This is a genomic window from Reyranella sp. (genome assembly GCF_030651995.1).
Lineage (GTDB): Bacteria > Pseudomonadota > Alphaproteobacteria > Reyranellales > Reyranellaceae > Reyranella.
This window is the reverse complement of record NZ_JAUSBN010000066.1, coordinates 1-56,140: the sequence shown is the minus strand read 5'-3', so window position 1 is coordinate 56,140 and position 56,140 is coordinate 1. Positions and strand designations below refer to the sequence as shown.

The 56,140-nt window shown below is 66.6% G+C and carries 53 protein-coding genes and 3 pseudogenes; 26 read left to right on the top strand and 30 right to left on the bottom strand.

Going from position 1 to position 56,140, the window contains the following annotated elements:
- Nucleotides 1–475: 475 nt before the first annotated feature.
- The 5 genes from Q7V45_RS20100 to Q7V45_RS20080 all read right to left on the bottom strand — a co-directional run bounded on the left by Q7V45_RS20100 (nt 476) and on the right by Q7V45_RS20080 (nt 4,350).
- On the bottom strand, nt 476–1,537 hold the full coding sequence (locus Q7V45_RS20100) for an FkbM family methyltransferase (RefSeq protein ID WP_304855344.1): 1,062 nt from the start codon (nt 1,535–1,537) through the stop codon (nt 476–478).
- A 141-nt stretch (nt 1,538–1,678) separates the two neighbouring features.
- Complete coding sequence (locus Q7V45_RS20095) at nt 1,679–2,275, bottom strand: hypothetical protein (RefSeq protein WP_304855341.1); 597 nt, start codon at nt 2,273–2,275, stop codon at nt 1,679–1,681.
- On the bottom strand, nt 2,272–2,721 hold the full coding sequence (locus Q7V45_RS20090; RefSeq protein ID WP_304855339.1) for a hypothetical protein: 450 nt from the start codon (nt 2,719–2,721) through the stop codon (nt 2,272–2,274). Before Q7V45_RS20090 ends, Q7V45_RS20095 begins: the two co-directional genes overlap by 4 nt.
- Nucleotides 2,721–3,455, bottom strand: a complete 735-nt coding sequence (locus Q7V45_RS20085) for a hypothetical protein (RefSeq protein WP_304855336.1) — start codon at nt 3,453–3,455, stop codon at nt 2,721–2,723. The genes Q7V45_RS20090 and Q7V45_RS20085 overlap by 1 nt, the downstream gene beginning before the upstream one ends.
- Nucleotides 3,442–4,350, bottom strand: a complete 909-nt coding sequence (locus Q7V45_RS20080) for a LysR family transcriptional regulator (protein WP_304855333.1) — start codon at nt 4,348–4,350, stop codon at nt 3,442–3,444. Before Q7V45_RS20080 ends, Q7V45_RS20085 begins: the two co-directional genes overlap by 14 nt.
- A gap of 71 nt (nt 4,351–4,421) precedes the next feature.
- On the opposite strand from Q7V45_RS20080, the gene Q7V45_RS20075 reads away from it, so the two are divergent.
- From Q7V45_RS20075 to Q7V45_RS20050, 7 genes and pseudogenes are all read left to right on the top strand, one after another.
- Entirely contained in the window at nt 4,422–8,003 is a 3,582-nt protein-coding gene (locus tag Q7V45_RS20075; protein ID WP_304855330.1) for an ABC transporter ATP-binding protein, read from the top strand.
- Between the two features lie 4 nt (nt 8,004–8,007).
- Nucleotides 8,008–9,330, top strand: a complete 1,323-nt coding sequence (locus Q7V45_RS20070) for an LLM class flavin-dependent oxidoreductase (protein ID WP_304855328.1) — start codon at nt 8,008–8,010, stop codon at nt 9,328–9,330.
- 26 nt (nt 9,331–9,356) lie between these two features.
- Nucleotides 9,357–9,740 (top strand): VOC family protein, encoded by a 384-nt coding sequence (locus Q7V45_RS20065; RefSeq protein ID WP_304855325.1) that lies wholly within the window; start codon nt 9,357–9,359, stop codon nt 9,738–9,740.
- Nucleotides 9,741–9,871: 131 nt separating this feature from the next.
- Nucleotides 9,872–9,979 (top strand): annotated as a pseudogene (locus Q7V45_RS27070) (hypothetical protein); the annotation flags it as partial.
- Nucleotides 9,980–10,576: a DinB family protein gene (locus tag Q7V45_RS20060; RefSeq protein WP_304855323.1), complete on the top strand. Its 597-nt coding sequence runs from the start codon at nt 9,980–9,982 to the stop codon at nt 10,574–10,576.
- Nucleotides 10,577–10,650: 74 nt separating this feature from the next.
- Entirely contained in the window at nt 10,651–10,983 is a 333-nt protein-coding gene (locus Q7V45_RS20055) for a hypothetical protein (RefSeq protein WP_304855320.1), read from the top strand.
- Between the two features lie 43 nt (nt 10,984–11,026).
- Nucleotides 11,027–11,290, top strand: coding sequence for a hypothetical protein (locus Q7V45_RS20050; protein WP_304855319.1), 264 nt, complete (start codon nt 11,027–11,029; stop codon nt 11,288–11,290).
- Here the strand turns inward: Q7V45_RS20050 and Q7V45_RS20045 are convergent.
- A complete protein-coding gene (locus Q7V45_RS20045) occupies nt 11,257–12,450 on the bottom strand; it encodes an AI-2E family transporter (protein ID WP_304855316.1) in 1,194 nt (397 codons plus the stop codon). The two genes, Q7V45_RS20050 and Q7V45_RS20045, sit on opposite strands and share 34 nt — an antisense overlap.
- 113 nt (nt 12,451–12,563) lie before the next feature.
- On the opposite strand from Q7V45_RS20045, the gene Q7V45_RS20040 reads away from it, so the two are divergent.
- The 4 genes from Q7V45_RS20040 to Q7V45_RS20025 are packed head-to-tail and all read left to right on the top strand — an operon-like array spanning nt 12,564 to nt 15,630.
- A complete protein-coding gene (locus Q7V45_RS20040) occupies nt 12,564–13,616 on the top strand; it encodes a phosphotransferase (RefSeq protein ID WP_304855314.1) in 1,053 nt (350 codons plus the stop codon).
- A 26-nt stretch (nt 13,617–13,642) separates the two neighbouring features.
- Complete coding sequence (locus tag Q7V45_RS20035; protein WP_304855311.1) at nt 13,643–14,638, top strand: tripartite tricarboxylate transporter substrate binding protein; 996 nt, start codon at nt 13,643–13,645, stop codon at nt 14,636–14,638.
- Between the two features lie 18 nt (nt 14,639–14,656).
- Nucleotides 14,657–15,397 (top strand): alpha/beta fold hydrolase, encoded by a 741-nt coding sequence (locus Q7V45_RS20030; RefSeq protein ID WP_304855308.1) that lies wholly within the window; start codon nt 14,657–14,659, stop codon nt 15,395–15,397.
- Complete coding sequence (locus Q7V45_RS20025; RefSeq protein WP_304855306.1) at nt 15,394–15,630, top strand: hypothetical protein; 237 nt, start codon at nt 15,394–15,396, stop codon at nt 15,628–15,630. The genes Q7V45_RS20030 and Q7V45_RS20025 overlap by 4 nt, the downstream gene beginning before the upstream one ends.
- A 34-nt stretch (nt 15,631–15,664) precedes the next feature.
- Here the strand turns inward: Q7V45_RS20025 and Q7V45_RS20020 are convergent, their stop codons facing one another.
- Complete coding sequence (locus tag Q7V45_RS20020; protein WP_304855303.1) at nt 15,665–16,036, bottom strand: hypothetical protein; 372 nt, start codon at nt 16,034–16,036, stop codon at nt 15,665–15,667.
- A 94-nt stretch (nt 16,037–16,130) separates the two neighbouring features.
- Here Q7V45_RS20020 and Q7V45_RS20015 point away from each other — a divergent pair, with 94 nt between their 5' ends.
- Nucleotides 16,131–16,940, top strand: coding sequence for a hypothetical protein (locus Q7V45_RS20015; RefSeq protein WP_304855300.1), 810 nt, complete (start codon nt 16,131–16,133; stop codon nt 16,938–16,940).
- A gap of 9 nt (nt 16,941–16,949) precedes the next feature.
- Here Q7V45_RS20015 and ybaK read toward each other — a convergent pair.
- The 4 genes and pseudogenes from ybaK to Q7V45_RS19995 all read right to left on the bottom strand — a co-directional run bounded on the left by ybaK (nt 16,950) and on the right by Q7V45_RS19995 (nt 21,407).
- Nucleotides 16,950–17,423: pseudogene (ybaK, locus tag Q7V45_RS20010) on the bottom strand (Cys-tRNA(Pro) deacylase).
- A gap of 44 nt (nt 17,424–17,467) precedes the next feature.
- A complete protein-coding gene (locus Q7V45_RS20005; RefSeq protein WP_304855297.1) occupies nt 17,468–18,694 on the bottom strand; it encodes a hydantoinase/carbamoylase family amidase in 1,227 nt (408 codons plus the stop codon).
- Nucleotides 18,695–18,834: 140 nt separating this feature from the next.
- On the bottom strand, nt 18,835–20,103 hold the full coding sequence (locus Q7V45_RS20000) for an amidase (protein ID WP_304855294.1): 1,269 nt from the start codon (nt 20,101–20,103) through the stop codon (nt 18,835–18,837).
- Nucleotides 20,100–21,407, bottom strand: a complete 1,308-nt coding sequence (locus tag Q7V45_RS19995) for an amidase (protein WP_304855292.1) — start codon at nt 21,405–21,407, stop codon at nt 20,100–20,102. The genes Q7V45_RS20000 and Q7V45_RS19995 overlap by 4 nt, the downstream gene beginning before the upstream one ends.
- A gap of 67 nt (nt 21,408–21,474) precedes the next feature.
- Here Q7V45_RS19995 and Q7V45_RS19990 point away from each other — a divergent pair, with 67 nt between their 5' ends.
- A complete protein-coding gene (locus Q7V45_RS19990) occupies nt 21,475–23,079 on the top strand; it encodes an ABC transporter substrate-binding protein (protein ID WP_304855290.1) in 1,605 nt (534 codons plus the stop codon).
- Here the strand turns inward: Q7V45_RS19990 and Q7V45_RS19985 are convergent.
- Nucleotides 23,076–23,969, bottom strand: coding sequence for a DMT family transporter (locus Q7V45_RS19985; RefSeq protein ID WP_304855286.1), 894 nt, complete (start codon nt 23,967–23,969; stop codon nt 23,076–23,078). The genes Q7V45_RS19990 and Q7V45_RS19985 overlap by 4 nt on opposite strands.
- On the bottom strand, nt 23,966–26,275 hold the full coding sequence (locus Q7V45_RS19980) for a xanthine dehydrogenase family protein molybdopterin-binding subunit (protein WP_304855283.1): 2,310 nt from the start codon (nt 26,273–26,275) through the stop codon (nt 23,966–23,968). Before Q7V45_RS19980 ends, Q7V45_RS19985 begins: the two co-directional genes overlap by 4 nt.
- Before the next feature lie 112 nt (nt 26,276–26,387).
- Here Q7V45_RS19980 and Q7V45_RS19975 point away from each other — a divergent pair, with 112 nt between their 5' ends.
- Nucleotides 26,388–27,116: a glutathione S-transferase N-terminal domain-containing protein gene (locus tag Q7V45_RS19975; protein ID WP_304855279.1), complete on the top strand. Its 729-nt coding sequence runs from the start codon at nt 26,388–26,390 to the stop codon at nt 27,114–27,116.
- A 4-nt stretch (nt 27,117–27,120) separates the two neighbouring features.
- On the opposite strand, the gene Q7V45_RS19970 is transcribed toward Q7V45_RS19975, so the two are convergent.
- Nucleotides 27,121–28,593: an MFS transporter gene (locus Q7V45_RS19970; protein WP_304855277.1), complete on the bottom strand. Its 1,473-nt coding sequence runs from the start codon at nt 28,591–28,593 to the stop codon at nt 27,121–27,123.
- Nucleotides 28,594–28,661: 68 nt separating this feature from the next.
- Between Q7V45_RS19970 and Q7V45_RS19965 the strand changes: the two genes are divergently transcribed.
- On the top strand, nt 28,662–29,930 hold the full coding sequence (locus Q7V45_RS19965) for an MFS transporter (RefSeq protein WP_304855275.1): 1,269 nt from the start codon (nt 28,662–28,664) through the stop codon (nt 29,928–29,930).
- Between the two features lie 10 nt (nt 29,931–29,940).
- Here Q7V45_RS19965 and bla read toward each other — a convergent pair.
- Nucleotides 29,941–30,448 (bottom strand): annotated as a pseudogene (gene bla, locus Q7V45_RS19960) (class A beta-lactamase); the annotation flags it as partial.
- On the bottom strand, nt 30,405–30,539 hold the full coding sequence (locus Q7V45_RS19955; RefSeq protein WP_304855272.1) for a hypothetical protein: 135 nt from the start codon (nt 30,537–30,539) through the stop codon (nt 30,405–30,407). The pseudogene bla and the gene Q7V45_RS19955, both read right to left, overlap by 44 nt.
- A 162-nt stretch (nt 30,540–30,701) precedes the next feature.
- Between Q7V45_RS19955 and Q7V45_RS19950 the strand changes: the two genes are divergently transcribed.
- Both Q7V45_RS19950 and Q7V45_RS19945 read left to right on the top strand, forming a co-directional pair.
- On the top strand, nt 30,702–31,175 hold the full coding sequence (locus Q7V45_RS19950) for a hypothetical protein (RefSeq protein ID WP_304855270.1): 474 nt from the start codon (nt 30,702–30,704) through the stop codon (nt 31,173–31,175).
- Nucleotides 31,176–31,197: 22 nt separating this feature from the next.
- A complete protein-coding gene (locus Q7V45_RS19945) occupies nt 31,198–32,172 on the top strand; it encodes an SDR family oxidoreductase (protein ID WP_304855268.1) in 975 nt (324 codons plus the stop codon).
- Between the two features lie 15 nt (nt 32,173–32,187).
- Here Q7V45_RS19945 and Q7V45_RS19940 read toward each other — a convergent pair whose 3' ends face one another.
- The 12 genes from Q7V45_RS19940 to Q7V45_RS19885 form a co-directional block, all read right to left on the bottom strand.
- Nucleotides 32,188–33,309, bottom strand: coding sequence for a hypothetical protein (locus tag Q7V45_RS19940; RefSeq protein ID WP_304855267.1), 1,122 nt, complete (start codon nt 33,307–33,309; stop codon nt 32,188–32,190).
- Nucleotides 33,310–33,811: 502 nt separating this feature from the next.
- The gene (locus Q7V45_RS19935; RefSeq protein WP_304855265.1) at nt 33,812–34,012 is read right to left on the bottom strand and encodes a cold-shock protein; all 201 of its coding nucleotides are present in this window, start codon (nt 34,010–34,012) and stop codon (nt 33,812–33,814) included.
- A gap of 170 nt (nt 34,013–34,182) precedes the next feature.
- On the bottom strand, nt 34,183–34,392 hold the full coding sequence (locus tag Q7V45_RS19930) for a hypothetical protein (RefSeq protein WP_304855263.1): 210 nt from the start codon (nt 34,390–34,392) through the stop codon (nt 34,183–34,185).
- Nucleotides 34,393–34,663: 271 nt separating this feature from the next.
- A complete protein-coding gene (locus tag Q7V45_RS19925; protein WP_304855261.1) occupies nt 34,664–34,927 on the bottom strand; it encodes a hypothetical protein in 264 nt (87 codons plus the stop codon).
- Between the two features lie 219 nt (nt 34,928–35,146).
- A complete protein-coding gene (locus Q7V45_RS19920; RefSeq protein ID WP_304855260.1) occupies nt 35,147–35,365 on the bottom strand; it encodes a formate dehydrogenase subunit delta in 219 nt (72 codons plus the stop codon).
- A gap of 5 nt (nt 35,366–35,370) precedes the next feature.
- Nucleotides 35,371–38,205: a formate dehydrogenase subunit alpha gene (gene fdhF, locus Q7V45_RS19915; protein WP_304855259.1), complete on the bottom strand. Its 2,835-nt coding sequence runs from the start codon at nt 38,203–38,205 to the stop codon at nt 35,371–35,373.
- A gap of 10 nt (nt 38,206–38,215) precedes the next feature.
- Entirely contained in the window at nt 38,216–39,757 is a 1,542-nt protein-coding gene (locus Q7V45_RS19910) for an NADH-quinone oxidoreductase subunit NuoF (protein WP_304855258.1), read from the bottom strand.
- Entirely contained in the window at nt 39,754–40,233 is a 480-nt protein-coding gene (locus Q7V45_RS19905; protein WP_304855256.1) for a formate dehydrogenase subunit gamma, read from the bottom strand. Before Q7V45_RS19905 ends, Q7V45_RS19910 begins: the two co-directional genes overlap by 4 nt.
- Before the next feature lie 141 nt (nt 40,234–40,374).
- Nucleotides 40,375–41,265, bottom strand: coding sequence for a LysR family transcriptional regulator (locus Q7V45_RS19900; RefSeq protein ID WP_304855254.1), 891 nt, complete (start codon nt 41,263–41,265; stop codon nt 40,375–40,377).
- Between the two features lie 49 nt (nt 41,266–41,314).
- Complete coding sequence (locus Q7V45_RS19895; protein ID WP_304855252.1) at nt 41,315–42,919, bottom strand: GMC family oxidoreductase; 1,605 nt, start codon at nt 42,917–42,919, stop codon at nt 41,315–41,317.
- A gap of 1 nt (nt 42,920) precedes the next feature.
- Nucleotides 42,921–43,397 carry a hypothetical protein gene (locus tag Q7V45_RS19890; protein ID WP_304855250.1) on the bottom strand — a complete coding sequence of 159 codons (477 nt, stop codon included), beginning with the start codon at nt 43,395–43,397 and terminating at the stop codon, nt 42,921–42,923.
- 29 nt (nt 43,398–43,426) lie between these two features.
- Complete coding sequence (locus Q7V45_RS19885) at nt 43,427–44,203, bottom strand: SDR family NAD(P)-dependent oxidoreductase (protein WP_304855249.1); 777 nt, start codon at nt 44,201–44,203, stop codon at nt 43,427–43,429.
- Between the two features lie 127 nt (nt 44,204–44,330).
- On the opposite strand from Q7V45_RS19885, the gene Q7V45_RS19880 reads away from it, so the two are divergent.
- The 3 genes from Q7V45_RS19880 (at nt 44,331) to Q7V45_RS19870 (ending at nt 48,108) form a co-directional block, all read left to right on the top strand.
- Nucleotides 44,331–45,962, top strand: a complete 1,632-nt coding sequence (locus tag Q7V45_RS19880; protein WP_304855246.1) for a GMC family oxidoreductase — start codon at nt 44,331–44,333, stop codon at nt 45,960–45,962.
- Between the two features lie 35 nt (nt 45,963–45,997).
- Nucleotides 45,998–47,305, top strand: a complete 1,308-nt coding sequence (locus tag Q7V45_RS19875) for a tetratricopeptide repeat protein (RefSeq protein ID WP_304855244.1) — start codon at nt 45,998–46,000, stop codon at nt 47,303–47,305.
- 98 nt (nt 47,306–47,403) lie between these two features.
- On the top strand, nt 47,404–48,108 hold the full coding sequence (locus Q7V45_RS19870) for a carbonic anhydrase (RefSeq protein WP_304855242.1): 705 nt from the start codon (nt 47,404–47,406) through the stop codon (nt 48,106–48,108).
- A gap of 70 nt (nt 48,109–48,178) precedes the next feature.
- Here the strand turns inward: Q7V45_RS19870 and Q7V45_RS19865 are convergent, their stop codons facing one another.
- Nucleotides 48,179–49,009 (bottom strand): alpha/beta fold hydrolase, encoded by an 831-nt coding sequence (locus Q7V45_RS19865; protein ID WP_304855240.1) that lies wholly within the window; start codon nt 49,007–49,009, stop codon nt 48,179–48,181.
- A 214-nt stretch (nt 49,010–49,223) separates the two neighbouring features.
- Between Q7V45_RS19865 and Q7V45_RS19860 the strand changes: the two genes are divergently transcribed.
- The 6 genes from Q7V45_RS19860 to mnhG are packed head-to-tail and all read left to right on the top strand — an operon-like array spanning nt 49,224 to nt 55,239.
- The gene (locus Q7V45_RS19860) at nt 49,224–52,145 is read left to right on the top strand and encodes a monovalent cation/H+ antiporter subunit A (protein WP_304855238.1); all 2,922 of its coding nucleotides are present in this window, start codon (nt 49,224–49,226) and stop codon (nt 52,143–52,145) included.
- Nucleotides 52,145–52,480: a Na+/H+ antiporter subunit C gene (locus Q7V45_RS19855; protein WP_304855235.1), complete on the top strand. Its 336-nt coding sequence runs from the start codon at nt 52,145–52,147 to the stop codon at nt 52,478–52,480. Before Q7V45_RS19860 ends, Q7V45_RS19855 begins: the two co-directional genes overlap by 1 nt.
- On the top strand, nt 52,480–54,102 hold the full coding sequence (locus Q7V45_RS19850; protein WP_304855233.1) for a monovalent cation/H+ antiporter subunit D: 1,623 nt from the start codon (nt 52,480–52,482) through the stop codon (nt 54,100–54,102). Before Q7V45_RS19855 ends, Q7V45_RS19850 begins: the two co-directional genes overlap by 1 nt.
- Nucleotides 54,099–54,584 carry a Na+/H+ antiporter subunit E gene (locus tag Q7V45_RS19845; protein ID WP_304855232.1) on the top strand — a complete coding sequence of 162 codons (486 nt, stop codon included), beginning with the start codon at nt 54,099–54,101 and terminating at the stop codon, nt 54,582–54,584. The genes Q7V45_RS19850 and Q7V45_RS19845 overlap by 4 nt, the downstream gene beginning before the upstream one ends.
- A complete protein-coding gene (locus Q7V45_RS19840) occupies nt 54,581–54,862 on the top strand; it encodes a K+/H+ antiporter subunit F (RefSeq protein ID WP_304855229.1) in 282 nt (93 codons plus the stop codon). The genes Q7V45_RS19845 and Q7V45_RS19840 overlap by 4 nt, the downstream gene beginning before the upstream one ends.
- Nucleotides 54,859–55,239 carry a monovalent cation/H(+) antiporter subunit G gene (mnhG, locus tag Q7V45_RS19835; protein ID WP_304855226.1) on the top strand — a complete coding sequence of 127 codons (381 nt, stop codon included), beginning with the start codon at nt 54,859–54,861 and terminating at the stop codon, nt 55,237–55,239. Before Q7V45_RS19840 ends, mnhG begins: the two co-directional genes overlap by 4 nt.
- A gap of 97 nt (nt 55,240–55,336) precedes the next feature.
- Here the strand turns inward: mnhG and Q7V45_RS19830 are convergent.
- Nucleotides 55,337–56,140: ABC transporter substrate-binding protein (locus Q7V45_RS19830; RefSeq protein WP_304855224.1), on the bottom strand; the 804-nt coding region annotated here is incomplete at its 5' end.

Below are 56,140 nucleotides of genomic sequence, written 5' to 3'. Positions count from 1 at the left end.
AGGGCGGCCAGCCACGATATCGGAAGGGCCCGCGGCGTTGTCCTTCTCGGAATACTGGTGCAGCCTTGCCGCCGCAGCCGGCTGGGCCGAAAGACCACGCCGCCGTGAACGCCAAACCGGAGAGAGGCATGCAAACGCCAGGTACCAGCGGCACCGTGTCGTCAACGTCCGCTGACAGCACAGATAGCGCAACAATCGCTAAGGAACAGATGCCTGAACTGTCAGAGCATGATCAGACGAGATTGGCCCTGGCCGCACTTTTCTCGGCGCTCGTTCGATCACTACACGATCAAGGGAAATGCGATCTGAAGCGCTTTGACGAAGAGATCGAGCGGCTCCACTTCGAAATGGGAGAGCAAGAATCTCCTCCTCTGTCGGCAAGACGGACACTGCGGTGGACGCACAAGTACCTGCGACCTGGCAAACTGGAGTAAGCAGCACCCTTCAGCCGCGGCATAGCTGCGCTCGAGAGCAGCTATCCCTTACGGAACCTTGAAAGTATGCGCTGCCACATGGATTCCGGCTTCCGCTCCCAGGGCGCGACAAACTCGCCATCGTATTGCGGGATCACCGCTTCCGGGAACCGTCTGCCATCGGCAGGCCGCAGCAAGGAATCACCCACCAGATCGCGGTCCATGTACTGTCTGTAGGTCAGGCGTTGACCCTTGACCTCCGGCACCAGGAGATCGAGCAGCTGATCCGGTGGCACCAACGCTCCGAACGTATCGCGGTGCGCGAGGATCAATTCCGCGGCACAATCGCTCAATCCGAAAATTTCGAAGAGGCAGGCCGCAACGATCAGGTTCCGTTCTGTGGGAGCGGTGCCAAGCAGGTCCCGCATGTAGAGCGCATCTGCCCAAAGTACCTGTCCCTGCGTTGACGGACCGGCCGCGGGGCGACCGTCGTCGAAGTAGTTGGAATAGAGATACGGATACGGCAGCGCCTTCTTGCTCAGCCGGTAGACATCCAGGTCGTAGAGCTCGAATGACTGCTCTCTCAGATACTTCTCGACCTCCCAGTACTCAGGACATCCGCAGAATTTTTTCGTGAAGCGCATTTCGGACAGGATGCCCTGCAAACTCGGCAACAGTTCCTGCGCTCCCTGCAGAATCTCGAGCTCCGCACCTTCGGCATCGACCTTGATGAAGTCCGCAGAGTAAAGCCCGATCGATGCCAGCGCGGCTGAAAGGGTTGTGGTCTCCAGCGTCGGCTCGGACATCACGACGGCATTCTGACCTGCTGTGTAGCGGTCGAAATAGGCGGCATCAGTTCGGTAGAACGAACTCGAAGCGGAATAATTGGCGACATATACGGTCCGGCGATGGCTCTGACGATCGAGTGCGTAGGGCAGGTACTGCGTCCGGGGATCGATGGCATTGAGGCGCGCGCATTCGTCAGGGTCCAGATCGAAACCGATGATGCGCAAATGATCGCCGAAGACTGACCAGTACGAGGCGACCCCGCCGCGGGCGCCGACATCCACGACCGTAAAGGGCTGTTCCTTGAATGCCCCAGCTTCGACGAGAGCTGCCGTCATTCTTGGCGAGTAGTTGATGTGAAGACCAGACATGGCGCGAAATTAGCAGTGCGGCCGGTACGTTGATAGGGGCTTGACCCATCTTGAATATGGTCGCGAACAACGGGACGGTCGCAAGACTCATTGCCTACGCGACGATGGTTACGGCCCGCTGCTCGACTGAAAGTTCCGCCACTTCTCAGCGAGGGTCGATGCACTCGACAGCAGCGACGCGCCGACGCCCAGATAGTTCGGCTGGTGAGCTGAGTTGAGGGCTCGGTTGCTCAACAGAATGCCCGAGTTGCCATAGCCCACACCGGCGATATGATGTTCGTAGGCCTGCCGCGCCGCCTGTGAGCGCAGGGTCAGGGCCTCCATTTCACCGGCCGCGGCCGTGTCACCCACGATATCGGTCGGACTGCCTTCGAGGTCGGTGCCCTGTGCCGCAAAAGCGGCCTGTTGCCGGCCGATCTGCTGGGCGGTCAGGCGCCGCCGGTTCTCTTCCGCGACCTGCCCGCGCTGGGTCGCATCGGCGGCCTGCCGCTGCATCAGCTCCTGGCTCTGCGCGGCGACCTGCGCCTGATAGCGAGCCTGAGCGGCATTTGCGCTGGCAGCCTGCGCCTGCGCGTTCTGCTGCCCGACCTGGCCGACCACGCTCATGATCGTGCTGAGCGCGGTCAGGGCAAGCGCCGCCGGCCCCCAGACGGGCTGCGGAATCCTGACCGCCGCGAAGCTGTTGCGATGATAAAAGCCCTTCATGAGGCCTCCTTGTGAACGACGCGGAACCGGCCATTGGCAAGAGTGAACGGCTCACCGATCTCGAAGCCGAGCCAACGCAGCCAGCGGTGAGCGGCGGCATAGCGGTCGTCGACCACGTTACGCAGAACACCGAACATCATGAGCCAGCGCGCCACCGTGCGGCGGGTCTCGACCATGAAAGCCCGGCGATGGCTGGCGACCAGCGGCGAGCCGAGCAGCCATGGAACGCCCGTCGCACCGATCAGGCTGAAGGGCGCGACCCCCGCCATGCAGATGATCCGGCCGTCATCGCGCCAGGTCCAGGCCTCGCGGGCGGCAGCGAGGCTCTGCAGCAGACCGTCGGCCGGCGCGACGCCGAGCGCCAGCACTTCCGCCCGATCCTCGGCGCGCAGAAGCGGCGCCAGTTCGTGGGCATCGTCCTCGGTGGCGGGGAGCATGGTGATCATCAAGCGATCCTGATCACGTTCAGGGTGCAGTCTTTCCCTTGACCGGACTGGTTGTAGATAAATCCACCCCCCGTGCTGTCGGCATTCAGGCCCTGGATCCGGATGTCGCCCGGCGGGTTGGCAAAAAATCCACTCAGGCTCAGAGAAACGACAGCGGGTGTGACAGCGCTCGGCCAAGTAGTGGTCGTGCTGGCCTTGACGTTCGTGCCATCAGTCAGGCGCGCCGACACCCTCGCGCTGGACGCGCCTGCATTGATGGTGACTGTCCCCCATGCCAACCAAACCCCGGAGGAGCCTTGCGCGAACGAGGGTCCCGTGACCCAGGTTCCCGTCGCCCCAATAGCAACGTTAGCAGCCAGAGAAACCGCATTCTGCGATGGCATGAAGCCACCATTGGCGCGCGGCAGAACTCCCGCCACTTGGCTTGAAGCCAAGTCGATCACGAGGTCCTTCCATGTGAGCGCGCTTCCGGAAACGCCAAGGTACTGGTCGGAGTCGCCGCGCGCGAGCCGGATATAGGCCGAGCCGTTGTGGGTGAGGATGTCCCCCGCCGTGGTCAGCTTGTCGAAGTCGCCGAGGTCGGACTGCAGCGCCTGGATCAGGGCGTAATTGCTCTGTTCCGTCGCCGGGTCGCTGATGCTGCTCACGGTGTAGCGCCCGACGATCTCGGCGAGCTGCTGCATCTGCATCGTGATCAGGTCGAGCCGGGTCTCGACCACCTCACTTGAAGGCATGACGCGCCGCCAGATGGCCCTCCAGCAAAGGCCGCTCGCGCTGGAACAGCTCGATCACCGCATCCATCACGGCCCGCACGCGCGGCAGGGCGCGCAGGTCGCGATGGACCAGTAGCCACTGGTCGGCAAAGACGTCGGGGATGACGCCGCAGACCCGGCGCAGCAGTGGGTCGGGATCGCCGAGATGGCAGGGCAGCACGGCGAGGCCGGCGCCGGTGCGGGCCGCCTCGTGCAGCACCAGCCAGTTGTTCCCGCGAATCTCCGGACGGCGTCCGCCGCGAAAGGCCAGCAGCCAGCTCTGCCCCTGCATGCGAAGATGGTCGTCGTCGAAGCCGACCCACGAGAGCGCGGCCAGCGCCGCCGGCGTGGACCGCTTCACCGGAAAATCTCGCGCGGCATAGACCGCATAGGCCAGGCGTCCCAGCTTGCGCGCGACGATGTCGCCGAGTTCGGGGACCTGCTCGCGGATCAGGAGGTCGGCCTCGCGGCGCGACAGATTGGCCAGCGTGTGACTCGAGATCACCTCGAACTCGATCTGCGGCAGCTTGCTTCTGAGTTCGGCGGAATAACGTGCGATCAGGGCGGCGGTCGCCTCCTCCGCCGACAGGCGCACCGTGCCGCTCACCGTGTCGCTGAGCCCGGCGCTGCGGCGATGGATGGAGTGGGCAGCCTTCTCCATCGCCTCGGTGTCGGCCAGCAACTCCTCGCCGGCGCTGGTGGGTACAAATCGGTCGGGCAGGCGTTCGAAGAGCCGCGCGCCGATTTGCTGCTCCAGCGCCTGCACACGACGCGCCACCGTGGGATGGCTGACACCGAGCGCCTTGGCCGCCGTCGTCAGCGTGCCGCCACGCGCCAGGGCCAGAAAAACGCGAAGATCGTCCCAGTTGGTGTCCATGTTCAAAATTGTACACGTGGTTTTCCAATTTGTGGACTGACGTATACGGATGTTCGCCCTAGCATCGCACCATGCACATCGAACCCCGCCTGCTCGTCTTCACCAAAGGCGTGCGTACCCGCATCGCCGCCACCGTCGCCGTCGGCCTCCTGGGCGTGGGCTGCGGCATCGCGCGGCTCGGGCTTCTCGGCTGGCTGATCGGCCAGATCTTCGTCGGACGGCCGCTGCAGGAGCTCGTGGTTCCGATCCTGCTGATCGCCGGGGTGATGGTGCTGCGCGGCGTGGCCGAGCACTGGCGCGCCGTGCTGGCGCACGAGACGGCCGCACGGGTCCAGAAGGTGCTGCGCCGCACGCTCTACGACAAGGTCGCCTCCCTCGGCCCGGCAACGGTCGGCCGGCAGCGCTCCGGCGGTCTCACCCTCTCCATGATCGACGGCGTCGAGCAGCTCGAAACCTATTTCGGGCAGTTCCTGCCGCAGTTCCTGATCGCGCTGCTGACGCCGCTGCTGATCTTCGTCGTCATCTCCTTCATCGACCTGCCGGTGGCGCTGGTCATGCTGGGCTTCGCGCTGGTCGCGCTGTTCGCCCCGGCCCTCTGGCACAAATGGGACGTGCGCGCCTCGATCGCGCGCATGACCGCCTACAAGTCGTTCGCCGCCGAGTTCCTCGATTCGATCCAGGGTCTGGCGACCCTGAAGGCGTTCGGCCAGGGCAAGGCGCGCGCCGACAAGCTCGAAGTGGAAGCCCGCGATCTCTTCCGGCGCACCATGTGGGTGCTGGGCACCAACTCGCTGGCGCGCGGCATCACCGACACCTCGATCGCGGGCGGCGCCGCGGCGGCACTGATCTACGGCGCCTCACGGGTCGAGGCCGGCGCCATGACGCTCACCTCGCTGCTCGTCATCCTGATGCTCGGCATCGAGATCTTCCGGCCGATGCGCGAGCTGCGCTCGGTGCTGCACCAGGGCATGGTCGGCCTCTCGGCGGCGCAGGGCATCTACCGCATCCTCGACGACACACCGTCGGTGATCGACCCGGCGCCGGCCCGGCTCGACGGCCTTCTCGCCCCCACCATCGCCTTCGAGGATGTGCGCTTCTCCTATCCCGGCACGCGCCGCACCGTGCACGAGCGGCTGAACTTCACGGCCGCCGCCGGCGAGCGGCTGGGCCTCGTCGGTTCGTCGGGGGGCGGCAAGTCGTCGATCGTGCGCCTGCTGCTGCGCTTCTACGATCCCGACCACGGCCGCATCCTGCTGGGCGGCCACGACCTGCGCACGCTGTCCTTCGCGCAGATCCGCTCGCTGATCTCCGTGGTGAACCAGGACACGTTCCTGTTCCATGGCACGGTCGAGGAGAATATCCGCCTCGGCCGGCCGGGCGCCTCGCGCGAAGAGATGGAGGATGCGGCAAGAGCCGCCAACATCCATGACTTCATCGAGAGCCTGCCGCAGGGCTACGCGACCATCATCGGCGAGAAGGGCATCAAGCTGTCCGGCGGCCAGCGCCAGCGGGTGGCGATCGCCCGCGCACTGCTGCGCGACACGCCGATCCTGGTGCTCGACGAAGCCCTCTCCGCCGTCGACGCCGAGAACGAGGCGGTGATCCAGGAAGCGCTCGACCGGCTGATGCAGGGCCGCACGACACTGATCCTGGCGCACCGCCTGTCCAGCGTGATCGACTGCGACCGCATCCTCGTGCTCGACCGCGGCCATGTCGCCGAACAGGGCAAGCACGCCGCGCTGATGAGCCAGGGCGGCGTCTATGCGCAGCTCATGGCCGAGCAGGCGCGCGAGCAGCAGGCCGGCGTCACGCTCGACACCCTCGTCGCGCCGCAGCGCGTCGAGACGATCGCCAGCACGTCGGGTGGCGCGGTGAAGCCCGTCACCGAAGGCATCATCAAGGCCGAAGGCCTCACCTGGTACCAGGTCGTTGTGGCTCTGATGAAAGTCATCATGCCGTGGAAGGGCAAGCTCACCGCCACCTTCCTGCTGGGCGTGGCCCGTGTCGTCTCGTTCATCGGTATCGGGGTGCTCTCCGCCCTGATCGTGCTGGCGCTCAAGAACCACGAGCCCTATGGCGGCCTCGCCATCGCGCTCGCCATTCTGGCGCCCGTCTCGGGAATCCTGCACTGGTTCGAATCCTGGCTGGCCCACGACATGGCTTTCCGCCTGTTGGCCGAGATGCGCATCGACGCCTTCCGCAAGCTCGACGCGCTGGCGCCTGCCTATCTCACGCGCCGTCGCACCGGCGACCTGATGGCGCTGGCCACGCACGACATCGAGCTGGTCGAGTATTTCTTCGCCCACACGGTGGCGCCGGCGTTCGTGGCCATCCTCATCCCCGCCGCCGTGGTGATCGCGCTCGCCACGACGAGCGGCTGGCTGGCGATCACGCTGGTGCCGTTCCTGCTGGCCGTGGGCCTGAGCCCCTTCCTGATGCGCAAGAGGGTGGACCGGCTCGGCAGCCAGGCGCGCGAGGCGGCCGGCGAACTCGGCGCCTTCGCCGTCGACTCGGTGCAGGGGCTGGGCGAGATCGTCGCCAACCAGCAGGAGCGCGCGCGCGGCGACAAGCTCGACGAGCTGTCGGACCGCCACATCGCCCTGCGCCCGCCCTTCTTCAGAGAGCTCACGATGCAGCACGCCATCCTGGAAGTGCTGACGGGCCTGGGCGGCCTCGCCATCGTCGTCGTCGGCGCGATCCTCGCCGCGCAGGGTACGCTCGATCCCGGCCTGCTGCCGCTGATGACCATCCTCGCCATGTCGGCCTTCCTGCCGGTTTCCGAGGTCGCGCAGATCGGCCGCCAGCTTGCCGACACGCTGGGCGCCACGCGGCGCGTCTATGCGCTGGCCAACGAGCCGATCCCGGTGCGCGACGGGCCCGGCGTGCCTCCGGCGCGCGGCGCGGCGGCACTCGCCCTCGAAGAGGTGAACTTCACCTATCCCGGGCAGACGCGGCGCGCCCTCTGCGACGTCACCTTCGCCATCCCCGCCGGCAAGACGGTGGCGCTGGTCGGGACGTCGGGCGCGGGCAAGACCACGACGGCTCAGCTCCTGATGCGCTTCTGGGATCCCGATGCCGGGCGCATCACCCTGAACGGCACGGATCTCCGCGACTACAGGCTCGACGAGCTGCGCGGTCTCGTGGCCCTCGTGGCGCAGGACACCTACCTGTTCAACGACACGTTGCGGGCCAACATCCTGATCGCGCGGCCCGGGGCCAAGGAGGCTGAACTTCTGGCCGCAGTAGAACATGCGTCGCTGGGCGAACTGGTCGCGACGCTGCCGCAGGGTCTCGACTCGCCCGTGGGTGAGCGCGGCACCAGCCTGAGCGGTGGCCAGCGCCAGCGGGTGGCCATAGCCCGCGCCTTCCTTAAGGATGCCCCGATCCTGATCCTCGACGAGGCGACGTCGCATCTCGACGCAGTCAACGAACAGGCGGTGCGGCGCGCCCTCGACGTGCTGAAGGCCGACCGCACGACCATTGTGATCGCGCATCGCCTGTCGACGGTACGCGATGCCGACCTGATCATGGTGCTCGACGAGGGCCGCGTTGCGGAAAGTGGAACGCACGCCTCGCTGGTTTCGCGCGGCGGTCTCTATGCGCGACTCGTGTCGCGCCAGCTTGCGTCGGTCTATGCGCCGGCTGCACAGTGAGAGGATGAAGCGACAGCTCCACCTCAACCTGTTCATCCAGAGCCGCGGCCACCACGAAGCCTCGTGGCGGCATCCCGACTCCTCGCCGCTCGCGCTGACCGACATCGAGTATTATCGCGACCTCGCGCGACGTGCTGAGGCCGGCCTTTTCGATTCGATCTTCCTGGCCGACCAGCTCGCCCTGGCCGACACGGTAGCGCATGCCGCCAGCACCTGGCTCGAGCCGATCACGGCGCTTGCCGCCATCGCCGGTTCGACGCAACGCATCGGCTTGATCGCCACGGCGTCGACCACCTACTCCGAACCGTTCAACCTCGCGCGGCAATTCGGTTCCCTCGACCATATCAGCGGCGGCCGGGTCGGCTGGAACATCGTCACCTCCTGGTTGGCCCCGGCCGCGCGCAACTTCGGCGGCACGGGCCTGGTGAGCCATGACGAGCGCTACGAGCGCGGCGAGGAGTTCGTGCAGGTCGCCAAGGCGCTGTGGGACAGCTGGGCCGACGATGCCGTGCTCGACGATCGCGCGAGCGGCCATTATGCGCACGCTGATCGCATCCGGCCGATCAATCACGAGGGCAAATATTATCGCGTCGCCGGGCCGCTCAACATGCCGCGCGGACCGCAGGGTCGGCCGGTGTTCGTGCAGGCAGGCTCGTCCGACACCGGCCGCCGCTTCGCCGCGCGCCATGCCGAGGCGGTCTTCACTGCCCAGATGGAAAAGACCACCGCCCAGGAATTCTATGCCGACCTCAAGAAGCTCGCGGCGGCGGAGGGCCGTCCGTCCGAGCAGGTCCTGATCCTGCCCGGCCTCAGTCCTGTGATCGCCTCGACCGAGACGGAGGCGAAGCGGCTTGCGAAGGAGCTGAACGAACTCACCGATCCGGAAGTCGGGCGCAAACGGCTGAGCGGCCGGTTCGGCGGCCACGACTTCTCGCACCTGCCGCTCGACCGCCCTCTCACGGCCGAGGATTTCCCCGATCCCGGCACGGTCCAGGCCGCGCGAAGCCGCACCGAAGTGATCGTCGGACTGGTCCGGCGGGAGAAGTTCACCCTGCGCCAGCTGCTCGCCTATCTCGCTGGTGCGCGCGGCCATTTCACCACCGCCGGCACACCTGAGCAGATCGCCGACCTGATCGAAGACTGGTTCAACGACGGCGCGGCCGACGGCTTCAACCTCATGCCGCCTTTGCTACCGTCGATGCTCGACGTGTTCGTGGCCGAGGTTGTGCCCATCCTCCAGAAGCGCGGACTGTTCCGGACCGCCTACGAAGGCACCACCTTGCGCGATCATTTTGGCTTGCCGCGTCCCGCGACTGCGGCATCCTGAGGAGCCGGATACGGGGGAGACCATCCATGTTCAGTCACGTGACGATCGGCAGCAACGATGTGGGCAAGGCCAAGCCCTTCTACGACGCGTTGCTGCAACCGCTCGGCCTGGTGCGTCATATGGATTATCCGCACGCCGTCGGCTACGGGCCGGCGGGCGGGCGGCCCCAGCTCTGGATCCTCAGTCCGATCGACAAGGCAGCGGCCTCGGTCGGCAACGGCATCACGATCGGCCTCGAGGCGCCCGACCGCGGCGCCGTCGATGCCGCGCACAAGGCGGCCTTGGCCGCGGGCGGCAAGGATGAGGGCGCACCCGGCCTTCGCGCACACTATCATCCCAACTACTACGGTGCGTATCTCCGCGACCTCGACGGCAACAAGATCTGCGTGGTCTGCCACCGCAAGGCCTAGCCGCTCCAGACCTCCGAGGTGGCGCACGCCGCTTGACAGGCCGGGTATCCCGACCGCCAATTGAGCGACCTCAGGAGCAAGCCATGACAGAGCCGTTGAAGGTCTTCTGGCAGCCCGGTTGAACGAGCTGCCTGAGACTCAAAGAGTTTCTATCGATCCGTGGGATCGACTTCGTCTCCGTCAATGTCCGCGAAGATCCGGCCGGCCTCGCAGAGCTGCAGGCGCTCGGCGCACGGTCCGTGCCTGTGCTGTCGCGCGGTGCCGATTTCATCTTCGGTCAGAGCACGCGGGAGATCGTGGCCTTTCTCGGCTTGCAGGAGAAATCGGGCCCCGAACTCCCGCCCGCAGAACTCTATGCACGCCTCGACAAGTTCATGAGCGCCGCCATCGGGCTGCTGCCGCTCATGCCGTACGAGAAGCTACACGTCCACGTACCGGGCCGCCCTCGCAGCTATCGCGCGCTCGCCTTCCATCTCTTCCGTGTGGTCACAGCCTTCCTCGATGCCGAGCAGGGCACGCCCCTGGTGCAGGCGGCGTTCCGCGAAGAGCCGGCGGCCGATGCCGACACGGCTTCGGTGGCGGCCTATGGCGCCGCCGTCCAGGAGCGTTTCCGCAACTGGTGGGCCCACGGGGATACCGGCGCCGCACGCATGCTTTCGACCTACTACGGCGCGCAGAGCCTGCATGAGTTGCTGGAGCGCACGACCTGGCATTCCGGCCAGCACGTCCGCCAGTGGATGATGCTGCTGGAGCGGGAGGGCGTGAGCCACGACAGACCCCTGCGGGAGGCCGATTTCGAGCGGCTGCCCATGCCCCGCAACGTCTGGGACGGCTAGGGTCGCAACCTCCGGCCTAGCAGGGCGTTTCGTCACCCAGACAACCCTGTTTGCATCTCACCGGAGGACCACACATGCGCGCTGCCAGCCACGCCAACGGCAAGGATCTCGCCAAGGAGATCGCCCTTCTCAAGGCCCAGCTCGAGGAACTCACGGAATCGATGAGCGGCACCGGCCAGTCGATGGTAGCCCGTGGGGAGGAAGCTCTCGAAGAGACGCTCAACTCGGCCCGCGAGCTGATCGCCAAGTACGGTGACACCGCCAAGGCGATCGCCGAGGACACGATCAGCCTGAAGAACAAGGCGACCGACAAACTCGTGGAGCAGACCGAGGCACACCCGCTGACGACGCTCGCGGCCGTGGTCGGGATCGGCTTCCTCGCAGGCTGGCTTTGTCGCCGGCAATAGCCGGCCAACCCCCGTCCGGCCTCGTCTGGAGAAGAGCCCCTCGATGATCGGCCCCCTGCTCCGGGTCGCGGCAAGCTCTGCCGCGGCCCGTTCGCTGCGCATCGCCGCGCAGGACGCGGTGAACCGCGCCCTGCTCACGGTCGGTGCCGCGCTCGCCGTTGCCGTCGGCGCGATCTTCCTGACGTTTTCTGCCTTGTCGCTATTGGAGAGCCAGCTCAATCCCGCCGGCGCCTCGGCGATCGTCGGTGCCTTCTGGGGCCTGCTGGGCCTCGGCTACTTCGTAGCCACCCGGCGACGCCGCACCTGAACCGGCGTCACCGACGCAAGCGGCGGCTTAACCGCCAACCGGTCGCTCACGGGGCGATCCTCCGACAACAGGACTTCCAGCCAGCGCAGCGACGGCAGATGCGCGGCGACCGTGCTGATGAGGATCAACAGCGGCACCGCCACGATCGCGCCCACCGCCCCCCACATCCATCCGAGAAAAGCGACGCCGGAAAACACCGCAACCGTGTTGAGCGCGCAGCGCCGACTGACGAAGGCCGGCGTGATGAGCTGGGACTCCACGAAATGAATGGCCGCGAGGATCGCGGGCGCCGCCAGCATGTGTACCCAGTCGTCGTAGGTCAGGAGCGCAACGAAGGCGACCAGGCCGATCGCCACCGGCGGTCCGACGAACGGCACGAAGGACGCGAGGCCCACCAGCACACCCCACAGGATCGGATTGGGAAATCCCAGCAACGCCAGCACGATGGTCGAGACCACTGCCACCAGCGAGTAGATGACCACCAGGGCGAACAGGTAGGTGCCGACGCGGTCGTTGATGTCCCGCATGACCCGCGCAATCCGCACGCGGGTCGTGAAGTTGATCGGCACCCGGAGGATCTGCCTCTTGTGGTCGTTACGGTGCGCGAGAATCATGAACGACAGGACGGCTGCGTAGCCGATCTGCAGGAGCACCGCCGGCGTCGTGCTCATGAGCTCCGAGAGCAGGGACTGCTCCCGGACGACGACCGTCTCGGGCGGCTTCCGTTCCGTGTTGGCTTGCGCGGGCTGTGCCTGGGTTGCCTGCTCTACCCGGTCGGTAACCTGTTTCACGAAGGCCAGCGACTTGCGCAGCCCCTCGAGCTTCCGCTCGAGCGTGTAAGTCAGGTAGGGGGCCTGTTCGGCCCATGCGGACAGGGCCGGCGCAGACACCGCCAGCACGCCTGCGACCACAAGGGCGAGCAGCGAGACGGAGGCACCTGCCGCGGCCGTCGGGGGAAGTCGCAGGCGTTCGAACTTCTTGGCGACCGGCGTCATGATCAGGGCGAGGACGATCGCGGCGGCGGTGGGAATGAGGAAGTCGCGCGCCAGATAGGCCACGACACCAACCGCGCAGACCGCCAGGACGATCAACGGACGACGTATCGCCGACCCGCCCTGGACGTGGACGGTCGGTACACTCTCGATTGATTTTTGAACCACGGAACCTCGCTGGTGCCGGTAACGCCTCCTTGAAGACAGAGTTCCCGCACGTTCCTCCCTGCGGGATGCAGTGTTTGCGCAACGGCGCACGCCGACATTACGCTCGACGCCACATGCCGACATACGCCGACACCGTCCCCGTGATGGAGCGCCACCGTTTCGACGTGGACTCCCTCGATCGCTACTTCCGCGAGAAGCTCGAAGGCTATCGCGGCGGGCTTGAGGTCCGCCAGTTCGACTCCGGCCATTCCAATCCGACCTTCTTCGTCGCCGCCGACATGGAAGATGGCCGCCGGGACTTCGTGCTGCGCAAGAAGCCGCCCGGTCAGCTGGTCGCCTCGGCGCATCAGGTCGACCGCGAGTTCCGCGTGATCTCCGCCCTCGCCGCGACCGACGTGCCCGTCGCCCCGGCCCGGCTGCTGTGCGACGACGACGCCGTCCTCGGCCAGATGTTCTACGTCATGGAAGCCGTGCCCGGGCGCATCCTCGTGAACGCGGCAATGCCCGACCAGACTCCGGCCGAACGCACCGCGATCTTCAATTCCATGAATGACGTGCTCGCCCGGCTGCACAAGGTCGATCCCGTGAAGGTCGGGCTCGGCGATTACGGCCGCAGCGGCCAGTACATCGCCCGCCAGATTTCGCGCTGGAGCCGGCAGTATGCCGAGCTCAAGACCGAGGACATTCCGGCCATGGACAAGCTCTCGTCCTGGCTGCCGGAGAACATCCCCGACGACGGCGATCCCACCACCATCGTCCACGGCGACTATCGGTTGGGCAACCTGATCGTCCATCCGACCGAACCCCGCGTGGTGGCGGTGCTCGACTGGGAGCTGTCGACGCTCGGCCACCCCTTGTGCGACGTCGCCTACAATTGTCTCGGCTATCACCTGAAGGAACCGCCGCACGGTTTCGCCACAGTCGACTTCGCGACGCTGGGGCTTCCCACCGAACAGGAGTATGTCGCCGCCTACTGCCGACGGACCGGGCGCACGTCGATTCCCAACTGGAACTACTACCTGGCCTTCTCCCTGTTCCGCCTCGCCGCCATCGCGCAGGGCGTCTACCGCCGCGGCCTGCAGGGCAACTCGTCCAACCCCGAATCAATCAAGATGAGCAAGTCCGCGCGAGAACGGGCCGAGCTCGCATGGAGTCTGGTGTCTTAACAAGAAACGTCCTGGAGGAAACGAGCATGACAATGAGGAAGATCGGCCGGCGCACTTCGATCCTGATGACCGGCGCGGCACTGACTGCACCGCTTGCGGCGAGCGTGCGCGCCCAGCAGACCGGCCTGCCCGACAAGCCGCTGAAGATCCTCGTCGGATTCCCCGCCGGCGGCGGCACCGACGTGATGGCGCGCCTGCTCGCCGAACCGCTGAAGCAGCGCACCGGCCGCAACGTCATCATCGAAAACAAGGCCGGCGCCTCCGGCACGATCGCGGCGGCAGACCTCAAGAACGCACCCACCGACGGCACGACCATCGCCTACGTGCCGTCAGCGACCATCGTGCAGAAGCTCACCATGCCCGGCGTGCCGTTCGACCCGCTGACCGACCTCGCCCCGATCACGCTCGCCGGAACGGTTCAGACCGCCTTCTGCGTGTCGCCGACCATCGGTGTCAGCAACCTCAAGGAATACGTCGAGTGGCTGAAGAAGAACCCGACGCGCGCCTCGTTCGGCACGACGGCCCTGGGTTCCTTCACGCACTTCTTCGGCGTCATGGCCGGCAAGGCGGTCGGCATTCCGCTCGAGCCGGTGCCTTATCGAGGCGCCGCGCCGCTGGTCGCCGACCTGCAGGGTGGCCATATCGCGGCCGGCTGCGGCGGCATCACCGACTTCCTGGAGCATCACCGCGCCGGCAAGGTGAAGGTGATCTTCACGTCCGGCGTGAAGCCAACGACGTCGGCGCCCGAGATTCCCACCATCACCCAGCTGGGCTATCCGCAGCTCTCGATCCTCGGCTGGTACGTCTTCTTCGCACCGCCCAAGACCCCGGCCCCGCTGATCGATGCGTGGGGCAAGGAATTGAAGGCGGTCCTGGCGATTCCCGAAATCCAGAGCAGACTGGTCGGGCTGGGTCTGGACGTCGAGACTTCGACGCCCGCCCAGGTCACGGAGCGGATGACGGCGGACCTCGCACGCTGGAAGACGATCATCGATTCGATCGGCTATAAGCCGCAGGGTTGATCGAACGGAGGCGAGTGCATGCCGATCCTGAAGCGGCCCGATGCCGAGATCCACTACGAGGTCCACGGCAAAGGCTTTCCGCTGCTGCTCTACGCACCGGGCGGCCTGCGTTCGGCGATCGAGTTCTGGGGGCCCGGCGCCGATGGCGCGCGGCGTTCCTGGATGGATCCCCGTGTCGCACTCGCCGACAGGTTCACCGTCATCTCGATGGACCAGCGGAACGCGGGCAGATCGGTGGCCGACGTGAAGGCAGACCATGGCTGGCACACGTTTGCCGCCGACCATCTCGCGCTGATCGACCATCTGGGCTTCGGGCGCTTCTCGGTGATGGGTGGCTGCATCGGCGGCAGCTACTGCTTCGAGGCGATCGAACAGGCACCGGACCGCGTTGCCGCCGCCGTGCTGCAGAATCCGATCGGCCTGTGGGAGAACCGCGACACCTGGGATGCGGCCGTACAAGGCTACAGCGAGACCGTGCGGGCGCGCGATGCCTCGATCTCCGAGGCCACGATCCAGAGCTTCGGCCGGAACATGTTCGGCCAGGACTTCGTCTTCTCGGTCACGCGCGACTTCGTGAGAAACTGCAGGACACCGTTGCTGCTGCAGCCGGGTACCGACAAGCCGCACCCCGCCCATACCAGCGACGAGATTGCGGCGCTCGCGCCCTACATCGAAGTGCAGAAGGATTGGCGCGGGCCGCAGTTCCTGCAGGAATCGATCACGCGCGTCCGCACTTTCCTCGAGAAGCACGCACGATGATGAAGAGACCGACGATCCTGCTCACCACCTTGCTCGCGATGACCGCGGCACTCGTGGCGACAGCCCAGGCCCAGGACGTCTGGGGGGCCGTCGCGACCGACAACGAACGCCTGTTCGGCGTGTCGGCCGGCATGGCGACGCGCGAGGCGGCCGAACAATCCGCCTGGAACGAATGCAATGCGCGGGTGCCCAGCAATTCCTGCACCATCCGCAGCGCCCGCTGCTTCGAATAGGCTTGCGCCAGGGACGGATTGCTGCCGGCCGCCGCTACGACCGGGAGTTCTCGGCGAGCCACTTTCGCGCCTCGTGAAGGCTCTGAAACACCTTCACCGGGCGCAGACCAGCGGTGAGACGGGCGAAGGTTTCGGCATTGTCGGCCGCCTGGCCGGGACTGACGACGAAAGCCAGCGGCCCTCGCGGCTTGTCGCCGTTCCGGGAAACGAGAGCGGCGATCGCCTCGACGGCTGCCTTGTCCACCGGAGCGGTGGGCGAGGCAATGTCGATGATCTTGCCATAGTGCAGGACGTCGCTTGCGAGCACCTGCTGCACGGCTTCGCGGACATCGTCTGCCGTGAACGCGCCTCGAACGACGGCGATGATCAGCCGGCCGGGATGGAAGACATCGACATGGATCGGCATGGTTTGCGGTCTGCGTTGCTCACATTCTACCGCATCCAGGCGGCAGGGTAGCGCGATTACCATGTTCGGCCGTGCGTGCAAACAGGAGTAGCTGGTGGAGAAGATCGCCGTCGTCGTCGTCGTGGCCGTGGCGGCCGGTGCCGCCCTCTATCTGTTTGGCCGCACGGCCTCCTCCCGGCAGCGTCTGACGCGGTCGGTGGCGGCGGCAATCGCCGGGGCGCTGGCCGCCGCCGGCGCGGTCTACGGGCTCGAGGCCCTGACCGGCGACGACACCCAGATGGTCGACAATGCCATGGTGGAAGCGCGCACTCTGCCTCTCGTCGGCCTGGTGCTGGCAGACGTGCCCGACGCCGAGCCACGGCTGCGCGCCTCGCTGAAGGAGGAGCTGCGCAATCCGACGACCCAGGGCGCACCGCGTCCCCTGGTGCTGATGAGCGAGTTGCGCGCCACCCACATCGTGCCGGCCTTGAAGGCGGCCGACGCCGCCGATGCCGAGAGCGTGCTGGCGGCGCGCATCGCGTTGATGCGGCACCTGCGCGGCACCAACGTCCAGGCCTGTCGCGAGCTTGCGCTGATCGGCATCCAGCATGCCGACCGGCTCGACCCGCAAGGCCAGCAATTGATGCGCAACATGCTCACGGCCATGGAGAAGGCCTATCGCTCGGGCCGCATGGCGCTGAAGCCGGGCGCCGCCGCGCCGCCGCCGGTGCCGAATGACACCGAAGCGCGAGGCCTGCTCGTCGAGGCAGGCCTGACGCCCGACGACTTCGAAAAGCTGCAGAACCTCGCGAAGCTCTCGGGCGAGGAAGCCTGCGAACTGGGCATTCGCCTGAACGGCACCCCCTCCAGGCTGCCACCCGACAAGGCGGGTGGCCTCGCCCGCTATCTGGCGGCGGCGCAGTAGGCGAAGGCGCTACGCCACCAGAGGCGCCACGACGGCTTTCAGCACCATCGCGACGTCCTGCGGGGACATCCGCACCTGCAGGCCGCGCTGGCCGCCGTTGAGGAAGACGAGTTCGTGCGCCATCGCCTAGGCCTCGAGGGCTGTCCGCACGGGCCGCATCTGGCCGAACGGGCTGATGCCGCCGACCTTGTAGCCGGTCATCCGCTCGGCGTCGGCGGGCTTCATCATCTCGGCCGACTTCCCCTTGAAGGACGCGGCCAGCTTCTTCATCGAGACCTCGCGATCGGAGGGTACGATCACGCAGGCGGGCTTGCCGTCGACCAGGGTCATCAGGGTCTTGAGCACGCGCGCCGGCGCCTCGCCCAGCGCCTCGGCCGCCTGCAGGCCGACCTTGTCGGCATCGGGATCATAGTCGTAGGTGTGGACTGTGAAGGCGACCTTCGCCTGCTCCAGCGCCTTGGTGGCGCGCGTGACCTTCGACATCCCGGCTCCTCGCTCGACGAGGAGCAGGATAGCGTCGTCGCCCGTCAGTTTCCCTTCAGAATTTTCGCCGTGGCGTCGGCGAAGACCTGGCATCCCAGCACGATGTCGGCGTCATGGGTGTTCTCGGTGAAGTGATGCGAGATCCCGCCGATCGAGGGCACGAACATCATGGCTGCCGGCATCTTCAGCCCGATCACCTGCGCATCGTGGCCCGCGCCCGACGGCATGCGAACGTGTTTGTCCGGCGCATGGACCGCCGCCGACTCCTCGATCGCCTCGAGGAAGCGCTCGTCCATCAGCAATGGCTGGGTGCGTGAGAGGTTCACGCATTCGACGGTGCAGGGACTGTTCTTCTGGTGGTCCGCCACGATCTCCATAAGCTTCGCCTCGAAAGCCTGCAGGATCTTCTGGTCGGCGTCACGGAACTGGAGAATCATCTCGGCCCGGCCGGGAACGATCGCCGGCGCACCCGGCTCCAGCACCATCTTGCCGACCGTCCACACGCTGCGCGGGCCCGCGACGGCGGGGAACTTGTCCATCACGTCGTTGTAGAGCCGCATCATGGCGACACCGGCATCCTTGCGGATCGGCATGGGGGTCGTGCCCGCATGGTTCTGGATGCCGCTGAAGGTCAGGCGGAACTGCATGATTCCGACGATCGCCGTGACGATGCCGATGTGCTTCTCACCCGCTTCCAGCAGGCCGCCCTGCTCGATATGGGCTTCGAGATAGCCGCGATACCGTCCCTCCTCCAGGTGCTCGCGCGGCACGCCTTCGAGACCGGCCGCCTTCAGGGCCTCGCGCATCGGCGTGCCCTCGTCGCGGTGCCTGGCCTTGTCGATATCGGCCTCGGAGAAGATGCCGATGAAAGAGCGGCTGCCGGTCATCTGGCCCCAATGGCCCTCCTCGTCGGCCCAGGAGGCGACGTCGACGGCGAGATGCGCCGTTTCGGGATCTTCCGCCAGCGCCCGCGCCACTTCGAGCCCGTAGATCACGCCCATGACGCCATCGAGCCAGCCGCCGCGCGGCTGGGTGTCGGAGTGCGAGCCGATCAGGATCCGCGGGCCGGTCTTCGGACTCTTGCCGATCACCGTGCCGATGCCGTCGATCACCGGCTCGAGGCCCGCTTCCTTCATACGCGCCGCGAGCCAGTGCCGGCTCTCCACATCCTGGGGTGACAGATGCGGCCGGTGCACGCCGGTCTGGTAGCGGCCGAAATCGGCAATGCGCCGAAGGTCGGCGAGCAGTCGTTCACCGTTGATCGTGGGCATTTGCTATCTCCCCTTCCTCATCCTGAGGAGCATCGCGCAGCGATGCGTCTCGAAGGATGGGCAACAGACGTGGTGCGGGATCCCATCCTTCGAGACGCGGCCCTGAGGGCCGCTCCTCAGGATGAGGGTTTGTGTGTTCATCAATTGAGATGCGCCGCCACCCAGGCGGCAAGGGAAAGCAGCCGGTCGTCGGCATGACGCAGGCCGACGAGCTGGACGCCGAGCGGCAGGCCCCGTGGACCGGTGCCGGCCGGCAGGGTCACGCACGGCGTGCCCGCCAGCGTCCAGATCGAATTGAAGACCGGATCGCCGGTGAAGGCGATCCCCTGCGGTGCCTCGCCGGGCGCGCTTGGTGTCAGAAGCAGGTCCACCCTGTCGAACAGCGAATCGACATGCGCCTTGAAGGCCGTGGCCTTGCGCTGGGCTGCGACGTAACGCTCGAAGGAGACGGCGAGGCCGCGCTTCATCGGGCCGTTCATCAGCTCGTCGCTGAGCTTGTCGGGATTGCGCACCCGCTCGTCGGCATAGTTGCGCACGCTCTCGAAGCCGGTGATCGCGGCATGGTCGTCGATGATGTCGGCGAACGGGGCGGCAAAGGCCACGTCGATCACCGACGCCCCCTTGTCGGAGAGCCTGGTCGCGGTCTGCTCGATCAGCGCCTTGGTTTCGGGCTCGGCCTTGTCCCAGACCGGTGACCGGCAGACGCCGATGCGCGGCCGGCCGATGTCCCGGTCGATGCGGACCGGCGGCAGCTTCAGCACGGCGGCACGGAACAGCGCGATATCGTCGAGCGTTCGCGCCATCAGGCCCAGCGTGTCGACCGAATGGCACTGCATCTTGATACCGACGCGGGAGAAGTCGCCGAAAGTCGGCTTGTAGCCCACCACGCCGCAGTAGGCGGCGGGGCGGATCACCGAGCCGCCGGTCTGCGTACCGAAGGCCAGCGGCACGTGGCCGTCGGCCACCGCGGCGGCTGACCCGGAGGACGAGCCACCCGGCGTGTAGGCGGCGTTGTGCGGGTTCGTGGTCGCGCCGGCGTGACGGTTGGCGAACTCCGTCGTCACCGTCTTGCCCATGATGACGGCATTGGCGGTCCGGCACAGCGCCACGCAGGCGGCATCGCCGAACGGCACCTTGCCCTCGAAGATCGGCGAGTTGTGGCCGGTCGGCATGTCGTAGGTGTCGATGATGTCTTTCACACCGACCGGGATGCCGCGCAGCAGTCCGCCACTTGCAGCGTCGGCCGCCCGGGCCTGGGCGATGGCCTGGTCGGGATCGAGATGGGCCCAGGCCTTCACGACACCGTCGCGTTCGGCGATGCGGTCGAGACAGCCGCGCACCAGTCTCTCGGAGGTCAGCGTGCCGGCTTCGATGGCGGCAACGGCTTCGAGGGCTGTGATCTCCTTCATGACAGCACACCCCGCGCCCAGGCGGCGATGTCGAGCAGGCCTGCATCCTCGTGCTGGCGACCGACCAGTTGCACGCCGACCGGCAAGCCCGTCGGTCCCTTTGTCAGCGGCAGGGTCACGCAGGGCATCCAGAGATAGGTCCAGAGCAGGTTGAAGGTGGCGTCGCCGGTGCGTTCGAGGCCGAGCGGCGCTTCGCCCTTGGCCGGCGCCGTCAGGATGACGTCGATCTCTTCGAACAGCGCGTCGACGGCGGCGCGTCCGGTCTCGCCGAGCTTGCGGGCGTCGACCCAGGTCGCATAGTCGATCTTCGAGCCGGCCTCGAGCTTGTCCTTCTTCAGGCTCTCGCTCAGCAGCCCGGGAAAGCGCCGCGCCTCGTCGGCATGGGCGCGCGGCCCGTCGAAGGCCGACAGCGTCTTCTGGCCCTGGGTCATGTCGCGTACCGGCGTGGGCAGCTCGATCTCCTTCACCTGGGCACCCGCCTTGGCGAAGGCCGCCGCCGCGTCGTTCACGGCCTTGGTGCCCTCGGGCGACAGCTCGTCGCGATGATGCGTGAAGGCGACGGCGATCCGAGGCGGCCGGTCGAGCCTGGCGATCGGCGCGTAAGGGATCGCCATGAGTGCTGCCCGGAACAGGGCAATGTCCTCGACGCTGCGCGCATAGGCACCAATCGTGTCGAGCCACTCCGTATTGGCTTTCATGCCGGCCGGCGCGAAATGCCCGTAGCTCGGTTTGTAGCCGACGATGCCGCAAAAAGCGGCGGGACGGATCACCGAGCCGCCGGTCTGCGTGCCGGTGCCGAGCACGCTCTGGAAGTCCGCGACGGCCGCCGCCGAGCCGGACGAGGAGCCGCCGGGCGTATGCGCGGGATTGTGCGGGTTCTTCGTCGGGCCGGGATGGCGGTTGGCGAACTCCGTGGTCACCGTCTTGCCGAGCAGGATGGCGCCGGCCTGGCGCGCCAGCGCCACGGTGGCGGCATCGGCGAGCGGCTGGTGCGTGCGATAGATCGGCGAGCCGTAGGTCGTCGGCTGGTCGAACGAATCGATGATGTCCTTCACGCCCATCGGGATGCCGTGCAGCAGGCCCCGGCGTGGTCCGCGATCGAGCATCCTGGCGGTTTCCAGGGCAGCCTCGCGCGCGAGATGCGACCAGGCGAGCACGTCGGCGTCGCGCTGGTCGATGCGTTCGAGATGATCGCGCACGATCGCCTCGGCGGTTGCCGCTCCAGCGTCCAGTCTTTGCGCCAGTTCGGTGGCAGTGAGCGTATTCAGGGCGGCCATGATCGACAGCAAAACAGCAAGAAGCATGCCGCGTCCACCATGCCGTGCAGTGGCTCGTTTCGTGCTTCGTGCAACGGAACCACGGAGGTTTCGCATGCTCACCCGTCGCGCCGCTCTACTCGCCGGCACCGCCCTTCCCTTCATCGGCTCGAGCTCGGCCAAGGCACAGCAGCCTTCGACGCTTCGAATCGCCATGACGCTTGCCGACATTCCGGCAACCGACGGCGCGCCGGACCAGGGCACCGAAGGCATCCGCTTCATGGGCTATACGATGTACGACCCGCTGGTCGCCTGGGACCTGTCGTCCGCGACCGCCCCGGCGAAGCTGGTGCCCGGGCTCGCGACCAAGTGGTACCAGGACCCGGCCGATCCGACGAAATGGATCTTCGAGCTGCGCCAGGGCGTGAAGTTCCATGACGGCTCGGACTTCAACGCCGACGCGGTGATCTTCAGCATCGACCGCGCCCTGAACGACAAGTCGCCGGTCTTCGACCGCGTAGGACGCAGCGTGCTGCTGGCGGCTCTCTGGCCGCTGGTCGGCTACCGGAAGATCGACGACTACAAGGTCGAGCTGCAGACCAAGGGCGTCGACACGATCATGCCGTCTCTGCTCAACCGCTTCCCGATCTCGAGTCCGGCCAATTTCGACAAGGTCGGCCGGGACTGGCAGGCCTATCGCAAGTCGCCGTCAGGCACCGGCCCGTGGAAGATGAAGTCGTGGACGCCGCGCGAGCGCGCCGAGCTGGAGCGCAACAACGATTACTGGGACAAGGCGCGCGTGCCCAAGAGCGAGCGCATGGTGCTGCTGCCGATCCCCGACGTCTCCACGCGTACCGCGGCCCTCCTGTCGGGCCGGGTCGACTGGATCGAGGCGCCCGCGCCCGATTCGCTCGACAGGCTGCGCGCCGCCGGCTGCAATATCGAGACGAACGCGATCCCGCATATGTGGCCCTATACGCTGAGCATGCTGCCGGGCGCGCCGACCGCCGACATTCGGGTGCGCAAGGCGCTGAACCTCGCGGTCGACCGCGACGCGATGGTGAAGCTGCTGAACGGCCTCGCCGCCCCGGCCGTGGGCTGCGTGCCGACCGACCATCCCTGGTTCGGCAATCCGAGCTTCAAGATCCGCTATGATCCGGCGGAGGCGAAGAAGCTGCTGGCCGAGGCGGGCTACGGTCCGCAGAAGAAGCTCAAGATGAAGGTCGCGATCTCGACCTCCGGCTCTGGCCAGATGTATCCGCTGATCATGAACGAGTTCATCCAGCAGCAATTCGCCGAAGTCGGCGTCGACCTCGAGTTCCAGGTGATGGACTGGAACGCGCTGCTGAACTTCATGCGCCAGGGCGCCAAGGCGCCGGAAGCGGCTTCGTTCAGCGCCATCAACGTGAGCTGGAACACGATGGACCCGCACAACGCCTTCATGCGCTTCGTCGACAGCCAGCAGGTCCCGCCCAAGGGCTCGAACTGGGGCTACATCAACGATCCGGAGTTCGACAAGCTGGCCGCCGAGGCGCGCACCACGTCCGACCCGGGGGAACTCGACAAGGTATTGGCCAGGATCAACACCCGCATGGTCGACCAGGCGGTGTTCGTGTGGTTCGTCCACGACGTCTGGCCGAACGCGATCTCGTCCAAGGTGAAGGGCTACGTCCATCCCAAGAGCTGGTACGTCGACTTCTCACCGGTGACGGTGGGCTAACCCGGCTTTCGCTGCGACCAGCCGATATAGAGGCCGGCGCCGACGATGATGGCGGCACCGACCCAGCCCAGGAAATCCGGGAAATCGCCGAAGAAGAAATAGCCCACGACCACCGAGCCGATGAGCTGCATGTACTGGAACGGCGCCACGATGTTGGCCGGTGCATAGGTAAGCGCCCGCGCCACGAAATAGTGGCCCATGGCACCGAGCACGCCGAGGCTGCAGAAGAAGATGATGTCGCGAGCACCGTGCGGCGTCTTCCAGACGAACGGCAGGACCAGCAGCATGCCGAAGCCGCCCACGATCGAGCTGTAGATCGTCGAGGTCTCCGGCGTGTCGATGGCCGAGATGAGTCGCGTCAGGACCTGATAGATGGCGTAGCAGGCCGCGCTCAGCAGCGGCAGCAGCGCCGCCCACTGGAAGACCGCGCTGCCCGGCTGGATCAGGATCAGCACGCCCACGAAGCCGACCAACAACGCGCCGATATGGGCCCGCGCGGCGCGTTCGCCCAGAACCAGCCAGGCAAGCGGCAGCACGAGCAGCGGCGCCATCATGGTGATCGCAGCCGCCTGACCGAGCGGGATGTAGACGATGGCGAGGAAGCTCGCGACGTTCGACGTGAACAGCATCAGCGAGCGCATGAGCTGCGTGCCGAGCCGGCGCGTGCGCAGCATGCCCAGCCCGAACTTCGGGACGAAGAAGATCAGCATGAACACGATGTGGCCGAACGCCCGCGCCCACGAGATCTGAAGCGTGTTGTAGTCGGCGCCGAGAAATTTCGCGAAGCCGCTCATGACGGGAAACAACAGCCCGGCGCCGCACATGAAGAGAATGCCGGCCAGGATGCGCTGGCCGGCGGGTGCGGGGTGAGGCGCGGGCTTGGGCGTCAACGCCCGGGCTTCGCGGCTCGCAGCGCCTCCCAGACGCGCACCGGCGTGGCCGGCATTTCCAGACGCTCGACTCCGGCCGGGCGCAGCGCGTCGAGTACGGCGGCCATCACCGTCTGGGGCGCGCCGATGCAGCCCGCCTGGCCGGAGCCCTTGACGCCGAGCGGATTGGCCTCGGTCGGCCGCTCGATCAGCTCGATGTCGAAGAAGGGCAAGTCGGTCGCGCGCGGCAGCGCGTAGTCCATCAGCGAGCCGCTGAGGAGCTGACCGGATTGCGAATCGTAGACCGTATGCTCGAGCAGGGCCTGGCCGATACCCTGGGCAAGGCCGCCCTGCACCTGGCCCTCGGTCAGCATCGGATTGATCAGGCGACCGTAATCGTCGACCGCGGTGTAGCGCAGCAGGTCGATGGCACCGGTCTCGGGATCGATCTCGACCTCGGCGACGTGGCAGCCGCTGGGGAAAGTGAAAACGTCGGTGATGTTCAAGACGTGCTCGCCGAGCCCGGGTGACATGCCGTCCGGCAGGTTCGACGCGTCCTGAGCGCTGGCGGCAAGGGCAGCAAGCGACATGCCGTGATCGCTGCCGCGCACCGTAAAGCGCCCCTGGTCGTACTCGAGCTCATGCTCGCTGGCTTGCAAGAGATGGGCCGCCAGCCGTCGTGCTTTCGACAGGGCTGCGTCCATCGCCTTGACCAGCGCCGCACCCCCCATGTGCATCGAGCGCGCGCCGCCGTGACCTGCCCCGCTGCGCACGATCCGCGTGTCGGCCTGGATGTAGCGGAAGGTTTCGAGGGGCAGGCCAAGATGCTTCGAGGCGATCTGGGCGAACGACGTCTCATGCCCCTGCCCGTTCGATTCGGTACCGACGGCGATCATGACGCTGCCATCCGGCTCGAACCGCACCTCCGCTCCTTCATTGGGCGCGCCGCGCGACGTCTCGAGGAAGCAGGCGACGCCCAAGCCGCGCAGGCGGCCCCGCGCCTTCGCCGCCGCACGCCGCTCCTCGAAGCCGGGCATGCGCGCCACGGCGGCGTCGAGATTGGCGACGAAGCCGCCGGAGTCGATCGCCATGCCCATCGCCGTCCGGTGAGGAAACGACGAGATCAGGTTCTGCCGCCGCAGGTCCGCCGGATCGCGGCCCAGGACACGCGCCGCCGCCTCGATGGCACGTTCGACGATGTAGTTGGCCTCGGGCTTGCCCGCACCACGATAGGCGTCGACCGGCGTCGTATTCGTGACCGCGCCGCGCACGTCGACGGCGATCGCGGGAATGTCGTAGACGCCGCCCTGCGCCGTCGAGGCGGCAACGACCGAGGCGCCGGGCCCGTTGCCCGAGAGATAGGCGCCGAGATTGGCGACCATCGCCACGTCGAGCGCCAGGATGCGGCCCGCCGCGTCGAGTGCCATGCGCGCCGTCGCCTCGATATCGCGGCCCTGAGCCCCCATCACGAAATCCTCGGCGCGGTCGGCGAGCCAGCGGACCGGGCGCTTCAGACGGCGCGCGGCCCACAGAAGCAGGATCCATTCGGGATAGAGGAAGTTCTTCATCCCGAAGCCGCCACCGACATCGGGCGCGTGGAGCTGGATCCGCTCGGGAGCAACCTTGAAGATGAACTCCGCGAGCTGGCGGCGGATGCCGTGCAGCCCCTGCCCCGTCAGTTCGAGATCCATCGCGTCCGTTGCCGAATCGTAGCGCGCGATGCCCGCGCGCGGCTCCAGCGGCACGACGATGACACGATTGTTCGTCACGTCGACCTCGACGATGTGCGCGGCATCCTTCATCGCCGCGGCCACGGCTGAATGGTCGCCGCGCTGCACGTGATAGACGAGGTTGCCTGCCGCCTCGTCCCATAATGCGGGGGCGCCTTCCGCCAGCGCCGTGCGACCGTTGATCACCGACGGCAGCGGCTCGTAGTCGATCTCGATCCGCTCCGCCGCCTCGCGTGCGATCTCGACGCTGTCGGCCACCACGAAGCAGACCGGATCGCCGACATGGCGGACGCGGCCCGCCGCCAGCGCCGGGCGGGGCGGCACGATCAACGGCTTGACTGCCGCCAGGCACGGCATGAAGCCCAGCCCGTCCGCGGCGAGATCGTCGGCCGTGGCAGTCAGATGAACGCCCGGCATCGATGCCGCAGACGACACGTCGAGCGAACGGATCAGGGCATGGGCATGCGGCGAACGCAGAACGTAGCCGTGCAGCGCCCCGGGCTCGGCAATGTCCTCGACATAACGGCCGTGCCCGGTCAGGAAGCGCGAATCCTCCAGCCGGCGAATCGATCTCGGATCCTGATTTGTGTCCGCCACCTGGTGTTCTCCCGGCTCGTTGATTGGCAACGAACATACACCATTGACGGGCCGCGATGACCGGCGGAGGCTGCCGGCCTCCCGCCCAAATACCGCTCTTCGGAGGAAGCACATGATCGATCTGCACTACTGGCCGACGCCCAACGGCAAGAAGGTCACCATCCTGCTCGAGGAATGCGGCCTGCCCTACAAGGTCGTGCCGGTGAACATCGGACAGGGCGACCAGTTCACCGATGCCTTCCTGGAGATGAACCCCAATCACCGCATGCCGGTGATGGTCGACAACGCGCCGGCCGACGGCGGCAAGCCGCTGGTTGTCTTCGAGTCCGGCGCCATCATGATGTACATCGCCGAGAAGGCTGGGAAGTACTACCCGCAGGATCTCCGGACAAAGCACGAAGTGAACGAATGGCTGATCTGGCAGATGGCCAACCAGGGACCGAAGAGCGGCGAGTGCGGCCACTTCCGCCGCGTCGACCAGGCCAAGGAAGGCGACCAGAGCTATGCGATCCGGCGCTTCACCGACGAGGTGAACCGGCTGTACGGCGTGCTGAACAACCGCCTCTACAAGCACCGGTACCTCGCGGGCGACCAGTACACGATCGCCGACATGATCTGTTACCCGTGGACGGTGAACTGGAAGTTCCAGGGCCAGGACATCGAGGAGTTCCCCTACTTCAAGCGCTGGTTCGAGGAGCTGGGGGCGCGTCCCGCCGTCCAGAAGGGCATGGCGGTCGGCGCCGACTTCTCGGTCGATCGCGAGAAGCTGCCGCCCGAGGAGCAGGAGCGCATCCGCAAGCTGCTCTATAACCAGCGCGCCCGCCCCGTTCGCGTGGCGTAGCCCGCTACGCACGGTGCTCGCTGGAGAGAGGCGGCGCCACCTCCTCCAGCGACTTGCCCTCTGCGGCAACGCCGAGCTTCAGGGTGACCAAGGCGGCCGCGATCATCAGCGCGGCGCCCAGCAGGTAGCCCCACATGATTTCGGTCGAGCGGCCGCCCGCGATCAGCACCCCGAACAGCCACGGCCCACCGACCCCGCCGATCAGCGTGCCGAAGGCATAGAATAGGGCGATGGTGAGCGCCCGGATCTCGAGCGGGAAACACTCGCCGACCGTGAGATAGGCCGCACTCGCCGCCGCCGAGGCAAAGAAGAAGACGACGCTCCACATCGCCGTCTGGGTCGTGGCGTCGAGATGGCCGGCATCGAACATCCAGCCCGTCACGGCCAGCAGCACGCCCGAGATCGCGTAGGTGGCCGTGATCATCTGCCGGCGCCCGAGCGTGTCGAACAATGGCCCCAGCAGCAGCGGGCCCAGGAAGTTGCCGATGGCGAAAGGCAGGATGTAGAGGCCGACCTTGTCGCCCGGCACATTGTAGAATTTGGTCAGGATCAGCGCGTAGGTGAAGAAGATCGCGTTGTAGACGAAGGCCTGCGAGGCCATCAGCACCAGTCCGAGGATCGTGCGGCTGCGATCGTACTTGAGCAGGGTTCGCGCCACGGAGAGCATCGTCGTCTTGTGCGGATCGCCGAGCGTCAGCCACCGCGTCACCGGCTCCAGCTTCTTGCCCGTGTCAGCCTCCACCCGCGCCTCGATCTCCTCGACGACACCCTCGGCCTCGCGGGGCTTGCCATGGATCATCAGCCAGCGCGGGCTCTCCGGCAGGTAGCGACGCAGGTAGAGGATGACGAGGCCCAGCACGGCGCCGCTGCCGAAGGCGACCCGCCAGCCCATGTCGGGGTCGAGAACGTTGGGATCGAGCAGCCAGACCGATAGCACCGCGCCGCCGGCCGCACCGAGCCAGAAGCTGCCATTGATGGCGAGATCGATGCGGCCGCGCAGGCGCGCCGGAATCAATTCCTGGATCGCCGAATTGATCGCCGAATACTCGCCGCCGATTCCCGCGCCAGTCAGGAAGCGGAACAGCAGGAAACTGTAGAAGTCCCATGAGAAGGCCGTCGCCGCCGTGGCGACCAGGTAGACGCCCAGGGTGATGTTGAACAGCTTCTTGCGGCCCAGCCGGTCGGTGAGATGCCCGAAGAACAGCGCCCCCAGCACCGCACCTGCGAGATAGGCGCTGCCCGTCAGGCCGACCTGTTCGGCCGTGAGCTGCAGGCGCGGGCTGGTCTGCAGGGCCGCCGCCACGGAACCCGCCAAGGTGACTTCCAGACCGTCGAGGATCCAGGTGATGCCGAGCGCGATCACGACCAGCCGATGGAATCGGCTCCACGGGAGTCGGTCGAGTCGGGCGGGAACGTCGGTGCGCACAAGCGATGCAACGCATCGGTGCCGCGAAAGTTCAACCCAGTCGGGCACCACCGCCGCCGCAAGGCTGGTCTGCCGGGGTGGTGCTGGCGACGGAGAGTGCCGGCGCCTAAAGTTCGAGAATGACCGACAACACGATGGCAGCCGGCGCAGCGCCCGTCTCTGCCCCCGCGGCCCCGGCCCTTTCCGGCGCCGCGTCCGCCAACAACACGACCTTCGCCGTCATCCTGTCGCTCAGCTTCTGCCACCTGCTCAACGACATGATGCAGTCGCTGGTGCCGGCGCTGTATCCGATCCTCAAGGATTCATACGCACTGTCATTCGGCCAGATCGGATTCATCACGCTGGCCTTCCAGTGCACGGCGTCGATGCTGCAGCCGGTCGTCGGCATGTACACCGACAGGAAGCCCCAGCCTTATTCCCTGATGGTCGGCATGGGTTTCACCCTGGTGGGCCTCCTGCTGATGTCGCAGGCGAGTACCTATCCTCTGATCCTGTTCGCAGCAGCGCTGATCGGCATGGGTTCCTCGGTCTTCCATCCCGAGGCATCGCGGGTCGCTCGCATGGCCGCCGGCGGGCGCTACGGTCTCGCCCAGTCCCTGTTCCAGGTCGGCGGCAACATGGGCTCTGCCGCAGGTCCGCTGCTGGCAGCCTTCATCGTCGTGCCGGCCGGCCAGCGCAGCATCGTGTGGTTCTCGGCCGCCGCATTGGTCGCCATGATCGTGCTCTTCCAGATTGGCCACTGGTACAAGGCCAACCGCGCCAGCCAGAAGCCGGCGGCGCGGAAGACCGCCGCGGCCGCCGGTCACGTGACCCTGTCGAAGGCCAAGGTCGGGGTCGCCGTCGCGATCCTGGTGGCGCTGCTCTTCTCCAAGAACGTCTACAGCGCCAGCCTCGGCTCCTACTTCACCTTCTACCTGATCGAGAAGTTCGGGGTGGAAGTGCAGACCGCGCAGCTCTTCCTGTTCGCCTTCCTGGTCGGCATCGTCGCCGGCACGATCCTGGGCGGCATCGTGGGCGACAGGGTCGGCCGCATCCCGGTCATGTGGTTCTCGATCGTCGGCGCCCTGCCTTTCGCGCTGATGCTGCCCTACGCCAACCTGTTCTGGACCGGTATCCTGGCGGTCACGGTGGCGATCATCATGGCGTCGGCCTTCTCCGCGATCCTGGTCTATGCGCAGGACCTCCTGCCCGGCCGGGTCGGGCTGGTGGCCGGCATGTTCTTCGGCGTCTCGTTCGGCCTGGGCGGCCTCGGCGCCGCGGCGCTGGGCGAGATCGCCGACCATGCCGGCATCGAAGCCGTCTACAAGGTGACGCCCTTCCTGCTGCTGCTGGGCCTTCTCACCGCTTTCCTGCCCAAGCACCCCAGCACGCCCAAGCTGCCGGCCTGATCTTGCCTGATCAGGCGAGCCCCGCCGCCGCAATCCGTCCGGCCTCGGCGATCACCGCACTGCGGGCCTCGTCGGAGATCGTGGACCCCGTGTAGTAGGCGGTGACGAAGACCGGCGCGCGGCCTGGGGGCCAAGGCGACGGCAATGTCGTTGGCGCTGCCGTTGCCACCCGTGCCCGTCTTGTCGCCGATCCGCCAGGACGCCGGCAGGCCGGCCCTCAGCCGTTTGTCACCTGTCTTGTTCGCCACCAACCAGCCGATCAGGCGTTCGCGCGACGCGGCTGACAGGACGTCGCCGGCAACAAGCTTCTGCATCGTGCCGAGCATGGCCAGCGGTGAGGTGGTGTCGCGCGGATCGCCCGGCGTGCCCTCGTTCAGCTCGGTCTCGATGCGGTCGAGGCGGGTCACCGTATCGCCCAGTCCACGCGCGAAGGCCGTCAAGCCCGCAGGCCCGCCGAAGCTCGCGAGCATCAGGTTACCGGCGGTGTTGTCGCTCAGGGTCACGGCCGCCGCGCAGATCGCGAAGCGACGACACCGCATCGTCGGCAAAGGTCGGCAGGGAAAGCAGCGGCGCGGCCAGTAACGCGCGGCGGGCGATCGAGACGGACATGGGCTTCTCCTGAAAGCCCGCGTGCCTAAGGGCCGAATATGGCAGGAACCGGCCTGTCGCCCCTGCGTGGTTGCGCTAGACTGCTGACCGGTTTCTTCAACGGAGAATCATGTATCTGCGCATGCTGCCGCGACGCCCAGGAGACGGAATGTGATTCTCGGAATGTCCATCACGACCTTCACGGTCGTGCACGTGGTCATCAGCCTGATCACCATCGCCGCCGGCGCCATCGCGTGCGCTCGCATGCTGGAGGGCCGCCCTCTGGCTACGTGGAACTCGGTGTTCCTGCTCTTCACGGTGCTGACGACGGTGACCGGCTTCCTGTTTCCCATCACCGTCTTCACACCGGCGATCGGCGTCGGGATCGTCTCGGCTGTCGCGCTCGCACTTGCGCTGGCCGCGCTCCATGTCGGCCGCCTCGCGGGTGCATGGCGCTGGATCTACGTCGCGAGCGCCCTGTTCGCCTTCTATCTCAATGTGTTCGTCCTGGTCGTGCAGTCGTTCCAGAAGATCGGCATCCTGAACAGGTTTGCACCGACCGGCTCCGAGCCGCCGTTCGCGGTGGTGCAGGGCATCGTGTTGCTTGGCTTCATCCTGCTGGGCTTCCTGGCCCTCAGGCGCTTTCGTTCGGCCTAGAAGAAAAACAGAGGAAACGATCATGAAGGATTTCGCGGGCAGGATTGCCGTCATCACCGGCGGCGGCACGGGCATGGGTCGCGAGTTGGCGCGGCAGCTCGCGGCCGAGGGCTGCAGCATCGCGCTGGGCGACGTGTCCGCCGGCGCGATGACGGAAACCAAGCGGCTTTGCGAGGCGGCCGGCCTCAGCCAGGGCCAGCGCATCACCACGCATGTCGCCGACGTGGCCGACGAGCCGCAGGTTCAGCGCTTCCGGGACGAGTTGGCCGAGCAGCACGAAACCGATCGCATCCATCTCCTGTTCAACAATGCCGGCATCGGCGGCGGCGGCAGCTTCCTGGTCAATTCGCGCGACGAATGGGAGCGCACGTTCAACATCTGCTGGGGTGGCGTCTATCTGTGCACGCGGACGTTCATGCCGCTGCTGCTGCGCGCCGACGCGGGCCATATCGTCAACACGTCGAGCGTGAACGGCTTCTGGGCCTACATCGCCCCGAACATTCCGCAGACCGCCTATGCCGCCGCCAAGTTCGCCGTGAAGGGCTTCACCGAGGCGCTGATCACCGACCTGCGCCTCAATGCCCCGCACATCAAGTGCTCGGTGGTGATGCCCGGCCATATCGGCACGTCGATCATCGCCAACTCGCGCAAGCTGCAGAGCGGCAACCAGACCGACGAGATCACGGCGCACGAGGTCGGGCTGGCGCGGGCCCGCATCGCCTCGATGGGCATCGACGCCACCAGGCTTTCGGACGACGACGTCCGGCGGATGATCGCGGAGCGCGCGCGGCGCTTCCTCGAGGAAGCGCCGACCACGGCAGCCGAGGCGGCGACGATCATTCTCGATGGCGTGCGCAACGAACGCTGGCGCATCCTGGTGGGGCACGATGCCGAGCGCATCGACAAGCTCGTGCGCGAGACGCCCGAGCGGGCGTACGAGACGGAGTTCTTCGAGGCTTTCGCGAAGGAGACGGGCTGGGTGGTCGGCGGGCGCTGATCCCGGCCGGCCACTCTACTTGCTTGCTCCGACGCGCCCGGGCACCACGCCGGAGCTGAGCGGCGCCGCCTGCCGCCCTTCGAGATCGGGAAGCACGATATCGCGCAGGCCCGACGATGGGCGCTGGTTCACCACCGTAAGGCGATCGAACAGGAACATGCGCCTTGCATTGGCGAGGGGCTTCCGGATCGCCTCCGTGAGCCCCCGCTCGCCCTGGAGGACGACCTCGTACCTGTCCGGATCGGTCGCCGACAAGCTCACATAGCAGGCTGGTCGGACGCGGCCCGACTGGTTGAGGGAGACCTCGAAGGTCGGGCCCACCAGCTCGGGCAAGGCAACACCCGCCGCGCGAAGATCGTCATAAAGCTTGTCGACTTCATCCTTGACGCGCATCACCGACCAGGTGGCGAACTGGTCCGCGAGCTTGCCCTTTGCCCTGGCGGCGTTCATCCCGGCTTGCACGCGCTCCAGCATGTACTGGCGAGCCTGTGGCGCGGCGATCGGCCCGACGATGAAGGCGGACAGGGGCGCCGGCGCGGCCAGCGAATTGTTGCAGACATTGACGGCCTGGTGGGACATCGGCAGCGCCGGACGTTCCAGACCGACCAGGCAGAGGTTGAGCGCCAGGAGTTCGCCGATGGTCTCGACGTACTGGAATTCCTCGACCGGCCTCGCCATCAGGTTCGCCACGAAGTTTGGCGGAAGCCCCATGTCGGCGGCGTATCGGATCAGCATCGCCGCACCCCCGCGCGCATCCGCGAAACCCTGGAGGCGGCTCGCCACGGGGTCGTCAGGGGTCCCGCTGCGCAGCGCGCTGCGATCGAGGAAGAAATTGTGGAAGGCGACCTTGCTGCCGATCTCGATGTTGCAATCCGACGGATACGCCGCCGCGGTGCGAACCGCGTTGCCACCGAGAAGGGCCAGTGCGCAGGCCGACAGGCAGACGTCCTGCTTGCGCACCACAGCGACGACCTTGAAGCTCCGCAGCAACTCGCCGATCCGGATGCCCTCGGACAGGTCGCCGCCCAGGCTGCTCAGTTCGATCGTGGCGAGCGGCATCCCGGGTTTCGCCGGCGAGGAGGCCTGGAGTTTGATCAACTGCTCCCGCAGCTTCTCGGCGTCACCGGCCTCGATCATGCCTGTCAGCCGCAGCCTCGGACTTTCCGGAGCATCGGTTCGCAGGAAATAACCTTGAGGTCCGGAGGACGGCAGGGAGACGATGGTCGAAGCATGCAGCTCCCCTGCGTTCAAGGCAGTTGCAATAAACGCCAGCGCGAAACCGAGAAGGGCCGAGAAGCTCCACATACTCAAATCCTGCCTGCAGCAATCACGCCCCTGTGACGGGCGCTTCCGACCCTACACAGGGGAGACAATACTTTTTGTGGCGGCAATTGGAGTCAAACGATTAATGCTGCCGGCGCCACGCCAGCCTGGGTCATTCAAAGCAAAAAGCATGCGGGGCGTCGCCCCGCCGATAGCAAGCCGACAGTAAAAGGGCTCCGGAACCCGCGTGGGCGGCATCCCGAAGCCCTTGAAGCTAGCACCCTGCCCGTTGGTGGACGAGCGTGCGATCGTGTCGTTCGTTTCCCGGACTGCGTACGCTCACCTGCACAAAGCGACGAGTACGGATGCCTCCGCCTCAGGCCTTGAGGTTGACCGCGGCTTCCTTGCCCCGCTCGACCTGTACGTCGTAGCTGACCTTCTGGCCTTCATTCAGGCCGTTCAGTCCGGCCCGCTCGACCGCGCTGATGTGGACGAAGACATCCTTGCCGCCCGAATCGGGCTGGATGAATCCGTAGCCTTTGGTGGCGTTGAACCACTTGACGGTACCTGAAGCCATAGCATGAGTGTCCCTAATTTCCGGCGCGCAAGCAGCACCGTCGTTACGATATCAATATTTCACCCCGTCTGACCATCGCCTGTCCATGGCCCCGTTTCTCAATCTGGAGTTGCCTTGAAAGTGCCGTTTTTTGATGTGGACGGACTCTTCCCGGCCCTTGCCATGCCGCTCTACCGCGCGGGCGGAGTAAACCCCTTGCTGCGGATCTTCTTCTCCAGGATGGCGATGCCGGCGGCGGTGTTACCCTTGTTGCACTTGTCGATGCCTTCCATGATGTCGAAGTCGGGACGCGTGCCGCCGTTGCCGCCGGGATCACCCAGGTATCGGGTCGCGTAGTCGCCGAGTTTCTTGCAATAGGCCGCGTCGTCGCTTTGGGCCATCGCCTCTCCAGCCAGCAGGGCGGATAGTAGAACCAGAAAAGTCAGCCGTGTCATGGATCAGGATGCTCACCGGATATGGGCGGCCGAACCGAGAGCATCGGTCGACGCCGCCACATGCTTTGTATGCTCACGCGCACCATACGCGGGCTGATTCGATCCTGCCAATCCGTTCGTGATGCGTCGAGCCGCGAGGAACCACGCCCGGCCGCTTATGCGATGTCGATCGATGCTGGCGACCCACGGAAATCGGCACATTCGCGCCCGGCTGCATTCAGCGAGGGGGTGGTGTGAAGCCCTTGCTGCGGATCTTCTTCTCGAGGACGGCGATGCCGGCTGCGGTGTTACCCTTGTTGCACTTGTCGACTCCGTCCAGGATGTCGAAGTCGGGACGCGCTCCACCATTGAAGCTGGTGTCGCCCGTGTATCGCGTCGCGTAGTCACTCAGCTTCCGGCAATAGGCCGCGTCGTCGCTTTGCGCCAACGCCTCGCTGGTCAGGAGGACGGATAGCGGGATCAGAAAAGTCAAACGTGTCATTGATCAGGTCGCTCATTGTGTAGACGGCAAAACGGAAAGCCTTCGTCGACGCCGCGACAGCTTATCCCGCACTGGTTGATACTAGGGCGACTTATTCGATCCCGCCACGCGAAAGTCCGGTCAATTTGCGGAGGAAGTCGAGCCGACGATCTTGGTCGACGTCCGTCCCGACATGCGGGCCCCCCCAAGCCGTTCGTGATGCGCCAATTCTCCGAGAAACTACGCCCGGTCTTCCTTGAGGCGGAGGACGGCCTGGCGGACGGGCTCGTCCAGCCCCTCCCCGCCCTTCTCCAGATGCGCGACGATGGCGGCGCGCATGCGGGGATCCCAGAACTTCCGGAGGTGCGTGGCAATGGCGGCTGCGGGATCGACGCCCCGCTGCGGCACGAAGAACCGGCCGATCTGGTTCGCCATCATCACGAGCTTCTCCGACGACATGCCGCCTACTCCGCCGCGACGCGCCGGCTGTGCCGTGCCTGCTCGGCATATTCCTTCTGCCAGTCGCCGGGGCCATTGGACGGCGACACCTGCACGGCGGTGACCTTGTACTCGGGGCAATTGGTCGCCCAGTCCGAGAACTCCGTCGTGACCACGTTGGCCTGCGTCTCGGGATGGTGGAACGTCGTGTAGACGACGCCGGGCGCCACCCGGTCGGTGATCCTGGCGCGCAGGCTGGTACTGCCGGTGCGGCTGTCGAGCTTGACCCAGTCGCCGTCGCGCACGCCGCGCTGCTCGGCATCGTGCGGATGGATCTCCAGCAGGTCCTGGTCGTGCCACACGACATTGCCGGTCCGTCGCGTCTGGGCGCCGACATTGTACTGGCTGAGGATGCGGCCGGTGGTGAGCAGCAGCGGGAAGCGCGGGCCGGTCCGTTCGTCGGTCGGCACGTATTCGGTGATCAGGAAGTTCCCCTTGCCGCGGGCAAAGCCGCCGACATGCATGACCGGCGTACCGAGCGGCGCCTTTCCGTTGCAGGGCCACTGGACCGAACCGACCCTGTCCAGGAGATCGTAGGACACGCCGGCGAAGGTCGGCGTCAGCGCCGCGATCTCGTCCATGATCTCCGACGGATGCCGGTACAGCATCTCGAAGCCCATGGCCCTGGCGATCGCCAGGGTGATCTCCCAGTCGGCCATGCCGCTCCTGGGCGTCATCACCCGGCGCACGCGATTGATGCGACGTTCGGCGTTGGTGAAGGTGCCGTCCTTCTCGAGGAAGGACGAGCCCGGCAGGAACACGTGGGCGTAGTTCGCCGTCTCGTTCAGGAACAGGTCCTGCACCACGACGCACTCCATCGCCGACAGCGCCTGCACGACGTGGGCCGTATTCGGATCGGACTGGAGGATGTCCTCGCCCTGGACATAGAGCCCCTTGAAGGTGCCCTCGATCGCCGCATCGAACATGTTGGGAATGCGCAGGCCCGGCTCGGCATCGAGCGAGCGGCCCCACATCTTCTCGAACATCTCGCGCGTCGCATCATCGGAGATGTGGCGATAGCCCGTCAGCTCGTGCGGGAACGAGCCCATGTCACAGGCGCCCTGGACGTTGTTCTGGCCGCGCAGCGGGTTCACGCCGACGCCCGGCCGTCCGAGATTGCCGGTCACCATGGCGAGATTGGCGATTGCCATGACCGTCGTGGTGCCCTGGCTGTGCTCGGTGACGCCGAGGCCATAGTAGATCGCGGCGTTGCCGCCGGTGGCATAGAGCCGCGCGGCACCGCGAATCGTCTCGGGATCGACACCGGCCATCAGCCCGACCGCCTCGGGGCTGTTCTGCGGCTCCGACACGAAGGCCGCCCAGTATTCGAAAGCGTCGCGATCGCAGAACTCTCGCACGAACCGCTCGTTGGCCAGGCCTTCGGTGACGATCGTGTACGCGAGCGCATTCATCACCGCGGCATTGGTGCCGGGCCGCAGCGGCAGGTGATAGTCGGCCTCGACGTGCGGCATGCGCACGAGGTCGATGCGGCGCGGATCGATCACGATCAGCCTTGCCCCCTGGCGCAGGCGCTTCTTCAGGCGCGAGGCGAAGACGGGATGCGCATCGGTCGGGTTGGCGCCGATCACCAGGATCACGTCGCTCTGCTCGACCGAGTCGAAGTCCTGCGTGCCCGCCGAGGTGCCGAAAGCCTGGCTGAGGCCGAAGCCGGTCGGCGAATGGCAGACACGCGCGCAGGTGTCGACATTGTTGTTGCCGAAGCCGCCGCGGATCAGCTTCTGCATCACGTAGGTTTCTTCGTTGGTGCAGCGCGACGAGGTGATGCCGCCGATGGCGAGACGGCCATGCTTCTCCTGCAGTCGCCGGAACTCCGACGCGACCCGACCGATCGCCTCGTCCCAGCTCACCTCGCGCCACGGCTGGTCGATGCTGTCGCGAATCATCGGCTTCAGGACCCGCTCCCGATGATGGGCGTACCCCCAGGCGAAGCGCCCCTTGACGCAGGAGTGCCCGCGATTGGCCTTGCCCTCCTTCCACGGCACCATGCGCACGAGTTCCTCGCCGCGCATCTCGGCCTTGAAGCTGCAGCCGACACCGCAATAGCCGCAGGTCGTCACCACCGAGTGCTCGGGCTGCCCGATCTCGATCAGGCTCTTCTCCGAGAGCGTCGCCGTCGGGCAGGCTTGCACGCAGGCGCCGCAGGACACGCATTCGGAACTCAGGAAATCGTCGGACGATGCGCCGGGCGAGACCTTCGAATCGAAGCCGCGGCCCTGGATGGTGAGTGCGAAGGTACCCTGAACTTCCTCGCAGGCGCGGACGCAGCGCGAGCAGACGATGCACTTCGCGGGGTCGAAGGTGAAGTACGGGTTGCTCTCGTCCTTCTCCTGCTTCGTATGGCTCTCGCCCTCGTAGCCGTAGCGGACCTCGCGCAGGCCGACCGCTCCCGCCATGTCCTGCAGTCCGCAGTCGCCATTGGCCGCGCAGGTCAGGCAGTCGAGCGGATGATCGGAGATGTAGAGCTCCATCACGCCCTTGCGGATCTTCTTCAGCTTCTCGGTCTGGGTCGACACGACCATGTCGGCCGCCACCGGCGTCGTGCACGAGGCCGGCGTACCGGCGCGGCCCGAAATCTCCACGAGGCAGAGCCGGCAGGAGCCGAAGGCCTCGACAGAGTCGGTGGCGCAGAGCTTGGGAACCTGAATGCCGGCATCCATCGCTGCGCGCATGATCGACGTGCCCGCCGGCACCGTGACCGTCTGGCCGTCGATGGTGAGGGCGACCTGCTCCGTCGCGCGGCTGGCCGGGGTGCCGAAGTCGATTTCGGGAACGAGTGACATGACAGGTCCTCTATTGCGCAGCCACGTTCACGGGCGAGCGGAGGAAATCCTCGGGGAAATGCCTGATCGCGCTCATCACCGGATAGGGCGTGAAGCCGCCCAGGGCGCAGAGCGAGCCGAACTTCATCGTCTGGCAGAGATCCTCGACGAGCTCGAGGTTGGCGGCGCTCCGCTCGCCGCGGATGATCTTGTCGATGGTCTCCACGCCGCGTGTCGAACCAATGCGGCAGGGCGTGCACTTCCCACAGGACTCGATCGCGCAGAACTCCATGGCGAAGCGGGCTTGGCGCGCCATGTCGACCGTGTCGTCGAAAACGACGATGCCGCCATGACCGATCAGCCCGTCGCGCGCCGTAAAGGCCTCGTAGTCGAACGGCGTATCGAACAGGGCACGCGGGAAGTACGCGCCCAGAGGGCCGCCGACCTGTACCGCCCGCACAGGCCGCCCGCTCCGTGTGCCGCCGCCGATCTCGTCGACCAGCTCGCCCAGAGTCACGCCGAACGCCGCCTCGAACAGGCCGCCCTGCCGGATGTTGCCCGCGAGCTGGATCGGCATGGTGCCGCGCGAGCGTCCCATACCGAAGGAGGCGTAGGCCTCGGCACCCTCGGCCAGGATCCACGGCACGGTGGTCAGCGAGACCAGGTTGTTGATGATCGTCGGCCGGCCGAACAGGCCCCTGTGCGCGGGCAGCGGTGGCTTGGCGCGCACCTGGCCGCGCCTGCCCTCGATACTCTCGAGCAGCGCGGTTTCCTCGCCGCAGACATACGCGCCGGCGCCGACGCGAACCTCGATGTCGAACCCGGCCCCGGCGCCGAGCAGCCCGTCGCCCTCGGCAAGGTGCACGGCACGCCCGAAGATTCGTATCGCATCGGGATATTCGGAACGGATGTAGACGAAGCCCTTGGCTGCACCGACGGCGAAGCCGGCGATCGCCATCCCCTCGATCAGCGCGAAGGGATCTCCCTCCAGCAGCATACGGTCGGCAAAGGTGCCCGAATCGCCTTCGTCGGCGTTGCAGACGATGTACTTCCGGTCCGCCGAAGCGTCGGCAACCGTCTGCCACTTGATGCCGGTCGGGAAGCCCGCGCCGCCGCGACCGCGCAGGCCAGACCGGGTCACCTCCGCCAGCGTCTTCGCCGGCCCGAGGCTGCGGGCGCGGTCGAGACCACGACCGCCGCCCTGGGCCCGCCAGTCGGCAAGCGACAGCGGATCGACGACGCCGCAGCGCGCGAAGGTGATCCGTGTCTGACGCTTCAGGAAGGGAATGTCTTCGGGCCGACCGAGGCACAGCGGATGACGGAGGCCGATCGGCAGGCCGCCCGCCAACAGGCCCGGCACATCGCGTGCTGCGACAGGCCCGAAGGCAATACGCCCGGCCGGCGTCTCGACTTCCACCATGGGCTCGAGCCAGAACAGGCCGCGCGACCCGGTGCGCACGATCTCGATTTCGATGCCGCGCCGCCCGGCCTCTTCGCGCAAGGCGATGGCGACCTTGTCGGCGCCTACCGCGCGGGCGGCGGCATCGCGCGGCACGAAGAAGCGTGTCGTCATCGCGAGACCTCGCGGGCGATCTCGTCGATCGACTCGTCATTCAGCCGCGCCATCGGCTCGCCGTCGAGCATCGCCGAGGGAGCGGAGGCGCAGAGGCCCAGGCAATAGGTCGCCTCGATCGTGACCCTCCCATCGGGCGTGGTTCCGCCCCAGTCGAGGACGAACCGGTCGAGCAGGCGCCTGGCCAAGGCCTCGCCGTCCATCGACTGGCAGGCCTCGGCGCGGCAGAGCTTCAGCACGTGGCGGCCCGCCGGCTCGCGACGGAAGTCGTGATAGAAGGAGACGACGCCATGAACTTCGGCGCGCGTGATGTTCAGAGCGTGCGCCAGGAACGGGATTGCCGGCTCCGGGACATACCCGAAAGCCGCCTGCAGATCGTGCAGGATCGGCAGCAGCGCTCCCTCCCGCACATCATGGCGGCGGACGATTTCCGTGGCCTCGGCCTCGTTCCAACGCGACGACACCGTGCACTCCATCCAAAGCGGCCGGCAGGCTCTTTTCGCCGGCTCTGGTTGATGAATATTCCGCGACCGCGTGCCTGGCCTCAATAAAGCTGTTCAGTGGTGCAATAGAACAAACCTATCAAAGCCGCTCTCTTGGGCGGGTGCAAACAATCGTCAGGCCAGGGTCGCCGCCAACTGGGTTGCTTCGGCAACCAGGGCCGTCGCCAGGGGTGTCATGGGCTCGCGCCGGGGCACGACGAGGCCGATCGAGTGGGTGGCGTCCGGCTCGACGATCGGGATCGAGCGCAGGTGCTCGGTCAGGCCGAGCGTGTCGGCCAGCTTCTGCGGCATGACGCTGGCCCAGCGACCGGTGCGGACATGGGAGAACAGCACGATCATCGAATTCGACTCGAGCGTCGGATCGGCCTGGCCGCCGGCCTCGTTCAGGAGCTGGTCGATGATGCGCCGGTTCTGCATGTCCGGCGTCAGCAGGCACAGCGGAATCCTGCCCACCTCGGCCCAGGTGACACTCTCGCGTTCGCCGAGCGGACTGCTTTCCGAGGTCAGCAGCCGGTACTGCTCGGTATAGAGCGGCACCGCGCGCAGCCGGCCGAGCGGCTCGTTGTCGATGTAGGTCAGGCCGGCATCGACTTCGAGGTTCTCCAGCATCGACAGGATCTCGATCGAGGTCCGCGACAGGATGGTGAACTTCACGTTGGGATGCCGGGCGCGAAACGGCGTGGTGAGCGCCGAGACCATGGCGAGCGCCGTCGGGATGGCGGCGATCCGCAGCCGGCCGCTGAGCCCCTTGCGCAGCGAGCTCACCTCCTGCCGCATTGCACGCGTATCGGCCACGATGCCGCGCGCCCAGTCGAGCACACGCTCGCCCTCGGCGGTGAAGCCGATGAAGCGCGAGGTGCGCTGCACCAGCATGACGCCGAGCATGTCCTCGAGGCTCTTGATGCCGGCGGAGAAAGTGGGCTGTGTGACGCCACACAGCTCGGCCGCCTTGCTGAAATTCCGCTCCTGGGAGAGCGCAAGCAGGAATTCCAGTTTGTCGATCATGGCGGAGAGACTAGCCGAAAATCCTCACGCTGGCTTCCCGGTCTGGCCTTCAGTCGAACAGCGCCGCCAGCCGTTGCTTCATCTGATCGGCGACGTAGAGCGCCAGGGCCTGGATGGTGGAGGTCGGATTTACGCCGCCCGAGGTGACCCAGATGCTGCCGTCGACGATGAACAGGTTCTTCACGTCGTGAGCCCGACCCCATTGGTTCACCACCGAGCGCTCCGGGTCCGTACCCATGCGCGCCGTCCCGAGTAAATGGCCCGGATAGTTCAACGCGGTTCGGGATGCATAGAGATCGGTGGCGCCGGCCTCGGTGAGGATCTCCTCGGCGCGGGCAATGCCGTGCTCCATCATGCGGCGCGTGTTGTCGCTGATCGTGTAGTCGATCCTCGGTGCCGGAATGCCGTTGCTGTCCTTCAGCACGGGATCGAGGGTGACCCTGTTGTGCTCCTCGGGCAGATCCTCGCAGGCGACGCCGATGCTCAGCCGGTGATCGAGCATCCGCCGGTACCGGCGATGATGGTCGCGACCCCAGGGCAGCAGCCCCGAGGCGGCCCCGACGATCGCCTGGTTGGCCGGGCCGGTGCCGCGGCCGAACTGCAAGGTGTAGCCGCGCACGAAGTCACGCGACGGATCGGTCTCGTAGAACTGCTTGCTCCAGATGGTGTTGATCGGCCCGCGCCCGCCGTCTAGCGGCTCGTCGACATAACCGGAGACGATGGGCCACGGATGCAGCATCAGGTTCCTGCCGACGAGGCCCGACGAATTGGCAAGTCCGTTCGGAAACCTCGCGGAGGCCGAGTTCAGCAGCAGGCGCGGCGTGCCGACCCCGTTGCAGGCCAGGATGACGACTTCGGCCGGCTGGAACTGCTCGACACCGTCGGCGTCATAATAGATCGCACCGGCCGCCATGCCGTGCTCGTCAGTGGTGATCTCGCGCACCCGACAGCGCGTGCGCAGCTCGACGCCGGATCGCAGCGCGAGTGGCCAGTAGGTGATGTCGGTGCTGGCCTTGGCGCCCTGCGCGCAACCCGGCGTGCAGTGACCGAGATTGATGCAGCGGGCGCGACCCTCATAATCGGTGGTGGCGATGCTGCTGTCGGAGGGCCACCAGTGCCAGCCCAGCCGGTTCATCGCCTGGGCGTAGCGCGTGCCCGTCTTGCCGAGCGCAATGGGCGGCATCGGCGGATGGCGCGGCGGCACGCCGGGGTCGCCCGCGAGGCCGGAGACGCCCATCATCCGGTCGTTCTCTTCGTAGAACTTTTCCAGCGCCCAGTAGTCGACGGGCCAGTCGTCGGCCACGCCGTCCAGCGACTTCACCTTGAAGTCGGAGGGATGCATGCGCGGCCAGTGGGCCGTGTAGATGATCGTGCCGCCGCCGACACCGTTGAAGTTGGCGATCTTCATCAGCGAATTGTCGTCGTTGACCGGATAGTCGGTGTCCCGCCCGCGACGGTTCGGACTGATCTCGAAATCCGTGTAGCGCCGAGCCTCCCAATCGCGGCCATTGCTGGGGAAGTCGGTCGGCTTCATCCAGTCTCCCTGTTCCAGGCAGAGGATGCGCATCTTCGTCTCGGCCAGGCTCCACGCCACGGCGGCGCCCGACGCGCCCGACCCGATGATCAGGACATCGACCTTTTGGTTGCCGGCCATGTCAGCGATCCTCAATCGGGACGACCCGATCGTCGCGCCAGAAGGGTTGCCGGCCGCGTACGACGTCGAGCAGCGACCAGTCGCCCTGCTCCAGCACGTAGCCCTTGGGGAAGGGCGCGCGGGCTTCATGCCCGAGGGCCAACAGCACGCGATCGTCGCGGTAGTAGGCGCCCAGGATCGCCCGCCCGAGGGCAACCGCCGGCGCGCCGCCGCTCGCGTACCAATCGTTGATCAGGCCTTCTCTCGCGGCCTGGTCCATCTCGGCGAACACCCCGGACGACTTTGTCGCGATCGCGGTCAGCGCTTCGCGAACGAGAGGAAGGTCCCGGCCCACCGATCTCACGATGTCGTCGAGGATGGCCGGATCGTCGGCGCCCGGCATGCCGAGGACGGCATCTGCCGGAACCATCGTTCCGGCGATCTTCCGGAGGGCGTCGGTTTCAGCGGCGGAAAGTCGAGTTTCGGAAGCGGCGGCCATTTGAATCCTACTGACGTGCAGGGGCAATCCTAGGCGATCGCGCGGCCCCCATCGACGTAAAGATTAACGCCGTTGATGTAGGCGCCGGCGTCCGAGCACAGCAGCAGGGCGGCACCGACGAGGTCTCCGGGTTGGCCGAGCCGGCCGGTCGGGATGCGCTGGACGAGCGCCTCGCCCTCGGTGGCCATCTGATCGCGGTTGCGCGCCGTCAGGATGGCGCCGGGCGCCAGATTGTTCACCGTGACGCCCTGTCCGCCGAACTGGCGGGCGAGATTCCACGACCAGTTCAGCTGCGCCGCCTTGGTGCCGGCATAGACCATCATCTGCGGATGCGGCCGGACCTGCTGGACGCTGCCGATGGTGACGACCCTGCCCCAGCCGCGTCCGCCCATGGGCGGGACGAGATCCTGCAACAGTTCCAGCGGGCTGCGCAGGTTGACCGCGATCTGCCGGTCGAACCGCTCGCGCGTGATTTCGTCGAAGGGTTCCGGCAGTTCGATCGACGCGTTGAGCACCAGGATATCGACCGGCGACCAGGCCGAGACCGCCGCCGCCAGATGACGCCCCGCATCGGCCACGGCGAAATCCTGTCCGAAGGCCCGCGCCTTTCCACCCGCCTGTTCGATCTCGCGCACGACCGCGGCGGCGTCGGCTCTCTCCTGCTCCGTGTCGGCATGGTGGATCGCCAGCTTCGCGCCCACGCCGGCGAGCGCCAGAGCAATCGCCCGGCCGATTTCGCGGCGGGCACCGGTGACCAGAGCGGTGCGGCCGGTCAGGCGAAAGAGATCGAGCACGTTTTGCGGCATGAGGACTCCGGAAGGCCACCAGCATGGCAGGGTATTCCCGTGGGCGAAACCGGAGCGCGGTTCGCACCCGTCGAGGCTTGTCAGCGCGCGCGAGGGCTGCTCCCCTTGCGCCCGAGGGAGAACGGAAATGAAGAACGACTCGACCTATGACTACATCGTCGTCGGTGCCGGGTCCGCGGGCGCAGTCGTCGCCAGCCGGCTGACCGAGAGCGGCAAGCATCGCGTCCTGCTGCTCGAAGCCGGCACCCAGGGCTCGAACTTCTTCTGGTCGAAGGTCCCGGTCGGCGTCTCCAAGATGATCGACGATCCGGCGGTCAACTGGTGTTACTCCTCGGAGCCTGACGAAGGCTCGGGCGGGCGGCGCATCGCCGTGCCGCGCGGCCGCATGCTGGGTGGCTCCAGCTCGATCAACGGCATGGTCTACATCCGCGGCCAGGCGCAGGACTACGACCACTGGGCCCAACTCGGCAATCGCGGCTGGAGCTTCCAGGACGTGCTGCCGATCTTCAAGCGCATAGAGCGGTTCGAGGGCGGCTCCGACGAATTCCGTGGCCGCAACGGCATCCTCCCCGTCACCCACACGCCGCGCCACAAGGTGCCCCTGCTCGAGAAGATGATCGAGGCGGCCGAGAAGATGGGCCTGCCCTACAATCCCGACCAGAACGGCGCCTCCCAGGAAGGCATTGGCATGTCGCAGGTGACGATCACCAAGGGACGCCGCCAGAGCACCGCCTTCTGCTACCTCGACCCGGCGCGTTCGCGCACCAACCTGCAGATCGACCAGGGTGCGATCGCAGAATCCCTCATCCTCGAAGGCAAGCGCTGCGTTGGCGTTCGCTATTCCGTCAATGGCCAGAAGCGCGAGGCGCGGGCGACGCGCGAGGTCATCGTCTCCGGCGGCTCGATCAATTCGCCGAAGCTGCTCGAGCTGTCCGGCATCGGCCAGGCAGACCGCTTGCGCGCGCTCGGCATCACGCCGGTCCATGAGCTGCAAGGTGTCGGAGAGAACCTGCGCGACCACTACTCGCCGCGCATGAAGTTCGAGATCACGGGCAAGAACCTCACCTTCAACGACAATGCGCGCGGCTGGCGACTGGCCCGCGAGGCGCTGAAATACGCGATGTTCCGTGAAGGCTTTCTCGCGTCGACGGCGGTGCCGATCCGGCTCTACTTCCGCACGCGCGTGGGCCTCGACTCGCCCGACGCCACCATCTCGATCGCGCCCTTCCTCTACGAGATGGTCGGCAAGGAGCGGCGCGTGTCGGCGCAGAAGGGCATCACCATGAACGTGAACGTGCTGCGCTCCGAAAGCACCGGTTCCGTCCACATCAAGTCGGCCGACCCCGCCGAGCCGCCGGCGATCCGCTTCAACTTCCTGTCCACCGAGCACGACCGCACCGGCATCGTGACCGTGCTGCGCAAGGGCCGCGAGCTGATGGCGACCTCACCGCTCAAGGAGGTCACCGGCCAGGAGATCGCCCCCGGCGCCCATCTCCAGAGCGATGCCGATCTGCTCGAATGGGTGCGCAACAATGCCGAGACGACCTATCACCCGGTCGGCACCTGCAAGATGGGCAACGACCCGCGCGCCGTGGTCGATCCGGAGCTCAGGGTCCACGGCATCGCCGGCCTCCGGGTCGCCGACGCCTCGATCATGCCGACCCTCACCAGCGGCAACACCAATGCCCCTGCCATCATGATCGGCGAGAAGTGTGCTTCGATGGTGCTGGCAGCGGCCGAAGTGGCGCGGGCTGCGTGACGGGGCGTGGTGACAATCGATCTTCTGGAGGTCACATGCTGACGGACCGCTACGGCCTTCCCCTCTCCACGACGAGCGCTGCGGCGCGCGATGCCTATGTCGAGGGCGTCGATCTCCTGCTGACGGTCTATCCCGGCGCGGCCGCCTCGTTCGAGCGGGCCATCGCGGCCGATCCGGCTTTCGCCTTGGCCTATATCGGCCGGGCCCGCGCGGCCCAGCTCGCTGGCAAGACGGAGGCGATGCGCGCGGACCTTGCGATGGCTTCGTCCCGCGCTGAAGAAGTCTCGGCGCGTGAGCGGAGCCAGATCGAGGTCTTTCGGTCGCTGTTCGCCGGTCAGTCGGTCGCCGCCCTGGCGGCGCTGCGCACCCATGTGCAGACATGGCCGCGCGATGCGCTGGTACTGAGCCTCGCCGCCAACCAGGGCGGACTGATCGGGATGTCCGGCCTGTCCGGCCGCGAACAGGACCTCACCGACTTTCTCGATGGCCTCGCCTCGCACTACGGCGAGGATTGGTGGTTCGAGGCGCATCGCGGGATGGCTTTGTCGGAGATCGGGCGGCACGACGAGGCGCGCCCGATGATCGAGCGCTCCCTCGCGCAATACCGGCGCAACGCCTATGGCGCCCATGCCTTCGCCCATCTCTGCTACGAGACCGGGGAACAGGATGCCGGCATCGAGTTCCTGCGGGACTGGCTGCCGGTCTACGATCGCGGCGGCGGATTGTTCGGCCATCTCAGCTGGCATCTCGGCCTGTTCGAGCTGCACGCCGGCAATCTCGAAGGCGGACTGCGCCTCTACAACGAGGCCTTCTGCGCCGACGATCATCGCGGCGCCATTCACCAGAAGCTCTCCGATTCAGCGGCCTTCCTCTGGCGATCGGAGCTCGCGGGCCATCCGCGCGATCCGGCGCGCTGGGCGAAGCTCAAGGACTATGCGCACGAGAAGCTGCCGCGCCCCGGCATGTCCCTGGCCGACTGGCATGTCGCGCTGACCTACGCCGCCACAGGCGACGACGCCGCGCTCGAAGGATGGATCGGGGCCATCGAGGAGCTGGCGAGCGCCGGACGCTATCCGTCCGGATCGGTCATCCCCGCGGTGGCCCGCGCCTTCGCGGCCTACCGGCGCGGCGATTATGCGGCCACGATCGACCTGATCGAGCCGATGCTGCCCGAGCGCGAACGTATCGGCGGCAGCCGCGCGCAGGGCGACCTGGTGGAAGCGACGCTGCTGCAGGCCTACCTGGCCTCCGGCCGCGATGCCGAGGCTCGACGTCTGGCGGCGGCGCGTCGCTCAGGTCCGGCGCGCCTGCCCGTCACAGGGGGCGAACGGACAGTCGCCTGACACAAGGCCTGGCCGATTCCTGCTCTCAGTTATGCCTCGCGTTTCATTGCTCAGGATTTTTGTGTAGTTAAGGTGGCGCTTTCCCTGAGGAGGATCCCATGTGCAACGTTTGCCTTTCACGTCGTCGCTTGTTCTCGGGAATGGGCGGTCTCGCCGCCATGACGGCGATCGGTGCCATGACCGCGGCCCCGGCCAGTGCGCAGCCCGCTCGTTCGGCCGAAACGCCCGATGCCGCGCTTGCGCGCCTGATGGAAGGCAACGCACGCTACGCGTCCGGCAAGATGTCGGAGCGCGACTACTCCGTCGGCCGGGTTGCCCGCTCCCAGGGCCAGGCGCCCTTCGCGGCCATCCTCGGCTGCGCCGACTCCCGCGTGGCGCCCGAGCTGGCGTTCGACCAGGCACCGGGTGAACTTTTCATCGTCCGGGTCGCCGGCAACTTCGTCACGCCCGACGGGCTGGGCAGCCTCGAGTACGGCGCCGCCGTGCTGGGCACGAAGGTGATCTTGGTGCTGGGCCACACGAGCTGCGGCGCGGTCAACGCCACGGTCGATGCGCTACAGAAGGGCAACACCCTGCCCGGCCACATCGCCGACCTCGTACGCGCCATGAAACCCGGCATCGAGCCAGTCCTCAAGACGCCGGGCGCCGATCTGCAGCAGCGCGCGATGATCGCCAACGTCCAGGCCAACGTCCGTCGCCTGCAGACCGAGAAGCCGATCCTGGGCGACATGGTCGCGGCCGGCAAGCTCAAGGTCGTCGGCGCCTATTACGACCTGCCCACCGGCAAGGTGATGATGGTCTGACGACCGAGCGGCTGTCCCGCGGCATTTATTGCCGCGGGACGATCTGCGCAGAGCCGGCTCGTCCTCCTGCTCAGGCCTTGATGAAGGCGAGCAGGTCGGGATTGAGCACGTCGGCATGGACAGTCAGCATGCCGTGCGGATAGCCCTTGTAGACCTTGAGCGTGCCGTGCTTCAGGAGCTTGATCGAAAGCTCGGCTGCGTCGGCGATCGGAACCACCTGGTCGTCGTCACCGTGCATCACGAGCGTCGGCACCGTGATTGCCTTCAGATCGGCCGTGAAATCGGTCTCCGAGAAGGCCGCGATGCAATCGTACTGCGCCTTGGCGCCGCCGATCATGCCCTGCCGCCACCAGTTCTGGATGGTGCCCGGCAGCACCTTCGCGCCTTCGCGGTTGAAGCCGTAGAACGGGCCGCTGGCGACATCGAGATAGAACTGCGCGCGGTTGGCCGCGAGGGCGGTGCGGAAGCCGTCGAAGACCTCGATGGGCAGGCCCTTCGGGTTCTTGTCGGACTTCACCATGATCGGCGGCACGGCGCTCACCAGGACCGCCTTGGCGACACGGCCCGGCCTGGCGCGCGCGACATAGCGAGCCACCTCGCCGCCGCCGGTCGAATGACCGATATGGACGGCGTTCTTCAGGTCGAGATGGTCGGTGAGCTCGATGACGTCGGCGGCATAGGTGTCCATCTCGTTGCCGGTGTCGGTCTGCGTCGAGCGGCCATGGCCACGGCGATCATGGGCGATCACCCGGAAGCCCTTGCCCAGGAAGAAGAGCATCTGGGCGTCCCAGTCGTCGGCGCTCAGCGGCCAGCCATGATGGAACACGATGGGCTGCGCATCCTTGCGACCCCAGTCCTTGTAGAAAATCTGGGTTCCGTCATTCGTCGTGATGAATGCCATGTCATGTCTCCTTCGCGAGAGTGAACACGAGGCAACGATGTCCCAGAAAGCCGCTCACCGCCATCGTACATGAGCAGGCAGCGCCCTATACCAAAGTACAATTCTCACGCGTCCGGCACGATCGAACGCAGAGACGCGGCGCAGAGGGAACTATTTGGATCAAAAGTGTTAGAGTCAGCCCGACAGTCCACCCAGATACGCATCGCCAGGGCTCATGACCGACGACGTACTGCTGACAATCCTGATCGTTCTGCCCTTCGTAGGCAGCCTCCTCGCTGCGACGTTCCGCCCGAACGCGCGTAATTCGGAAGCGTGGCTGGCCGGCGGCGTCGCACTCATCTGCCTTTTTCTGCTGGTTTTCGCCTATCCTGCGATCGTCGAGCGCGGGGTGCTGCGCAGCGAAGCAGAATGGATTCCCGCTCTCGGCCTCAGCTTTTCCCTGCGCCTCGATGGTTTCGCCTGGATGTTCGCCCTGCTGGTGACGGGCATCGGCTTCCTGGTCGTTCTCTATGCCCGCTATTACATGTCGCCGAACGATCCGGTGCCGCGCTTCTTCTCGTTCCTGCTCGCCTTCATGGGCAGCATGCTCGGGATCGTCATCGCCGGTAACCTGATCATCCTCCTGTTCTTCTGGGAACTGACCAGCATCTTCTCGTTCCTGCTGATCGGATACTGGCATCACACGGCGGGCGCGCGCGACGGCGCGCGCATGGCCCTCGTCGTCACGGGCTTCGGCGGCGTGGCGCTTCTGGCCGGCGTCGTCCTGATCGGGCAGATCGTGGGCAGCTACGATCTCGACCAGGTGCTGGCGTCCGGCGAGGCCATCCGCTCGCACGTTCTCTATCTGCCGGCCCTCGTTCTCATTCTGCTCGGCACGCTGACCAAGAGCGCGCAGTTCCCGTTCCACTTCTGGCTGCCCAATGCCATGGCGGCGCCGACGCCGGTCTCGGCGCTGCTCCATTCGGCGACCATGGTGAAGGCCGGCGTCTTCCTGCTGACGCGCCTGTGGCCGGTCATGGCCGGGACGCCCGAATGGTTCTGGCTCCTGGGACTCGCCGGCATGGCGGCGCTCCTGCTGGGCGCCTTCTTCGCCATCTTCCAACACGACCTGAAGGGGCTCCTCGCCTATTCGACGATCAGCCACCTCGGCCTGATCACCATGCTGCTCAGTCTCGGCAGCCCGCTGGGCGCCGTTGCCGCCATCTTCCACATGATGAACCACGCGACCTTCAAGGCCTCGCTGTTCATGGCGGCCGGGATCATCGACCACGAGACCGGCACGCGCGACATGCGCAAGCTGGGGGGCCTGTTCCACTACCTGCCGGTCACTGCCACCCTGGCCATGGTGGCGAGCGCCGCCATGGCGGGCGTGCCGCTCCTCAACGGGTTCCTGTCGAAGGAAATGTTCTTCGCCGAGGCGATCGAGACCCATGTCCACTCGCTGCTCGACACCTCCCAGCCCTACGTCGCAGTGCTGGCCAGCACCTTTGCCGTGACCTATTCGCTGCGCTTCATCCATTCCGTTTTCTTCGGCGCCAAGCCCCACGACCTGCCGCGCGAGCCGCACGAGCCGCCGTTCTGGATGCGCGTCCCCAGCATGTTCCTGGTGCTGGCCTGCCTCGTGGTTGGCATCTTTCCGGCGGCGACCGTAGGCCCCTACCTGCTCACGGCCGTGCAGTCGGTGCTGGGTCCCCGCACGCCGGTCTTCAGTCTCGCGATCTGGCACGGCTTCAACCTGCCCCTGATCATGAGCGCCGTGGCTCTTGTCGCCGGGGCGCTGCTCTACCTCGCGCTCAAAAACTACCTGCGGCACAGCCCGGTGGGGCCGCCCGTGCTGAGGCACCTGAATGGCCGCCATCTGTTCGAACGGGGCGTGATCGTCCTGTCCCTGAAATGGTCGCGGGCCGCCGAATTGGTCTTCAGCACGCGCCGCCTGCAGCCCCAGCTGCGGATCCTGCTGCTGGCGGCCGCCCTCGCGGCGTTTGTGCCGATCTCGATGGGCAGCCTCGGCCTGCAAGGACCCGATTGGAGCGACCTCGACCCCGCGCTCGCACTGGTCTGGTTGGCCGGGGCCGGCTGCGCGATCGGCGCCGCACACCAGGCCAAGTATCATCGGCTGGTCGCGCTCGTCCTGCTGGGCGGGGCGGGCCTCGCCACCTGCATCACCTTCGCCTGGTTCTCCGCGCCCGACCTGGCGCTGACGCAGCTTCTGGTCGAAATCGTGACCACGATCCTGATCCTGCTGGGGCTGCGCTGGCTGCCCAAGCGCTTCGAGGAGATTGAGACCGCGGAGGAACCCTGGCGGCGACGGCTGCGGCGCTCACGCGACCTCGGCATCGCCTTCGTCGTGGGTGCCGGCATGGCGACGCTTGCCTATGCCGTGATGATGCTGCCGATGCCCGAGACGATCGGGAGCTACTTCCTGGAACGCTCCTATACGGAAGGCGGCGGTCGCAACGTCGTGAACGTGATCCTCGTGGACTTCCGCGGCTTCGACACCCTGGGCGAGATCACCGTGCTCGCCATCGTCGCCCTCACGATCTTCGCCTTGCTGCGCCGTTTCCGGCCGGCGCCCGACAATATCGGCTCGCCCCTGCAGCAGCGCCGGCAGAACGCCTTCGACGAGGCCGAACCCGACCGCAAGGCGGGCGACACGCTCGGCGACTATCTTGTGGTGCCTTCGGTCATCATGAAGTGGCTGTTCCCGGTGATCATCGTGCTGGCGATTTATCTGTTCCTGCGCGGCCACGACCTGCCCGGGGGCGGGTTTGCCGGGGGCATCACGCTCGCGACCGCCTTCATCCTGCAATACCTGGCCTCCGGCACGATCTGGGTGGAGGACAGGCTCCGCATCCTGCCGGTCAACTGGATCGGGCTGAGTCTGCTCCTGGCCGCGATCACCGGAATGGCCTCGTGGCTGTTCGGCTACCCCTTCCTGACCTCGTATTCGCAGTATGTCGACATTCCGCTGATCGGGAGCGTACCCGGCGCCACCGCCCTTTTCTTCGACCTTGGCGTCTTCGGCCTGGTCGTGGGGGCGACGGTGCTGATGCTGATCGCGCTCGCTCACCAATCGGTGCGCAAGCTGCGCGCCTCGCGCACGACGACGGCGCAGGCCGCGCGGGAGGAAGCGTAATGGCGCTGCTCCTTGCGGCCTGCATCGGCATCCTGGCCGGTTCGGGCGTCTGGCTGCTCCTGCGGCCGCGCACCTATCAGGTCGTCATCGGCCTCTCGCTCTGCGCCCTGGCGGTCAACCTGTTCATCTTCAGCATGGGGCGGCTGCGCTCCGGCGCACCACCGGTTCTCGGGTCGACCACGGGCACCCTTGCGGACTATGCCGATCCCGTGCCGCAGGCGCTGGTCCTGACGGCGATCGTCATCGGCTTCGCGACGACCGCGCTGTTGCTCGTGGTGCTGCTGGCAGCCCGTGGCCTCACGGGCACCGACCATGTCGACGGTCAGGAGCGGTGATGGCGGGCTGGGCACATCACCTGATCATCGCGCCCGTCGTGCTGCCGCTGGTGGCGGGAGCGCTGCTGGCGGTCTACGACGAGCGTCGGCAGTTCCTGAAGGGACTGATCAACCTGTTCTCCACGCTGGCGAACCTGGCGATCGCCATCCTTCTCCTGCAGGCCGCCGATACGGACACGCCCGGCGTCTACCTGCTGGGAAACTGGCCGGCGCCGTTCGGCATCGTTCTGGTGCTCGATCGCCTGTCGGCGATGATGATCCTCCTGACGGCTGTCCTCGCGACGGCATCGCTGATCTTCTCGATGGCCCGCTGGCATACGGTCGGCCACCACTTCCATACGCTGTTTCAGTTCCTGGTCATGGGCGTGAACGGCGCCTTCCTCACCGGCGACCTGTTCAATCTGTTCGTCTTCTTCGAGGTGATGCTGGCCTCCTCCTATGGCCTGCTGCTGCACGGATCGGGTCCGCGGCGCGTGCAGGCGAGCCTGCACTATGTCGTGGTGAACCTGACCGCCGCGTTCTTCTTCCTGGTCGGCGTCGCCCTGATCTACGGCGTCACCGGAACGCTGAACATGGCCGATCTGGCAACGCGCATTCCCGCTCTCACCGGCGAGAACCGGATCCTGCTCGAAGTCGGTGCGGCGATCCTCGCCATGGCCTTCCTCGTGAAGGCGGCGATGTGGCCGTTGGGCTTCTGGTTGCTGAGCGCCTATCCGGCGGCAGCGCCCCCCGTCGCCGCGATTTTTGCAATCCTCAGCAAGGTCGGCCTCTATGTCCTGCTGCGCGGGCGGCCGCTGCTGTTCGGAAGCGAGGCCGGCGAGGCCGCGGGCTATGGAACCACGCTGCTGTTCGCGGGCGGCCTGGCGACGATCGCCTTCGGCGTGGTGGGCGTGCTCGCTTCGCAGGCGATGACCCGCATCGCGAGCTTCAGCCTGATGATTTCCTCTGGAACGGTATTGGCCGCCATCGGCCTGTCCGATCCCCAGGTCACCGGCGGCGCCCTCTTCTATCTCGCCAGTTCGACCCTCACGATCAGCGCCTTCTTCCTTCTGATCGAACTGATCGAGCGGGGCCAAAACCCGGGTGCCGACCTGATCGCCGTAACGGCGGAAGCCATGGGCGCCGAGCCCGGCGAGGAAGATGCCGCGAGCGCGGGTGGCATGGGCTCTCCGGGCACGATGGTCCTCCTCGGCGCCTGCTTCATCGCCTGCGCCCTGCTGCTGATCGGCCTGCCGCCGATGTCGGGATTCGTGGCCAAGCTGGCGTTGCTGGCGGCTCTCTTCGCGCCGGCCGGCGAGGGAGCGACGGCCGGCCTCTCGGCCGCCAACTGGGCCTTCATCGTGCTGCTCCTCCTGTCCGGTGTCGCGACCCTGATGACCTTGTCGCGCGTCGGCATCCGCGCCTTCTGGGCCCCGGTCGATGCTGTCGCTCCCCGGGTGCTCGCGGTCGAAGTGGCCCCGGTCGCAGCCCTTCTCCTGCTCACGCTCGTCCTCGCCGTGAAGGGCGGTCCGGTGATGCGCTACATGGAGGAGACCGCGCGCTCCGTGCTGACACCCTCATCCTACATCGAGGATGTTCTGTCGGCGCCGCGCGTTCCGCCGGCGAAGGCAGGCCTCCAATGAGCCGCCTTCTGCCCTACCCGTTGCTGGCCGTGTCGCTGCTCGCGATGTGGCTGCTCCTGAACGGCCTGTCGCTGGGACATCTCGTGCTGGGCAGCGTGATCGGCGTTGCCGCCTCCAACGTGACCGCCGCACTGCAACCGCCGAGGTCGCGGATCAGGCGCTGGCATCTCATTCCCAAGCTGGTGGCGATCGTCCTGGTCGACGTCTGGCGCTCGAACGTCGCCGTGGCCCGGCTGATCCTGTTCCCCGGGCAGCACCGGCGCGTCTCGGGTTTCGTCATCGTGCCGCTGGAGCTGCGCGAGCCGGCGGCGCTGGCGATCCTCGCCTGCATCCTGACCTGCACGCCAGGCACGGCCTGGGTCGAGTACGATTCGACCGCCAACAAACTCCTGATCCACGTCTTCGACCTGGTGGACGAGGCTCACTGGATCGACCTGATCACGAACCGCTACGAACGGCTGCTGCTGGAGATACTGGCATGAGCGCAACAATCCTCTCCTGGTCCCTGCTGGTCGCGCTGGTCCTGCTCGGGGCCGCGATGGTGATCGCCGCGGTCCGCATGCTGCGCGGTCCCCGGGCGCAGGATCGCATCATGGCGTTCGACGCCTTCTACGTGAATGCGATGCTGCTCCTGCTGGTCTTCGGCATGCGGACGGGCAGCACGCTCTACTTCGAGGCGGCGCTGGTGATCGCCCTGCTGGGGTTCATTGCGACCCTGGCGCTCGCCAAGTTCCTGATGCGCGGGGAGATCATCGAATGAACCACGCCGCCGATCTGCCGGTCTGGGCCGCCCTCCTCGCCTCCTTCCTCGTCCTGCTGGGAGCCAGCCTCACGCTGGTCGGCGCCATCGGCCTGGTGCGCCTCAAGACCTTCTACGATCGCCTGCACGCCCCCAGTCTCGGCGCCACCTGGGGGGCCGCAGGCATCCTGCTCGGTTCCATCCTCTTTTTTTCCGTCCTGCAATCGCGCCCAGTGCTGCACGAGGTGCTGATCGCGGTGTTCCTGACGGTGACCACGCCGGTCACGCTGATGCTGCTGGGCCGCGCCGCTCTCTATCGCGATCGCAGCGAGAACGCCGTCGACCTTCCGCCGCCGCTCCGGACCGACGGGGAGACCAGGTCGGGCGATTCGATCTGACATAGCCGCAGGCGCGCGAGGTGCCGATCGCTGTCTTGACCTCCTTCTGCTCTTCTGGCTGCGGCAGGGCCGCCTTCATGCCGAGCAAGGCAAGCGCTCAGCCCTCGATCACCTGGTCGGCCGCGACCAGCACATCGGGCGGCAGTGTGATGCCAAGCCGCCGCGCCGTGCCGAGATTAACGGCGAGTTCGAACTTGGTGGGGAGCTGGATCGGCAAGTCGGCGGGCTTTACCCCCTTGATGATGCGGTCAACATAGCCCGCGGCGCGCCGGAACAGGTCGGGTATGTCGGGGCCGTAGCTCATGAGCGCGCCCGCTTCAGCAAATTCCAGTGGCTCCGCCGCGACGGCCACGCCGAGCTCAAGTCCCTTTTCGCAGATCGGCCGCATCAGCGAGGAGGTGAGAAAATCGCGAATGACAATTAGCGTGCTGCCGTCGGCGTCCTTCAGTTGCCGCAGACGCTGAACTAGTTCGGCGTCGGATTTCACAGTCAATCCCAACCGAAGCGTGGCCAACCCTTGGGCGCGTGCCGCCGACTCGGTTGCCTCCCCCCAGTGGCGAAAAACAGGATCGGCTACATTGTGCAGGATGCCCAGCAGGGTTATGTGCGGGAGAGCGCGGCGCAGCAGCTCGATACGCTTTCCTGACAGTTCCTCTCCGATGGTCGAGAAGCCGGTGACGCTGCCGCCTGGCCGCGCCAGGCTTCCATAGGGATCCCCTGCCACCGGCGTGGGCACCAGCCCGATCGCCACCACGGGTATGGCCGTGCGCTGCACCACCAGGCGCGCCGCCGCCGGTCCCGGCACCACGAACACGGCAGTGCCGCGCTGCACCAATTCATCGATATAGCGTGAGGCGAGGGCAAGATCGCCGCTGGCGTGCCGCGCCTCGATCCGAACGCT

Coding starts and splice junctions, on each gene's coding strand:
- Q7V45_RS20100 (WP_304855344.1), bottom strand. CDS start 1,537: ATGACGGCAGCTCTCGTCGAAGCTGGGGCATTCAAGGAACAGCCCTTT.
- Q7V45_RS20095 (WP_304855341.1), bottom strand. CDS start 2,275: ATGAAGGGCTTTTATCATCGCAACAGCTTCGCGGCGGTCAGGATTCCG.
- Q7V45_RS20090 (WP_304855339.1), bottom strand. CDS start 2,721: ATGATCACCATGCTCCCCGCCACCGAGGACGATGCCCACGAACTGGCG.
- Q7V45_RS20085 (WP_304855336.1), bottom strand. CDS start 3,455: ATGCCTTCAAGTGAGGTGGTCGAGACCCGGCTCGACCTGATCACGATG.
- Q7V45_RS20080 (WP_304855333.1), bottom strand. CDS start 4,350: ATGGACACCAACTGGGACGATCTTCGCGTTTTTCTGGCCCTGGCGCGT.
- Q7V45_RS20075 (WP_304855330.1), top strand. CDS start 4,422: ATGCACATCGAACCCCGCCTGCTCGTCTTCACCAAAGGCGTGCGTACC.
- Q7V45_RS20070 (WP_304855328.1), top strand. CDS start 8,008: ATGAAGCGACAGCTCCACCTCAACCTGTTCATCCAGAGCCGCGGCCAC.
- Q7V45_RS20065 (WP_304855325.1), top strand. CDS start 9,357: ATGTTCAGTCACGTGACGATCGGCAGCAACGATGTGGGCAAGGCCAAG.
- Q7V45_RS20055 (WP_304855320.1), top strand. CDS start 10,651: ATGCGCGCTGCCAGCCACGCCAACGGCAAGGATCTCGCCAAGGAGATC.
- Q7V45_RS20050 (WP_304855319.1), top strand. CDS start 11,027: ATGATCGGCCCCCTGCTCCGGGTCGCGGCAAGCTCTGCCGCGGCCCGT.
- Q7V45_RS20040 (WP_304855314.1), top strand. CDS start 12,564: ATGCCGACATACGCCGACACCGTCCCCGTGATGGAGCGCCACCGTTTC.
- Q7V45_RS20035 (WP_304855311.1), top strand. CDS start 13,643: ATGACAATGAGGAAGATCGGCCGGCGCACTTCGATCCTGATGACCGGC.
- Q7V45_RS20030 (WP_304855308.1), top strand. CDS start 14,657: ATGCCGATCCTGAAGCGGCCCGATGCCGAGATCCACTACGAGGTCCAC.
- Q7V45_RS20025 (WP_304855306.1), top strand. CDS start 15,394: ATGATGAAGAGACCGACGATCCTGCTCACCACCTTGCTCGCGATGACC.
- Q7V45_RS20020 (WP_304855303.1), bottom strand. CDS start 16,036: ATGCCGATCCATGTCGATGTCTTCCATCCCGGCCGGCTGATCATCGCC.
- Q7V45_RS20005 (WP_304855297.1), bottom strand. CDS start 18,694: ATGCCCACGATCAACGGTGAACGACTGCTCGCCGACCTTCGGCGCATT.
- Q7V45_RS20000 (WP_304855294.1), bottom strand. CDS start 20,103: ATGAAGGAGATCACAGCCCTCGAAGCCGTTGCCGCCATCGAAGCCGGC.
- Q7V45_RS19995 (WP_304855292.1), bottom strand. CDS start 21,407: ATGCTTCTTGCTGTTTTGCTGTCGATCATGGCCGCCCTGAATACGCTC.
- Q7V45_RS19990 (WP_304855290.1), top strand. CDS start 21,475: ATGCTCACCCGTCGCGCCGCTCTACTCGCCGGCACCGCCCTTCCCTTC.
- Q7V45_RS19975 (WP_304855279.1), top strand. CDS start 26,388: ATGATCGATCTGCACTACTGGCCGACGCCCAACGGCAAGAAGGTCACC.
- Q7V45_RS19965 (WP_304855275.1), top strand. CDS start 28,662: ATGACCGACAACACGATGGCAGCCGGCGCAGCGCCCGTCTCTGCCCCC.
- Q7V45_RS19955 (WP_304855272.1), bottom strand. CDS start 30,539: ATGTCCGTCTCGATCGCCCGCCGCGCGTTACTGGCCGCGCCGCTGCTT.
- Q7V45_RS19950 (WP_304855270.1), top strand. CDS start 30,702: ATGTCCATCACGACCTTCACGGTCGTGCACGTGGTCATCAGCCTGATC.
- Q7V45_RS19945 (WP_304855268.1), top strand. CDS start 31,198: ATGAAGGATTTCGCGGGCAGGATTGCCGTCATCACCGGCGGCGGCACG.
- Q7V45_RS19940 (WP_304855267.1), bottom strand. CDS start 33,309: ATGATCGAGGCCGGTGACGCCGAGAAGCTGCGGGAGCAGTTGATCAAA.
- Q7V45_RS19935 (WP_304855265.1), bottom strand. CDS start 34,012: ATGGCTTCAGGTACCGTCAAGTGGTTCAACGCCACCAAAGGCTACGGA.
- Q7V45_RS19930 (WP_304855263.1), bottom strand. CDS start 34,392: ATGGCCCAAAGCGACGACGCGGCCTATTGCAAGAAACTCGGCGACTAC.
- Q7V45_RS19925 (WP_304855261.1), bottom strand. CDS start 34,927: ATGACACGTTTGACTTTTCTGATCCCGCTATCCGTCCTCCTGACCAGC.
- Q7V45_RS19920 (WP_304855260.1), bottom strand. CDS start 35,365: ATGTCGTCGGAGAAGCTCGTGATGATGGCGAACCAGATCGGCCGGTTC.
- fdhF (WP_304855259.1), bottom strand. CDS start 38,205: ATGTCACTCGTTCCCGAAATCGACTTCGGCACCCCGGCCAGCCGCGCG.
- Q7V45_RS19910 (WP_304855258.1), bottom strand. CDS start 39,757: ATGACGACACGCTTCTTCGTGCCGCGCGATGCCGCCGCCCGCGCGGTA.
- Q7V45_RS19905 (WP_304855256.1), bottom strand. CDS start 40,233: ATGGAGTGCACGGTGTCGTCGCGTTGGAACGAGGCCGAGGCCACGGAA.
- Q7V45_RS19900 (WP_304855254.1), bottom strand. CDS start 41,265: ATGATCGACAAACTGGAATTCCTGCTTGCGCTCTCCCAGGAGCGGAAT.
- Q7V45_RS19895 (WP_304855252.1), bottom strand. CDS start 42,919: ATGGCCGGCAACCAAAAGGTCGATGTCCTGATCATCGGGTCGGGCGCG.
- Q7V45_RS19890 (WP_304855250.1), bottom strand. CDS start 43,397: ATGGCCGCCGCTTCCGAAACTCGACTTTCCGCCGCTGAAACCGACGCC.
- Q7V45_RS19885 (WP_304855249.1), bottom strand. CDS start 44,203: ATGCCGCAAAACGTGCTCGATCTCTTTCGCCTGACCGGCCGCACCGCT.
- Q7V45_RS19880 (WP_304855246.1), top strand. CDS start 44,331: ATGAAGAACGACTCGACCTATGACTACATCGTCGTCGGTGCCGGGTCC.
- Q7V45_RS19875 (WP_304855244.1), top strand. CDS start 45,998: ATGCTGACGGACCGCTACGGCCTTCCCCTCTCCACGACGAGCGCTGCG.
- Q7V45_RS19870 (WP_304855242.1), top strand. CDS start 47,404: ATGTGCAACGTTTGCCTTTCACGTCGTCGCTTGTTCTCGGGAATGGGC.
- Q7V45_RS19865 (WP_304855240.1), bottom strand. CDS start 49,009: ATGGCATTCATCACGACGAATGACGGAACCCAGATTTTCTACAAGGAC.
- Q7V45_RS19860 (WP_304855238.1), top strand. CDS start 49,224: ATGACCGACGACGTACTGCTGACAATCCTGATCGTTCTGCCCTTCGTA.
- Q7V45_RS19855 (WP_304855235.1), top strand. CDS start 52,145: ATGGCGCTGCTCCTTGCGGCCTGCATCGGCATCCTGGCCGGTTCGGGC.
- Q7V45_RS19850 (WP_304855233.1), top strand. CDS start 52,480: ATGGCGGGCTGGGCACATCACCTGATCATCGCGCCCGTCGTGCTGCCG.
- Q7V45_RS19845 (WP_304855232.1), top strand. CDS start 54,099: ATGAGCCGCCTTCTGCCCTACCCGTTGCTGGCCGTGTCGCTGCTCGCG.
- Q7V45_RS19840 (WP_304855229.1), top strand. CDS start 54,581: ATGAGCGCAACAATCCTCTCCTGGTCCCTGCTGGTCGCGCTGGTCCTG.
- mnhG (WP_304855226.1), top strand. CDS start 54,859: ATGAACCACGCCGCCGATCTGCCGGTCTGGGCCGCCCTCCTCGCCTCC.